The organism is Klebsiella sp. GW_Kp182, assembly GCF_040062275.1.
GTDB lineage: Bacteria > Pseudomonadota > Gammaproteobacteria > Enterobacterales > Enterobacteriaceae > Klebsiella > Klebsiella michiganensis.
Genome location: NZ_JBEAFQ010000009.1, coordinates 1 through 57671, shown reverse-complemented (window position 1 = coordinate 57671; position 57671 = coordinate 1). Strand labels below are relative to the sequence as shown.

At 53.7% G+C, this 57671-nt stretch carries 50 protein-coding genes (1 of these 50 running past the window's edge); 17 read left to right on the top strand and 33 right to left on the bottom strand.

Annotation, left to right across the window (positions count from 1 at the left end; genetic code table 11):
* Positions 1-1146 carry the 3' portion of a membrane protein insertase YidC gene (gene yidC / locus ABLU88_RS11495; protein WP_004855708.1) on the top strand. 501 nt of this gene lie to the left of the window's left edge, so 1146 of the gene's 1647 nt are visible here — the last part of the coding sequence; its start codon lies off the left edge, out of view; it ends in the stop codon at positions 1144-1146.
* Between the two features lie 93 nt (positions 1147-1239).
* A complete protein-coding gene (gene mnmE / locus ABLU88_RS11490; protein ID WP_025107558.1) occupies positions 1240-2604 on the top strand; it encodes a tRNA uridine-5-carboxymethylaminomethyl(34) synthesis GTPase MnmE in 1365 nt (454 codons plus the stop codon).
* 298 nt (positions 2605-2902) lie between these two features.
* Here the strand turns inward: mnmE and ABLU88_RS11485 are convergent, their stop codons facing one another.
* The 5 genes from ABLU88_RS11485 to ABLU88_RS11465 all read right to left on the bottom strand — a co-directional run bounded on the left by ABLU88_RS11485 (position 2903) and on the right by ABLU88_RS11465 (position 8403).
* The gene (locus tag ABLU88_RS11485; protein WP_025107557.1) at positions 2903-3403 is read right to left on the bottom strand and encodes a fimbrial protein; all 501 of its coding nucleotides are present in this window, start codon (positions 3401-3403) and stop codon (positions 2903-2905) included.
* Between the two features lie 11 nt (positions 3404-3414).
* Positions 3415-4284: a fimbrial protein gene (locus ABLU88_RS11480; protein ID WP_025107556.1), complete on the bottom strand. Its 870-nt coding sequence runs from the start codon at positions 4282-4284 to the stop codon at positions 3415-3417.
* Between the two features lie 189 nt (positions 4285-4473).
* Positions 4474-7074, bottom strand: a complete 2601-nt coding sequence (locus ABLU88_RS11475; protein WP_201993470.1) for a fimbria/pilus outer membrane usher protein — start codon at positions 7072-7074, stop codon at positions 4474-4476.
* Positions 7075-7076: 2 nt separating this feature from the next.
* Positions 7077-7784: a molecular chaperone gene (locus ABLU88_RS11470; RefSeq protein WP_032751796.1), complete on the bottom strand. Its 708-nt coding sequence runs from the start codon at positions 7782-7784 to the stop codon at positions 7077-7079.
* A 76-nt stretch (positions 7785-7860) separates the two neighbouring features.
* Positions 7861-8403 (bottom strand): fimbrial protein, encoded by a 543-nt coding sequence (locus ABLU88_RS11465; RefSeq protein ID WP_025107553.1) that lies wholly within the window; start codon positions 8401-8403, stop codon positions 7861-7863.
* Positions 8404-9328: 925 nt separating this feature from the next.
* Here ABLU88_RS11465 and ABLU88_RS11460 point away from each other — a divergent pair.
* The 5 genes from ABLU88_RS11460 (at position 9329) to ABLU88_RS11440 (ending at position 13516) form a co-directional block, all read left to right on the top strand.
* Positions 9329-9736, top strand: coding sequence for a GNAT family N-acetyltransferase (locus ABLU88_RS11460; RefSeq protein WP_224384576.1), 408 nt, complete (start codon positions 9329-9331; stop codon positions 9734-9736).
* Positions 9737-9915: 179 nt separating this feature from the next.
* A complete protein-coding gene (locus tag ABLU88_RS11455; RefSeq protein ID WP_316533163.1) occupies positions 9916-11100 on the top strand; it encodes an MFS transporter in 1185 nt (394 codons plus the stop codon).
* On the top strand, positions 11069-12028 hold the full coding sequence (gene yidZ / locus ABLU88_RS11450) for an HTH-type transcriptional regulator YidZ (protein ID WP_025107550.1): 960 nt from the start codon (positions 11069-11071) through the stop codon (positions 12026-12028). Before ABLU88_RS11455 ends, yidZ begins: the two co-directional genes overlap by 32 nt.
* Positions 12029-12174: 146 nt before the next feature.
* On the top strand, positions 12175-12912 hold the full coding sequence (locus ABLU88_RS11445; RefSeq protein WP_014227339.1) for a hypothetical protein: 738 nt from the start codon (positions 12175-12177) through the stop codon (positions 12910-12912).
* A 37-nt stretch (positions 12913-12949) separates the two neighbouring features.
* Positions 12950-13516: an NADPH-dependent FMN reductase gene (locus ABLU88_RS11440; RefSeq protein ID WP_004855733.1), complete on the top strand. Its 567-nt coding sequence runs from the start codon at positions 12950-12952 to the stop codon at positions 13514-13516.
* 48 nt (positions 13517-13564) lie between these two features.
* Here the strand turns inward: ABLU88_RS11440 and adeP are convergent, their stop codons facing one another.
* Positions 13565-14902 carry an adenine permease AdeP gene (gene adeP / locus ABLU88_RS11435; protein WP_014839859.1) on the bottom strand — a complete coding sequence of 446 codons (1338 nt, stop codon included), beginning with the start codon at positions 14900-14902 and terminating at the stop codon, positions 13565-13567.
* 167 nt (positions 14903-15069) lie between these two features.
* Between adeP and yieH the strand changes: the two genes are divergently transcribed.
* A complete protein-coding gene (gene yieH / locus ABLU88_RS11430; protein WP_032751783.1) occupies positions 15070-15735 on the top strand; it encodes a 6-phosphogluconate phosphatase in 666 nt (221 codons plus the stop codon).
* A 55-nt stretch (positions 15736-15790) separates the two neighbouring features.
* Here yieH and ABLU88_RS11425 read toward each other — a convergent pair whose 3' ends face one another.
* The 10 genes from ABLU88_RS11425 to glmU form a co-directional block, all read right to left on the bottom strand.
* A complete protein-coding gene (locus ABLU88_RS11425; protein WP_348836555.1) occupies positions 15791-16513 on the bottom strand; it encodes a glucosamine-6-phosphate deaminase in 723 nt (240 codons plus the stop codon).
* A 54-nt stretch (positions 16514-16567) separates the two neighbouring features.
* A complete protein-coding gene (locus ABLU88_RS11420; protein ID WP_177952236.1) occupies positions 16568-17740 on the bottom strand; it encodes an alpha/beta hydrolase-fold protein in 1173 nt (390 codons plus the stop codon).
* A 35-nt stretch (positions 17741-17775) separates the two neighbouring features.
* Positions 17776-19422, bottom strand: a complete 1647-nt coding sequence (locus ABLU88_RS11415) for a carbohydrate porin (protein ID WP_348836554.1) — start codon at positions 19420-19422, stop codon at positions 17776-17778.
* 585 nt (positions 19423-20007) lie between these two features.
* Positions 20008-20733 (bottom strand): phosphate signaling complex protein PhoU, encoded by a 726-nt coding sequence (gene phoU / locus ABLU88_RS11410; protein ID WP_004107251.1) that lies wholly within the window; start codon positions 20731-20733, stop codon positions 20008-20010.
* A 49-nt stretch (positions 20734-20782) separates the two neighbouring features.
* Complete coding sequence (pstB, locus tag ABLU88_RS11405; RefSeq protein ID WP_004855746.1) at positions 20783-21556, bottom strand: phosphate ABC transporter ATP-binding protein PstB; 774 nt, start codon at positions 21554-21556, stop codon at positions 20783-20785.
* Positions 21557-21603: 47 nt separating this feature from the next.
* The gene (gene pstA, locus ABLU88_RS11400) at positions 21604-22494 is read right to left on the bottom strand and encodes a phosphate ABC transporter permease PstA (protein ID WP_004855748.1); all 891 of its coding nucleotides are present in this window, start codon (positions 22492-22494) and stop codon (positions 21604-21606) included.
* Positions 22494-23453, bottom strand: coding sequence for a phosphate ABC transporter permease PstC (gene pstC, locus ABLU88_RS11395; protein ID WP_004107261.1), 960 nt, complete (start codon positions 23451-23453; stop codon positions 22494-22496). Before pstC ends, pstA begins: the two co-directional genes overlap by 1 nt.
* 192 nt (positions 23454-23645) lie before the next feature.
* Entirely contained in the window at positions 23646-24686 is a 1041-nt protein-coding gene (gene pstS, locus ABLU88_RS11390; RefSeq protein ID WP_004127017.1) for a phosphate ABC transporter substrate-binding protein PstS, read from the bottom strand.
* Between the two features lie 326 nt (positions 24687-25012).
* Positions 25013-26842, bottom strand: coding sequence for a glutamine--fructose-6-phosphate transaminase (isomerizing) (gene glmS, locus ABLU88_RS11385; RefSeq protein WP_047722786.1), 1830 nt, complete (start codon positions 26840-26842; stop codon positions 25013-25015).
* Between the two features lie 181 nt (positions 26843-27023).
* On the bottom strand, positions 27024-28394 hold the full coding sequence (glmU, locus tag ABLU88_RS11380) for a bifunctional UDP-N-acetylglucosamine diphosphorylase/glucosamine-1-phosphate N-acetyltransferase GlmU (protein WP_025107543.1): 1371 nt from the start codon (positions 28392-28394) through the stop codon (positions 27024-27026).
* A gap of 345 nt (positions 28395-28739) precedes the next feature.
* Between glmU and ABLU88_RS11375 the strand changes: the two genes are divergently transcribed.
* A complete protein-coding gene (locus ABLU88_RS11375; RefSeq protein ID WP_348836551.1) occupies positions 28740-30911 on the top strand; it encodes a right-handed parallel beta-helix repeat-containing protein in 2172 nt (723 codons plus the stop codon).
* A 413-nt stretch (positions 30912-31324) separates the two neighbouring features.
* Here the strand turns inward: ABLU88_RS11375 and ABLU88_RS11370 are convergent, their stop codons facing one another.
* The 13 genes from ABLU88_RS11370 to asnC form a co-directional block, all read right to left on the bottom strand.
* Positions 31325-31744, bottom strand: a complete 420-nt coding sequence (locus ABLU88_RS11370; protein ID WP_004107274.1) for a F0F1 ATP synthase subunit epsilon — start codon at positions 31742-31744, stop codon at positions 31325-31327.
* 20 nt (positions 31745-31764) lie between these two features.
* The gene (gene atpD / locus ABLU88_RS11365) at positions 31765-33147 is read right to left on the bottom strand and encodes a F0F1 ATP synthase subunit beta (protein WP_004107276.1); all 1383 of its coding nucleotides are present in this window, start codon (positions 33145-33147) and stop codon (positions 31765-31767) included.
* Positions 33148-33173: 26 nt separating this feature from the next.
* Positions 33174-34037: a F0F1 ATP synthase subunit gamma gene (atpG, locus tag ABLU88_RS11360; protein ID WP_004107278.1), complete on the bottom strand. Its 864-nt coding sequence runs from the start codon at positions 34035-34037 to the stop codon at positions 33174-33176.
* 50 nt (positions 34038-34087) lie between these two features.
* The gene (gene atpA, locus ABLU88_RS11355; protein WP_004127029.1) at positions 34088-35629 is read right to left on the bottom strand and encodes a F0F1 ATP synthase subunit alpha; all 1542 of its coding nucleotides are present in this window, start codon (positions 35627-35629) and stop codon (positions 34088-34090) included.
* Between the two features lie 12 nt (positions 35630-35641).
* Entirely contained in the window at positions 35642-36175 is a 534-nt protein-coding gene (gene atpH, locus ABLU88_RS11350; RefSeq protein ID WP_004855764.1) for a F0F1 ATP synthase subunit delta, read from the bottom strand.
* 14 nt (positions 36176-36189) lie between these two features.
* Positions 36190-36660, bottom strand: a complete 471-nt coding sequence (gene atpF / locus ABLU88_RS11345; protein ID WP_004107293.1) for a F0F1 ATP synthase subunit B — start codon at positions 36658-36660, stop codon at positions 36190-36192.
* A 56-nt stretch (positions 36661-36716) separates the two neighbouring features.
* Positions 36717-36956, bottom strand: a complete 240-nt coding sequence (atpE, locus tag ABLU88_RS11340) for a F0F1 ATP synthase subunit C (protein WP_000429386.1) — start codon at positions 36954-36956, stop codon at positions 36717-36719.
* Positions 36957-37003: 47 nt separating this feature from the next.
* The gene (gene atpB / locus ABLU88_RS11335) at positions 37004-37819 is read right to left on the bottom strand and encodes a F0F1 ATP synthase subunit A (RefSeq protein ID WP_004127037.1); all 816 of its coding nucleotides are present in this window, start codon (positions 37817-37819) and stop codon (positions 37004-37006) included.
* Between the two features lie 8 nt (positions 37820-37827).
* Entirely contained in the window at positions 37828-38208 is a 381-nt protein-coding gene (gene atpI / locus ABLU88_RS11330) for a F0F1 ATP synthase subunit I (protein WP_004127040.1), read from the bottom strand.
* Positions 38209-38824: 616 nt separating this feature from the next.
* On the bottom strand, positions 38825-39448 hold the full coding sequence (rsmG, locus tag ABLU88_RS11325; protein ID WP_032751773.1) for a 16S rRNA (guanine(527)-N(7))-methyltransferase RsmG: 624 nt from the start codon (positions 39446-39448) through the stop codon (positions 38825-38827).
* Positions 39449-39561: 113 nt separating this feature from the next.
* Positions 39562-41451, bottom strand: coding sequence for a tRNA uridine-5-carboxymethylaminomethyl(34) synthesis enzyme MnmG (gene mnmG / locus ABLU88_RS11320; RefSeq protein WP_004855773.1), 1890 nt, complete (start codon positions 41449-41451; stop codon positions 39562-39564).
* A gap of 381 nt (positions 41452-41832) precedes the next feature.
* A complete protein-coding gene (gene mioC, locus ABLU88_RS11315) occupies positions 41833-42273 on the bottom strand; it encodes an FMN-binding protein MioC (protein ID WP_009653317.1) in 441 nt (146 codons plus the stop codon).
* A gap of 91 nt (positions 42274-42364) precedes the next feature.
* Complete coding sequence (gene asnC / locus ABLU88_RS11310; RefSeq protein WP_004107306.1) at positions 42365-42823, bottom strand: transcriptional regulator AsnC; 459 nt, start codon at positions 42821-42823, stop codon at positions 42365-42367.
* A gap of 152 nt (positions 42824-42975) precedes the next feature.
* On the opposite strand from asnC, the gene asnA reads away from it, so the two are divergent.
* On the top strand, positions 42976-43968 hold the full coding sequence (gene asnA / locus ABLU88_RS11305; protein WP_025107541.1) for an aspartate--ammonia ligase: 993 nt from the start codon (positions 42976-42978) through the stop codon (positions 43966-43968).
* Between the two features lie 7 nt (positions 43969-43975).
* Here asnA and viaA read toward each other — a convergent pair whose 3' ends face one another.
* Positions 43976-45424 (bottom strand): ATPase RavA stimulator ViaA, encoded by a 1449-nt coding sequence (viaA, locus tag ABLU88_RS11300; protein WP_014839869.1) that lies wholly within the window; start codon positions 45422-45424, stop codon positions 43976-43978.
* Positions 45421-46920, bottom strand: coding sequence for an ATPase RavA (gene ravA, locus ABLU88_RS11295; RefSeq protein WP_014227354.1), 1500 nt, complete (start codon positions 46918-46920; stop codon positions 45421-45423). Before ravA ends, viaA begins: the two co-directional genes overlap by 4 nt.
* A gap of 217 nt (positions 46921-47137) precedes the next feature.
* Here ravA and kup point away from each other — a divergent pair, with 217 nt between their 5' ends.
* From kup to rbsR, 7 genes are all read left to right on the top strand, one after another.
* Entirely contained in the window at positions 47138-49006 is a 1869-nt protein-coding gene (gene kup, locus ABLU88_RS11290) for a low affinity potassium transporter Kup (RefSeq protein WP_004107313.1), read from the top strand.
* A 184-nt stretch (positions 49007-49190) separates the two neighbouring features.
* A complete protein-coding gene (rbsD, locus tag ABLU88_RS11285) occupies positions 49191-49610 on the top strand; it encodes a D-ribose pyranase (protein WP_014227356.1) in 420 nt (139 codons plus the stop codon).
* Positions 49611-49620: 10 nt separating this feature from the next.
* The gene (rbsA, locus tag ABLU88_RS11280; RefSeq protein ID WP_009653315.1) at positions 49621-51126 is read left to right on the top strand and encodes a ribose ABC transporter ATP-binding protein RbsA; all 1506 of its coding nucleotides are present in this window, start codon (positions 49621-49623) and stop codon (positions 51124-51126) included.
* Between the two features lie 5 nt (positions 51127-51131).
* Entirely contained in the window at positions 51132-52097 is a 966-nt protein-coding gene (rbsC, locus tag ABLU88_RS11275; protein ID WP_004855792.1) for a ribose ABC transporter permease, read from the top strand.
* Positions 52098-52124: 27 nt separating this feature from the next.
* The gene (gene rbsB / locus ABLU88_RS11270; RefSeq protein ID WP_004855794.1) at positions 52125-53015 is read left to right on the top strand and encodes a ribose ABC transporter substrate-binding protein RbsB; all 891 of its coding nucleotides are present in this window, start codon (positions 52125-52127) and stop codon (positions 53013-53015) included.
* Positions 53016-53113: 98 nt separating this feature from the next.
* Positions 53114-54046: a ribokinase gene (gene rbsK / locus ABLU88_RS11265; protein WP_177342542.1), complete on the top strand. Its 933-nt coding sequence runs from the start codon at positions 53114-53116 to the stop codon at positions 54044-54046.
* A gap of 3 nt (positions 54047-54049) precedes the next feature.
* Positions 54050-55042 carry a ribose operon transcriptional repressor RbsR gene (gene rbsR / locus ABLU88_RS11260; protein WP_106510784.1) on the top strand — a complete coding sequence of 331 codons (993 nt, stop codon included), beginning with the start codon at positions 54050-54052 and terminating at the stop codon, positions 55040-55042.
* Here the strand turns inward: rbsR and mdtD are convergent.
* Both mdtD and ABLU88_RS11250 read right to left on the bottom strand, forming a co-directional pair.
* Entirely contained in the window at positions 55039-56436 is a 1398-nt protein-coding gene (mdtD, locus tag ABLU88_RS11255; RefSeq protein WP_348836548.1) for a multidrug transporter subunit MdtD, read from the bottom strand. The genes rbsR and mdtD overlap by 4 nt on opposite strands.
* 12 nt (positions 56437-56448) lie before the next feature.
* A complete protein-coding gene (locus ABLU88_RS11250) occupies positions 56449-57150 on the bottom strand; it encodes a FadR/GntR family transcriptional regulator (protein ID WP_004855803.1) in 702 nt (233 codons plus the stop codon).
* Between the last annotated feature and the right edge of the window lie 521 nt (positions 57151-57671).

The following is a 57671-nucleotide window of genomic DNA, read 5'->3' as shown; positions in this document are numbered from 1 at the left end:
CGCGGTGAATATGCGGTGAACGTCGGCTATAGCGTGCAGAACGCCAGCGAAAAACCGCTGGAACTGTCGACCTTTGGCCAGCTGAAGCAAACCGCCAACCTGCCGACGCATCGCGACACGCAGACCGGCGGTCTGACGACGATGCACACCTTCCGTGGCGCGGCGTACTCAACGTCTGAAACGAAGTACGAAAAATATAAATTCGATACTATCGTCGATAACGAAAACCTGAACGTCAGCACCAAAAACGGCTGGGTTGCCATGCTGCAGCAGTACTTTACTACCGCATGGGTTCCGCAGAACACCGGTACTAACAACTTCTACACCGCGAATCTCGGCAACGGTATTGTGGCAATCGGCTACAAATCTCAGCCGGTTCTGGTGCAGCCGGGTCAAACCGATAAGCTGGAAAGCACCCTGTGGGTCGGCCCGGCCATTCAGGACAAAATGGCCGCCGTTGCGCCGCATCTTGACCTGACCGTCGACTACGGCTGGCTGTGGTTTATCTCTCAGCCGCTGTTCAAACTGCTGAAATGGATCCATAGCTTCCTGGGCAACTGGGGCTTCTCCATCATCGTCATCACCTTTATCGTTCGTGGCATCATGTACCCGCTGACTAAAGCGCAGTACACCTCCATGGCGAAGATGCGTATGCTGCAGCCGAAGATTCAGGCAATGCGCGAGCGTCTGGGCGACGACAAGCAGCGTCAAAGCCAGGAAATGATGGCCCTGTATAAAGCTGAGAAGGTTAACCCGCTGGGTGGCTGCTTCCCGCTGATTATCCAGATGCCAATCTTCCTTGCGCTGTACTACATGCTGAGCGCCTCGGTTGAACTGCGTCATGCGCCGTTTATCCTGTGGATCCACGACCTGTCGGCGCAAGACCCGTACTACATCCTGCCGATCATCATGGGCGCGACGATGTTCTTCATCCAGAAGATGTCTCCGACCACCGTGACCGACCCGATGCAGCAGAAGATCATGACCTTTATGCCGGTCATCTTCACGGTGTTCTTCCTGTGGTTCCCGTCAGGTCTGGTGGTTTACTATATCGTCAGCAACCTGGTCACCATTATTCAGCAGCAGCTGATTTACCGTGGTCTGGAGAAGCGTGGCCTGCATAGCCGCGAGAAGAAAAAATCCTGATACTCTTGAATTATTTTGAGTATTTACGGTAACGTTAATGCCAGAGAAGGCGGTCAATAGACCGCCTTTTTTACATCCACATAGAGAGTCACCATGAGCCATAACGACACTATCGTCGCCCAGGCAACCCCACCGGGACGCGGTGGTGTGGGCATTCTGCGCATCTCTGGCCTGAAGGCGCGCGACGTTGCGCAGGCGGTGCTGGGCAAGCTGCCGAAGCCGCGCTATGCCGACTACCTGCCGTTTAAAGACAGCGACGGCAGCGCGCTGGATCAGGGGATTGCGCTGTGGTTCCCCGGCCCGAACTCCTTTACCGGCGAAGACGTGCTGGAGCTTCAGGGCCACGGCGGCCCCGTTATCCTCGACCTGCTTCTGAAACGCATTCTGACGCTGCCGGGCGTGCGCATCGCCAGGCCCGGCGAGTTCTCCGAGCGCGCGTTTTTAAACGACAAGCTCGACCTGGCACAGGCAGAAGCCATTGCCGACCTGATCGACGCCAGCTCCGAGCAGGCGGCGCGTTCTGCGCTGAATTCGCTGCAGGGCGCATTCTCCACTCGCGTAAACCATCTTGTGGAAGCGCTGACGCACCTGCGCATCTACGTGGAAGCGGCCATTGATTTCCCGGACGAAGAGATCGACTTCCTCTCCGATGGCAAAATCGAAGCCCAGCTAAACGACGTTATCGCCGATCTTGACGCCGTGCGCGCCGAAGCGCGCCAGGGTAGCCTGCTGCGCGAAGGGATGAAGGTCGTCATTGCCGGGCGGCCGAACGCCGGGAAATCAAGCCTGCTGAACGCGCTGGCGGGCCGGGAGGCGGCTATCGTCACCGATATTGCCGGTACCACCCGCGACGTGCTGCGGGAGCATATCCATATCGACGGTATGCCGCTGCACATCATTGATACCGCCGGCCTGCGCGATGCGAACGATGAGGTCGAACGTATCGGCATCGAACGCGCCTGGCAGGAGATTGAACAAGCCGATCGCGTGCTGTTTATGGTCGATGGTACCACCACCGATGCGACCGATCCGGCAGATATCTGGCCAGATTTTATCGCCCGTCTGCCGAAAAACCTGCCGATTACCGTGGTGCGCAACAAGGCGGATATCACCGGAGAAACGCTGGGGCTGAGCGAAGTGAATGACCACTCACTTGTTCGCCTTTCGGCGCGTACCGGCGAGGGCGTAGACGTGCTGCGTAATCATCTCAAGCAGAGCATGGGCTTTGAAACCAATATGGAAGGCGGCTTTCTGGCGCGCCGCCGCCATTTGCAGGCGCTGTCCGACGCCGCAGAGCATCTTCAGCAGGGTAAAGCGCAGCTGCTGGGCGCCTGGGCTGGCGAGCTGCTGGCGGAAGAGCTGCGCCTGGCCCAGCAGAGCCTGAGCGAAATCACCGGCGAGTTTACCTCCGACGACCTGCTGGGACGCATTTTCTCAAGTTTCTGTATTGGTAAATAAGCTCAGTATGTGAGCATTGACTAACCCGCATTAACTGATTGTTAATGCGGGTTTTTATTGTTTGTACTGGCGCGTAGTCGTGCGGGACCATCCGCGATTTTGTATTCTGAATTAAAAACGCTGTGTCATTGTTCACTTTTTACGCTAAAAATCACATCAAATGTTTAGCGGCAAGCAAAAGAACTCACGAACTGCACCTGCATAAATCATATCGAGATTTCATTACTGACCGCCTGCGGTCTGATGAAAGCACAGCGCGATAACCTGACAGGGCAGAAAAATATCTACCCTGTCATTTTCATTCATATGAGAGGGTATAAGTCGCCGTCGCATTCACCGTTCCGGGAACCACATCGCCTGTTCTGTAGAATCTGGCGCCAAGAGTAATCACTTCGCTGGTCTGTGAATTTTCGATAATTGTCCAGGAACTCCCGAGTGGGACAGGCCTGTTGTTATTGTTGGGCTCCAGTAATTGCGTACCGACCCCCTCCGCGGTACCGGTATTTACCATGACCGTGTTATTGTCACTTACGCTGGTGCCGTCAATCTGTATTATTACTTTCGTACCGCTGATACAACTTAGCGGGATATTGAGTCCAACCTGATTAGCCGTTGAACCCACAGAAGGTAAATCCGCCCGGTCAACCGTACCCAAAGAAAGCGTAAAATCTGTAGCGCCATCTACTGTGCAGGATTGAGCCGTCAAATTTCCCGTAATATGAATATTGCCCCCGTCAGCCTCAGCTAATGACGCTATCGCTAGCAGTAACAAAGGGAGAAAAAATAAACGCAGAAACATATTCATTCTCCTTAATCATAATCAAGCGTGTAGGTGGCGCTGGCGTCAACGGAGCCCGGGGTTAAGTCGCCCGTGCGAATATAACGCGCGGCGAGCGGTATTTTTGCCGTCGTCCCTGAGCTGGTAATCGGCGACCAGCGGTAATTCAGATTGACCGGGTGATTACCGCCGCCATGCAGATCCATCACCTGCACGGAAAGTCCTTTAGCGGTGCCATTATTCTTTAATATACTGGTATCACTGGTGCCAGGTTCCTGTGTGCCGCTAAGGGTAAAATAGACATTCGTTCCGGCAGTACAGCTCAGCGATATATCTTTTTCACTGCTCTCTCCCCAAGTGCTCCCGACCGAAGGCAGTTCGCTTTTTTGCACATCATCAAGCGTAAAACTCAGATCCGAGCCGCCGGAGAGGGTACAGCCGCTGGCCGACAACGTGCCAGTGAAATTAATATCGATATTTGCCGACCCCTGGTTGCCGTTCGCCTGACCGTAACCAACCTTTCCGGAGAGCGTACCGCCGCTTACCGAGTCGGCGATTTTAATTAAATTAAGCTTTGGGGTAATCGACATATAAATCATCGCCCCCCAACCGATACTGTCATCGGTTAACAGCTTTATTGACGAGCCGCTGGTTATCCAGCCGTTGCCCGAGGCCCCTTTCGTATCCGACATGCTGGCGCCAAGCTGAACGCCAACGCCGGACAAATTGGTTTTAAAAGTCAGTCGGCCGTTATAGGTTCCCGCCGAAGCCAACGACGAATAGAGATAACCATAAAAGTATTTCTCTACCGTAAATGAGGATTCACATGACGCAAACTGAACCGAATCAAACGTTTTATCGCCGCCGGTAATCGATTGTCCAACGGCCAGATCCGGCGACACCGATATCGTTTTCAGATCAACGCTCGTTGAGGCAACACTCGAGTAACACTCTGAGGCCCAGACATTCAGCGATAGCGTGCAAGCGCATCCAGCCATTACCGCCTGGCGAAAAAACCGTGTGTTTGCCTCGCGCTGCCCTGTCAACGGCGGCCTGCATGTTGTTCTGTTTTTCATTTCACCACCTTTTCTCTACTGACATTGCGCATCAAGATTAATTACGCCAGTTTTTTCACCCTCTTGTGGCAGCTGATAATGGGCATGGCACTGCGCATTTTTTCCTTTGCCCCACTGTGCCAGGATGTCGCCCTGCTGCGGCATCCCGGTCAGATACACTGAACCGCCGTCGCTAACGATGCTGTTGACGCTGTCGTCCTCTGCCAGCGTGACGGTGGCGCCGAAAGGAACGTCCGTATTCGCGTGATGCAGATGCATCAACACCCTCGCGCCGATATGCGTTTTAAACCCCGCCAGTACAATCGCCCCTTCCGTCGGCACCACCTGCGCCGTGGAGCTATCGACTTCCGCATTGTCGGCCAGGGTGCTGGTATCAAGCCTTACCGTCGTGCGGCGATACGGCGTGAGATAAGGTACGATGGCATAACCGCGCCAGTCGGTGCTGACCCCGGTGCCGTTTTCCACGGTCACATCGCTGACCCCCGGCGAGCGCACCAGCGCCAGCGACTGGATATCCTCACTCAGCGACTGCGAAAAGGTGACGCCGTAAGGGTGCACCACCACTCCGCCCTGCACGCCATAGTTCACCTGCCTGCTGTCCGGATCGTAGTTGTAACCCATGTTCGCTTCGCCCGCGCGACCGGTATAATCGACGGATAGCGTGCCGTTATTGCCGGAATTTTCATGGTTACTGTAGCCTTCCATCACGCTATAGCTAAGGTTCGAATCCTTCAAAGCCGTACCGTACAAGCTGACCTGCTGGGTGGTGTCTCCGTGGCGGTTAGTGTTGAGGCTGTATCCGGCATAGGCTTTCGGCAGCCATTTACTCAGCGGGATACTGATATTCAACGCGCCCTGATGGTCGTCCTCTGTTCCCGGCATGCTGCTGAAGGTGTAGTTCAGGCCCAACGTCATGCCATCCCAGCTGGTGTCGTAGCCGAGGGACAGGTTTCGCTCATATCCACCTTCGTTCCAGTAATCCTGCTGGTAGCCGCTCGCATAAAGCGATCCCCAGCCCTCTGGTAGCGACTGACTGAGTGACAGCTGCCAGCGGGAACGTTTGTTATGGCTTAAGTCAAATTCATCCTGGTCGTTCAGATCGTCATCGTGAGAATCATTGACGATTAGATCCGCCGCATCCTGAAAGCTGTAGTAGCCCTTAGTGGAATAACGGTATGCCGCCAGCGTGATCGTTGAGCCGGTGCTGAGCATACTTTTTGAGTACTGGGCGCGTATGGACTGCCCCTCTTTGTGCTCGTCATTGCTCAAATCGGCCGAGGAATAGGCCCCGTCAAAGGAGATGGAGCCCAGTTCACCGAGGGTGAATCCCATCCCCAACAGCCCGTTCTGGTAGCTATCCGCCAGCTGCGTACCGCCGTATATCGTCATATCGTACGGTAGGCCGTAGATCAGCGTCATCTGGGCGAACTTCGGCTCCTGACCATCGCTGTTGCTGCGGTATTTACCGCCGGTGAAGTCATACTTAAGATGCCCTTCGCGCTGCATGATTGCCACGCTGGAGAACGGCTGGACGAAGCTGCGTTCGCTGCCGTCTGACTCTTTAATCGTTACCAGCAGGTCGCCGTTTGTGGAGTTTGGGTAGAGATCGTCGATCTTAAACGGCCCCGGCGGTACCTGCTTCTGGTAAATCACGCTATTATTCTGGCGAATGGTGACCGTCGCGTTGCTGGTTGCAATGCCATGTACCGTTGGCGCAAAGTTGCGCAGACTGTCAGGCAGCATGTCATCGTCTGAAGAAAGCTGGACGCCGCGGAACGTAAAACCGTCGTAAACATCGGAAGGAGTGGTCGCATCGCCCAGCGTTAACAGCCCCTGTACGGCTTGCACGTCGCGTTGTAAAAAGGTGTTGATGGAGCTCCAGTCGCTTTCGCTGCTCCCGCCGCTGCTAACGTCTTCGCCGCTTGTGGTGTCGTGATATTCCGGCGATTTGCTGTAGGTCCAGGTGCTGTAGTTTCGCAGCCGCCACGCGCCCAGGTTAATGCCGCTGTGCAGGTTCAGAAAATAGCTATCTTCCCTTCCAGAATCGTTCTCGTCGCGCCAGGTGTTTGAACCGTTAAAGTCATAGCCCAGCAGCAGCGCCGGCACTCCTTCATCCCACAGCGTCGGGCTGACGGAATCCTGCGCCGCGCTGTTGACGTCAGCCTGCGGTATGGTGAGATCCAGACGCATCTGGCTGTAATCGAGTCTGATCTGGCTATCCGGGACGGTTGCAGCCAGATCGTTGATACTGTTCTTGTTCCGCAGCGTATCGATATCACCAATCTTAATACCCCACTGCGCCAACAGCGCGGGGGTCACCACAGGCGTAAGCTGCCCATGTTTATCCTGCACAAAGTCCAGCGTTTGCGTGTCAACCTGCTCATGGTTCACATAAACGTCTACGTGGTAGCGACCCGGTAGCTGTGAACCGGGTTGGGAAAACTGGCTGAGATCAACGTTAAGTTTGGGTCCACTGGTCTCCAGCGCCGCCATATCGAACTCATCCTGAGCCAGCGCGCCCTGCGTTCCATACAGCGCTAAAATAATAATGCAGGCAAGCGGTTGTAATAAAAAAGCGCTGCTTTTGCCCGCTACGTCTATGGATGGTTGAGACATGATTACCCTTTCCCGTCCAGAACCAACGATCCTGCGCCATAATCATTGATATATTGCCAGGTGATTTTCCCGCCTGCCCCTGCCGGAATGGTGTAATCAGTCGAACCGTGCGGCGCGACCATGGTAAACGCCGTATCGACCACTTTGTCACCGACGTTCAGCTTAAAGAAGCTCAGATACCAGGGGGTTGGATTGGTGACGGTCAGCTTGTTGCCCGTCCTGTGAAAACCGATCGCCTCCATTGCCTCACTGGTGGGATCGGCAACGCCTTTGGGACGATAAAAAAGTTTGATTCGGTTTTTCAGCGAAAAGCGCAGCACGTTCTTGCCCTTATCCGCCGGATTGTTTGCCGGTATCGCCTTCACATCCAGCCAGTAAACGCTTTCCCGATCTGCCGGGAAATTCCCCCCTGTTCTGACAACGCGAATCGTATTTTCTGAACCAGCATCCAGTCGAAACAGCGGTGGCGTAACGGTAAAGGGCAGCGAACCGGTGGTACCGGGACGATCTCCTTTCGGGCCTTTGTCATCGACAAAACTTTGAATAAGGTAGGGAATCTGACCGTTAGCGCTGTTCATCACCTGAATGGACGCTTCCTTATCGCCGCCGTGATAAACCAGTCTCGTACCGCCGATAACGACCCCTGCGTGCGCAGATGTTACGGCGCACATCGCAGCCGCCAGCAGACCGTAAATAACTGACTTTCTCATGAACCGTTGCATCCTCTTTCCTAATCGTTTGAAAACAAGGGCCTCCGTGCCCTGGCGTTCTCCCTGATACGGAGGGTTACTGGTAGCTGATGGTGTAGTCAGCGTGAGAAACCAGCGTACCGGCAGTTGCGGTATCAGCCACAGCAACCATACGAGCGGTGAATGGAATATGTGCTTCGGTAGTGGTAGCGTCCGCCGTCAGGAAAGAGCTAACGTCGACAGCAGAAGACGGGCTGACTTTGGCTGCAGATGCGTCGTACAGCTGAACGCCAACATTAGTAGCCGCGCCGCTGTCGCTGGACTCATTTTTGAACGCCGTGTTCATAGAGCCATCGGCATTGCCAGTAAAAGTCACGCTTGCTGCGGTAACCGTATTCGGGCAAGCGGTGAGATCCAGCGTAAAGTTCGTTGCCGGACCGGTGTCGCCAGCTTTCGCCAGATCAACCGTGTTCACGGTACCCAGGTTCAGGGTTGGGTTTGTCTGATCGTTGATATCCACGGTGCAACTGTCGGCAGTAACGGTACCGACGAAGTTGATCGTTCCATCAACCGCATGAGCCACACCCATCCCTACGCTGAACAATGCTGCCACAGCAGTCATTACAAATTGCTTTTTCATTATTTAATCCTTAATAAAAATATAATCATTACTCATTCATTCTTTTAAAATAGAACCATACAACGGTTCATTCAGGGAAGAATGACCCCTAAATACATTATTTAAGATGACAAACAGCGGAGTAAAATATTGAAAAAGAAAGCCCATGGCGCATTCCAATCAGCACCCTAATGCTTACACGCCAACTTCCTTATGTAATATTAATCTGCAAAAGATTATGAAATAGAACCCCCAACCATCTCAACAGAATATTTCATCCATTATTGGACTTCGCTCAACACCCCGAAAAAAACATCAAAACCACCAAAACATTTATTAAAAAACAACAAGATACATAAAAGCACTCAACTATCATTTTAACCCCCCCCTGGTTATCCCAGTTCTAATATGTTCAGGTACTTGCTCGCTTTCTCTTAACGCACTACAAAATAACGCTTCACAACATTGCCTTTTTATACAGCCGAGCGTCGAGATTCCAGCATCGATCATGGCTGCTCTTTAAATAAAAATTTGAATGCAGGCGGCTCTCAACCATCGCCTATTTATGGGGTCAGGATAAATGCAAAAAAAATATTATACGAGCCTCCAAAGCAGGGGTTCATAACACTCGGGGAGTCACTACTCGTATGCCATATGACGGTAGGTACTTGTGCCTTGAACAGCGCTTGCTCTGTTCCCGTAGGGGCGAGGTCTTAGGCCGAGTAACAAAGCCAACGCACATGCAACTTGAAGTATGATGGGCATAAACAGATAGTTGCGGAAAAAACACACCCTATCAGCAGGGCATCAGAAATGAGATTAAATAAAGCGTACTCACTCGCCTTAACGTCCTGTTAAAGCGGGTTAATTATTTTCCTTTAGCGTCTTCACGGCGTATCGCTTTGTCTATTACCCTTATCGGTACTCCCACTTACCGGATACGACAATGATGGCTGATTACACGTTTATTGATACCGTCCCTACGGCGGAGGATTTTTGTCGCCTGCGCGTCATATCAGGTATGTCGCCACGTCCGCTGGAAGGCGCCCGCGCGGGTCTGCCGCGTAGCTGCTACGGCGTGCATGTCCTCTATGCGGACGTGCCCGTTGGTATGGGACGCATCGTCGGCGACGGCGCGCTGAACTTTGAAATCGTCGACGTCGCCGTGGACCCGGCCCATCAGGGAAAAGGTCTCGGTCGCCAGATCATGCAGAAAATCGTCTCCTGGCTGGATGAAAACGCGGTTAAAGGGGCATACGTCTCGCTGGTGGCGGATGTTCCCGAACTGTACGCCAAATTTGGGTTTTCCAGCGTCAGGCCAGAAAGTGAAGGTATGGCCAAGATCTGGAAATAATGCGGGACGCGATCGCTTGATTGGAAACATCAAAAAGCGATATAAAAACAAATAATTAAATTATCGCTGCACATCTTTCAACCGTTTTTCCTCCCAGGAAATCGTTGTTGTCCAAATGGCAACTCGTACTCCCGCACGAACCCCACTATTCTGTACCGCATTCTAATGCGAGGGGTTCTATGGCACGCTTTCTTATCTGCAGTTTTGCGCTGGTTCTGCTTTATCCATCCGGCATCGATATGTATCTGGTCGGTCTGCCGCGCATTGCGCAGGATCTGGGGGCCAGTGAAGCGCAGCTGCATATCGCCTTTTCAGTTTATCTGGCAGGAATGGCCGCGGCGATGCTGTTTGCGGGTCGTATCGCCGATAAATCAGGGCGCAAACCGGTGGCGATTTTCGGTGCCGTTGTCTTCATACTGGCCTCCCTTCTCTGCTCGCAGGCGCAGGTCAGCGCCCACTTCCTGGCTGGGCGTTTTATTCAGGGGATCGGCGCGGGCAGCTGCTACGTCGTCGCCTTTGCGGTGCTGCGCGATACCCTCGACGATCGCCGCCGGGCGAAGGTGCTTTCCCTCCTTAACGGTATCACCTGCATTATTCCGGTACTGGCGCCGGTACTCGGCCACCTGATTATGCTGAAATACCCGTGGCAGAGCCTGTTCTATACCATGACAGGCATGGGCGTTCTGGTGGGACTGCTCTCGGTCTTTATCTTGCGGGAAACGCGTCCCACAGCCGCGCCACATGCGGCGTTGCAGCAAAATAATGTCCCCGAGTCGCTGCTTAACCGCTTTTTTCTCAGCCGAATTATCATAACCACCCTGAGCGTGACGGCTATCCTGACTTACGTTAACGTCTCCCCGGTGCTCATGATGGAAGTGATGGGCTTCGATCGCGGCACCTATTCCATGGCGATGGCGCTAATGGCGCTTGTTAGCATGGTGGTGTCGTTCTCAACGCCGTTCGCTTTGACGCTATTTAAGCCCCGCACCCTGATGCTGACCTCGCAGGTGCTGTTCTTTATCGCCGGCGTGCTGCTGAGCCTCTCCACCAGCCAGACGATGACAATGCTGGGTCTGGGGCTGATTTGCGCCGGGTTCTCCGCCGGCTTTGGCGTAGCAATGAGTCAGGCCCTTGGGCCATTCACCCTGCGCGCCGGCGTGGCGAGTTCTGTTTTGGGAATTGCTCAGGTCTGCGGCTCTTCACTGTGGATTTGGCTGGCGGCTATCATCGGGCTCAGCGCGATGAATATGCTGATCGGGATACTTATTGCCTGTAGCATAGTGAGCATTGTTCTGATTATGGTCACCTCTCCGGCGCGGGCCGCGCAACGCTATGAAGAAACCCCTGTCGAGTCTCGATCTTAACCTGCTGCTGTGCCTGCAGCTCTTAACCCAGGAGCTCAGCGTCACCCGCACGGCGAAACGGATGAACGTTTCGCCGTCGGCAGTGAGTAAATCGCTGGCCAAGCTGCGCGCCTGGTTTGACGATCCGCTGTTTGTCAAAACGCCTCTGGGACTGTCACCCACGCCGCTGATGAGCAGTATGGAGCAGGATCTGGCGGACTGGATGCAGATGGGTAATCAGATCCTCGATAAGCCTCATCACACCATGCCGAGCGGGTTAAAGTTTGAGCTGGCGGCAGAGTCGCCGCTGCTGATGATCCTGCTGAATACGCTTTCACAGCGGATCTACCAGCGCTATCCGCAGGCGCTGATCCGCCTGCGTAACTGGGATTATGATTCGCTGGATGCGATTATTCGCGGTGAAGTCGACATCGGTTTTTGCGGCCGGGAAACCCATCCTCGCTCCCGTGAACAGCTCAGCCTGCTGCCCTGGTATATCGATTTTGAAATCCTGTTTACCGATCTCCCGCAGGTATGGCTGCGCGCCGATCATCCCGCGCTGAACGAGGAGTGGAATCTGGACACTTTCCTGCGTTATCCGCATATCAATATCTGTTGGGAACAAAGCGATACCTGGGCGCTGGATGATGTTCTGCACGATCTGGGGCATAAACGCACCGTGGCGTTGACCGTTCCGGGTTTTGAGCAGTCGCTGTTTATGGCGGCCCAGCCTCATCATACGATGTTGGCCACCGCCCCGCGCTATTGCCAGCGTTACAATCAACAGCACCATCTGCCGCTGGTTTCACTCCCGTTGCCGCTGGAGCCGTCCCAGCTGGAGAAAATACGCGTCCCCTTCACCCTCCTGTGGCATAAGCGCAACAGCTACAATCCGAAGATCGTCTGGCTGCGAGAAACGCTCAGGCAGCTCTATACTGAACCGCTCTAGCGTTGGATTAGCCCGTCTTGCGCAATAAATTGTAAAATTTATGCATTTTATTGCGCAAGGGGTGATTTCCGCATTAAAACCTGGCAATTCTGAGCGATAATATAATTCGCAATTTCTATCATTGACCATTAATCACGGAGCGACGAATGGCAACGCATTTTGCAAGAGGGATACTCAACACCCGGGAACCGCTATCAACACGCCTGTCAGCGGCCTGTCATCAATCCGCCAGCCGCCTGCCTGAGTACCGACAAAGCCGCTATCGCGCATCACGGTCACTCCTCGCAGAACTCCTCTTTATGCTGTACGGCATCAGCGAACTTCCTGAAATTATTGACGAAGAGAATGGAAAACCCGCTTTCCGCGACGAAAATCTCCCGCGTTTTTCCATCTCCTATGCCGGGAATATTGTCGGCGTCGCGTTATCCACCGAAGGTGATTGCGGCCTGGATATGGAATTACCGCACGCCTCCCGCAGTTTACATGCCTCGCCCGACGCCGACCGCTACGTCTTTAACAGTAATGAGCGGGTATGGATTAGCAACCAGCACGATCCTGATGAAGCGCGCGCTCAGCTTGACGCACTCCGCAAAAGCGTCATGAAACTGACCGGTGAAAACGCCGTTAACCTCCAGCTTCTTCCGGGCTCCGGACGATTACGGACAAGCGGGACGCAGTCAATCGAAGCGGTGTGCGATGCCGAAACGGTGCTGGTCTGGTCCATCGCCGCCAGTCCGGATATCGGCCAGCTGAAAGTCTGGGAATATAATGGTAAAGAGGGCTGGCGCAGCCTGCCCGACGCGCAGGCTCGCGCCAAAGAGCCGTCCGCCCGGCTGATGCGTTTCACTCATTTACCGGTAGAAAAAGCCTTCTCCCTCAACTGACCGGATAACCCGGCCATCATGATGCAAAGGAGCAATCATGTCTGATACGTTGAAAGTTGTTACGTTACTCGGAAGTCTGCGCAAAGGCTCTTTTAATGCCATGGTCGCGCGTACCCTCCCCGGCATCGCGCCCGCAGGAATGGCGGTTTCCGCGTTACCGTCCATTGGCGATATTCCTCTCTATGATGCCGACGTCCAGCAGGAAGAGGGATTCCCACAAAGCGTTCAGGATATCGCTCAGCAAATTCGCGAGGCTGATGGCGTGGTTATCGTTACGCCGGAATACAACTACTCGGTGCCCGGCGGCCTGAAAAACGCCATCGACTGGCTATCTCGCCTGCCGGAACAGCCGCTGGCCGGTAAGCCGGTACTGATTCAAACCAGTTCGATGGGGGCTATTGGCGGTGCGCGCTGTCAGTATCACCTGCGTCAGATTCTGGTATTCCTCGACGCTATGGTGATGAATAAGCCCGAATTTATGGGTGGCGTGATTCAGAACAAAGTGGATCCGCAGGAGGGGAAAGTCGTCGATCAGAGCACGCTCGACCATCTGAGCGGACAGCTTAGCGCTTTTGCCGAGTATATTCAGCGAGTTAAAGCCTGATAGACGCCGTCACATTCGCCAGAACGGCTGAGTGTGACGGCGCGGGTATTAATGCGCGTCGATAAACACAATCTTCAGCACAAACAGCAGCGAAACCACAATCACGCATGGGCTGAGATCGCGCAGTCGACCGGTACCGATCTTCATTACGCAGTAAGAGATAAAGCCTAAGGCAATACCTTCCGTAATGGAGAAGCTAAACGGCATCATCACGGCGGTAATAAACGCCGGCACTGATTCGGTTAAATCATCCCACTTCACGCGCGCCAGGCTAGAGGTCATCAGGACGCCAACGTAAATCAGCGCGCCGGCTGCGGCATAGGCCGGGACCATACCCGCCAGCGGCGACAGGAAGATCACCAGCAGGAACAAGAGACCAACGACCACGGCGGTTAAGCCGGTACGTCCGCCTACGGAAACGCCCGAGGAAGATTCAATATAGGCGGTTACGGAAGAGGTGCCGATAAAGGAGCCCGCAACAGACGAGACGCTATCGACAAACAGCGCCTGCTTCATCCGCGGGAACTTACCCTGCGCATCGGCCAGACCAGCTTTATCGGTCACGCCGATCAGGGTACCGGAGGAGTCGAACAGGTTCACCAGCATAAACGAGAAGATCACGCCCGCCAGGCCGAGATTCAGCGAGCCTGCCAGGTCAACATGCCCAATGACCGTCGTGACGCTCGGCGGCATGGATACGATTCCGGTGTAGTGAACGTCGCCCAGCAGCCAGCCCAGCAGCGTAGTAACCACGATAGAAACCAGCACCGCGGCGTGGATGTTGCGGGAAGCCAGAATCGCAATAATAAAGAAGCCAAGAATGCCCAGCAGTACGCTGTGGGACGTCAGGTTGCCGATGCTCACCAGGGTTTCCGGGTTGGCGACGATCACGCCGGCGTTCTTCAGGCCCATCATACCGATGAACAGGCCAATACCGCTGGTGATACCGATACGCAGGCTAACCGGGATATTGGCGATCATCCAGTAGCGTACGCGGAAAATCGTCAACAGCAGCAGGCCAACCGCCCCCCAGAAAATCGCGCCCATCCCGACCTGCCACGGCAGGCCCATTGCCTGTACCACGACAAAAGCAAAGAAGGCGTTCAGTCCCATCGCCGGCGCCAGGGCCACCGGAAGGTTAGCGAACAGGCCCATCATGATGCTGCCGAACGCGGCGATCAGACAGGTCGTGACGAACACGGCGCTGGTATCCATACCCGCCACGCCGAGGATCTGTGGGTTAACAAAAACGATGTACACCATTGTCAGAAAAGTGGTGAAACCTGCAATCGCTTCGGTGCGTGCCGTCGTGCCGTGTTCACGTAGTTTGAACACGCGCTCCAGCAGACCCGGGCCAGATGACTGGCTGGTTTGTTGTTGACTCATTATCGGTTTCCGAACAAAGGAGGGAAAATTCGTCGCTATCCTATACCAAAATGCGACAATAAGGGCGGTTGTGAGATACTTTTTTTCATCGATTTTGCTTATACGGCAACGATTGCGTCTCACTAATCAGCAAGACGAAAACGTTAACTTATTAAAATGGAAACGACATGACCCAACCAGAAGCAGTATTTTTCGACTGTGACGGCACGCTGGTCGACAGCGAGGTGATCTGCTCCCGCGCCTACGTTCACATGTTCAGGGAATTCGGCATTACGCTGGATTTAGACGAGATTTTTAAGCGCTTCAAAGGCGTCAAGCTGTACGAGATTATCGACACCATTAACGCGGAGTACGGCGTTAATCTGGATAAGGCGACCCTTGAGCCGGTGTACCGCGATGAAGTCGCGCGCCTGTTTGATACTGAACTGGAAGTCATTTCTGGCGCACAGGCGCTGCTGGACGCGGTCAGCGTGCCGATGTGCGTGGTCTCCAACGGCCCGGTGAGCAAAATGCAGCACTCTCTCGGTAAAACCGCAATGCTGCACCATTTCCCGGAGCGTCTGTACAGCGGCTACGATATCCAGCGCTGGAAGCCCGATCCGGCCCTGATGCTGCATGCCGCAAAAGCGATGAACGTTAACGTCAAGAACTGCATTCTTGTCGACGACTCCAGCGCAGGCGCGCAGTCGGGGATCGCCGCAGGCATGGAAGTGTTCTACTTCTGCGCCGATCCGCATAATAAGCCGATCGAACATCCGAAGGTGACGACGTTTACCCGCCTCGAAGAGCTACCTGAGTTATGGCAGGCGCGCGGCTGGAATATAACGCGATAAACCTGGAGCGTAGCGCTATCAGGGCGCGTCCCGCCTGCGCTACGCTGAAAGTGGATTACGGTTGACTCAATTCCGCAGCCGCCGCTTTATCAGCCACAATCACCAGGGAAGGATGTAATTTCAGCACCGAAGCCGGAACCCGCTCGCTGACTTCGCCTTCAATCACCTGCCTTAGCGCCTGCGCTTTTGCCGCGCCGCTGACGATCAGCAGCAGGTTTTTCGCCGCCATGACGCTTTTCGGCCCCATCGTGACGTAGCTATCCGGCACCGCAGAGAAGTCGCCGCCCATCTCGCCGTGAGCGACAAGATCCACCATATCGCCGACGATAGGGACTTCCACCGTCGCATCGTGGAAGCGCGTGGTATTCGGCAAATTACCGCAAAAATGGCCGTCAGCGCCGAGGCCCATCACTATCAGATCGAGGCCCCCTTCGTCCTGTAACCGCTGGTCGTGATGCCTGAAGTTTTCATGGCTGAGCGGGTGGATATTCTCTTCAGAGATTTGCGCGGGGGTGAAAAACAGGCTGCGCAGATTGGAAATGGTCACGCCTTCACGATCCTGTCCGCGGAACGGAATCTCGTCAAAGTTGTAATAATGGACCTGAGAATAGAACGATTTACCTTTAACCGCGGCCGTCAGATGTTCATACATTTTCTTCGGCGTACTGCCTGCCGTTACCGCCAGGTTCACCCTGCGCGGCGCGGTGATGTAGCCCAGAACGTGATGGCTGGCGACCAGGCTCATCTCTGCATAATCTTCCGTCACGATTAATTTCATATTGTCTCCCTCAAGGTATTGAAGATAAGGAGCCAGCGAACTGGCTCCTTCATGCTATTTGAACAACTTCTGTACAAATTCGGCGTAGGCGGGACGCCAGACGTCCATTTCATGGTTCAGGCCCGGATACTCATGGTAATCAAAGTTGATTTTCTGCTTCTCCAGCTCCGCTTTCAGCCCGGCGATATCCTTGCCGGTAACCACGTCTTTCTCGCCCACGACGACGGTAAAGTTACGCAGCTGCTTGTTGATCGCCTGTGGGTTGTGTAGCTGCGCCTCGACGCCGGCATCCGGTACCGTGGTTGTCGTTACGCCGCTGAACGTCGCCAGCCAGCCGAAGCTCTCCAGATGGTTCATTCCGGAGACCAGCGCCTGATAACCGCCCTGCGACAGCCCGGCAAGCGCCCGGCCGTCCGCGTCTTTACGCACGTTAAAGCGCGCATCAATCAGCGGAATAATATCGTTCATCAGCTCTTTATCAGCCGCTTTCGCATTCAGCGGATAGAAGGTTTTACGCCGCTCCTGCGGCGGGAAGTTTTCCGCAATCGCGTCAGGAATATCGGTTTCGGTATCCGGCACCACCACCAGCATGGGCTTGATTTTGCCTTCCGCCAGCAGGTTATCCATGATTTGCGGAATACGGCCCTGGTCGATGGCCGACAGTCCGCTGTCGCCAAAACCGTGATAGAAATAGAGCACCGGCAGCGGTTCGCCGGTACCGGTATAGCCTGGCGGCGTCCACACGTAGACGCGACGCTCAGCGTTCAGCGCCTTTGAATGATAGGTCAGGGTTCGTAGCTCGCCGTGGGCGACCGCGCGATCGTCAAGAATGCTGCCGGGTACCAGGATCAGGCTGGTATTCACCTGACGCTGTGGCTTCTGATAGCGGCTACCGGTATCGACGGAACGGAATCCGTCGACATCAAAATAGTATTCGTAGAGATTGGGTGCCAGCGCATCGCTTTTCCATGTCCAGATCCCCTGCTCATCTTTGCTCATATCATGGGAGACAAAGGTATCCGGCGTTGCCCCCGTCACCACGGACACCCGTTTTGCATCCGGGGCAAACAGGCGGAAGGTGATACTCTTATCGGCGTTAACCTGCGTAATATACTGGCTGACCGGGATCGCCGCGCTCGGCGTGACCGGAAACGGCGCGGCATGAGCGGTAAACGCCGCGCCCGCCAGCGCCAGAGCGAAGTAAATAGCATGTCGTTTCATCTTTATTCCTCTTTAGAATTTTGTCCTGACCGTTGCCAGCCTTACCACCAGATTTCAGCCTGAGCGCCAACGGCAAACTGATCGTTCTTACCATCTTCAAAAATGCTGCTGGTATTGCTGTTAGCCGCCTTATCCAGGTCGATATCCTTCGCTTTAATATAAGTCGCATAGAAACGAATTTCCGGGCGGGAGGTCAGCATACTGGTATTCACTTTAAAGGTATGGAACAGGGTAGTTTTGTAGCCGGATTCGTTATATTTCTTGCCGGTACTATCTTTGTTCTGCTGCTTGAAATAGCCCAATTCAACGCCGGTCTGATTATATTTATCCCAGATCCAGGCCGGGCGCACGACGGCGCGAAGAGACTCAAAATCGGAGTGCGCGCCGGTCTCGTAGCTGTAGACATCATTACCAAAGGAGTAAACGATGGCGTTCGCCATAATAATGTCATCACTCAAATAGGTTTCCCCCTGCGAGGTCAAGCGAACGGCGGTGCCGTTGGTATGATCGCCATAGTATCTGCCGTTGAATGTGGTATACGGACTGGATCCCGCATAGCGCGAGAAGCTGCTGGCGATGGAGTTATTTGCCAGCAGGAAGGAAAATTCGTTAAATCCGCCGTTATCAAATTTCTGCGTTAACGACGTCCCCGCCATCCAGGTATCTTTCCATTCATAATATCCATTATTACCTTCATTATATTTCTCGAATGAGCTCTGATTTGCCGCGACATACCGGCCGCTGACCATCAATGACGCCTTATCCCAAAGCGGGATCTCTTTATAACGAATATCAATAGTATTGGTGTTAATTTGCTGGCTTTTGGTCAACGTACGGTTGTAGTCATCAACGTCCTCGCGCACCAGCGCAATATCAAACTTACCCGCGCCCACCTTCCAGTTTTCAAGGCCAACGCCGGCTGCGGCATCGGTTCTTTGCGTTTTCCAGTCCAGCATCTGGATTTCAATTTTCGGCGCACCGTGCTTACCCACCCAGAAATCCGCTTCCGGCGCGAATGGCAGGAAACCTTTGGTGTTGACGTACATATCAGAGAACTGCATATAGTTCTCGCCGCCAGCGTTATCGCCAAACCAGCCGGAGGAATACTGCTGCCCGACGTTGCCGTCAAGCATCACGATCGCATCAACCCGCTTATTGCCTTCCTGATAGACCCGCTGCTTAAGTTGTAAATCAAACCAGCCCGAATATTCATTACCAAAGCGACCCAGCGAGCCAATCGCCCAGGACTTAGGTGAACCATGGGATGCGGTCCCCCAGCCGGAACGGTAATAGCCGTTATAGCTGAAGCCAATTTCATCCTTCACAAACTTGCTGAAATCCTTCATTGTCATCGAGCTATAAATGGACTCGCCGTTAGCCGCGGGCTGTTCGTTTTTCACCAGAACCGCCGCCGGTTTTGCAGCGCCGCCTGCCGGCGCGGGCGCGCTGACAACCTGCGCGGACGCACTCTGCTCAGGTGCGCCAGGCTGCGTACTGGCAATCCAGAGTCGATTTCTGGCCTTCTCTTCATCTTGATATTTTTTTAGTTCGCTCTGCGTATCCTTAAGCGCCTTCTCCAGAAGCTCAAGACGCTGTTCAACGGTTAGCGATTCCGCCATAGCATGGGTTGTATAAGCGAGCGGCGCCATAATAAGTATGGCCGAGGTAATCAGATTTCTTTTAAACATAAGTTCCCTTTATATAAAAACAGGTGCAACTGAATATCGCGATAAAATGTCAACTAACGCGAAGGCGTATTTTTATTTTTCTATCGAATAAAGCTTGTTACCGAAAAGGTGCTTCCCCTTAAGGAAAAAAAGAACGTTATTAAAACCAGCACTATTATTTATTCGGTTAATACCATCCTGGTTTACCCACAAACAGCCTTGCATCAAATCAAAAAAAACCTGAAGCAATCCCCCTGCAGAAAACAGAGGAGGCTTGCTTCAGGTTTTGCCCGCGCTGCGGTAACAATCCCTTTCATCGGCTAATGGCGGATTATCTGGCAAAAAAAAAACCTGACATCACCAGGTTAACGGTGATGTCAGGTTTTGCCTGCTTGCGCAGTAACAATCCAGAGTTTTATTCGAGCCTTGCCGCAACAAGTCACCCGATTAATGTACCGCATTGTTACGCTATTAAAATCAAACCACAATTGATGAAATTATTATTTGTGACGACAATCGCACCAATTTTGTTAATTAAAAACAGGAGTAATATTAATCATAACTAATTCTGATAAATCCTTTATCAGAATTAGTCTCTGTGATTTATTACTCTTTAGGATCTTTCCCGGCCAGCAGTTTATCCAGCTCGTCGCCGCCAACGTGACGGAAATCCTGACCTTTAACGAAGTAGAAAATATATTCGCAGATGTTCTGACAACGGTCGCCGATACGCTCAATCGAGCGGGCACAGAACAGGGCGGTCAGGACGCTTGGAATGGTGCGCGAATCTTCCATCATATAGGTCATCAGCTGGCGCACGATGCCTTCATATTCCTGGTCGACTTTCTTATCTTCGCGATAAATACGCACCGCTTCATCAAGGTCCATACGCGCAAAGGCGTCCAGCACATCATGCAGCATCTGCACGGTGTGGCGCCCCAGCGATTCCAGGCTCACCAGCAGCGGCTGATGCTGCTGGGAGAATTTTTCCAGCGCGGTGCGGCAGATTTTATCCGCGACGTCGCCGATGCGTTCCAGCTCGGCGATGGTTTTGATAATCGCCATCACCAGACGCAGGTCGCTGGCGGTCGGCTGACGCTTGGCGATGATGCGCACGCAGGCCTCATCGATCGCCACTTCCATCATATTGACCTGCTTGTCGCCGTCAATAACGCGCTTTGCCAGTTCGCTGTCCTGGTTATGCATCGCGGTGATCGCATCAGAAAGCTGCTGCTCCACCAGCCCACCCATGGTCATGACCTGGGTGCGGATGTACTCCAGTTCAGCATTGAACTGGCCGGAAATATGTTTGTTAAGATTTAGGTTATCCATAGTATCTCCTGATTGCCCAATAGGTTAGAGCCTGATAGCAGAAGGGCAATCAACCGTAGCGGCCAGTAATATAATCTTCAGTTTGCTTCTTAGCGGGCTTGGTAAACAGATCGTCCGTGTTGCTGAATTCAATCAGCTCGCCAAGATACATAAATGCCGTATGGTCGGAGCAACGCGCGGCCTGCTGCATGTTGTGGGTCACGATAACGACGGTGTAATCCTGTTTCAGTTCAGTGATCAGCTCTTCAATACGCCCGGTAGAGATCGGGTCCAGCGCCGAGCAGGGCTCATCCAGCAGCAGAACTTCCGGACGAATAGCGATACCGCGCGCAATGCACAGACGCTGCTGCTGGCCACCGGAGAGAGAATATCCGCTCTGATGCAGTTTATCTTTGGTTTCATTCCACAATGCGGCTTTGGTCAATGCCCACTGCACGCGCTCATCCATATCCGTGCGGGAAAGCTTCTCAAACAGGCGCACGCCAAAGGCGATGTTGTCATAAATCGACATCGGGAACGGCGTCGGCTTCTGGAACACCATCCCCACTTTGGCGCGCAGCAGAGCGATATCCTGGGTGTTGGTCAGAATATTATCGCCATCGAGCAGAATTTCGCCTTCCGCACGCTGCTCCGGGTACAGCTCAAACATTTTGTTGAACGTACGCAGCAGCGTGGATTTACCGCAGCCTGACGGTCCGATAAACGCCGTAACCTGGTTTTTGGTAATATCCAGGTTGATGTTTTTCAGGGCATGGAATTTTCCGTAGTAGAAATTCAGGTTACGAACTGAAAGTTTACCCGGGGTCGCATTCACCATACTCATCTCGTTCTTTTCCTCATTCGGCGCCGCGTTTCGCCGCGCCGCAAAAATTAACCGTGTTTATTCTTCGCGAAAACAACGCGCGCCAGAATGTTCAGCAGCAATACGCACAGGGTGATAATCAAGACCCCGGCCCATGCCAGTTGCTGCCACTCCGCAAAGGGACTCATGGCAAATTTGAAAATCGTCACCGGCAAGTTAGCAATCGGCTGCATCATGTCGGTGCTCCAGAACTGGTTGGAGAGCGCGGTAAACAGCAGCGGCGCCGTTTCCCCGGCGATACGGGCGATGGCCAGCAGAATACCGGTCATAATGCCCGATACCGATGCTTTCAGGGTGATCGCAGAGATCATGCGCCACTTCGGCGTACCCAACGCATATGCCGCCTCACGCAGGCTGTCCGGTACCAGCTTCAGCATGTTTTCAGTGGTACGAATAACGATAGGCACCTGCAGCAGCGCCAGCGCAATCACGCCCGCCCAGCCGGAAAAGTGCTGCATCTGCGCAACGACGATGGTGTAAACAAACAGACCGACGACAATCGACGGCGCGGAAAGCAGGATATCGTTAATAAAACGAATCACTTCGGCCAGCAAGGATTTACGGCCATATTCCGCCAGATAAATCCCCGCCAGAATCCCCAGCGGGGTACCGATAACCGTCGACCAGAGGATCAGCAATCCGCTGCCCGCCAGGGCGTTTGCCAGACCACCGCCCGCCGTATTTGGCGGCGGCGTCATTTCAGTAAACAGCGCCAGGCTCATGCCGTCGATGCCGCGGGTGACGGTGGACATCAGGATCCAGATCAGCCAGAACAGACCAAACGCCATGGTCGCCATCGATAGCGTCAGGGCGAGACGGTTTTTCATGCGGCGTTTTGCCTGCATTTTGCGACGGGATTCCGCCAGCTCCGCGGTGGTTTGTAATTCAATCGTCGCCATTAGCGAGCCCCCTCATTCTTAGCCAGGCGCATGATCATAAACTTCGATGCGGCCAGAACAATAAAGGTGATAACGAACAGAATCAGGCCCAGCTCCATCAATGCGGCAACGTGCAGTCCGGTTTCCGCTTCGGCAAACTCATTCGCCAGCGCGGAGGTGATGCTGTTGCCCGGCATATATAACGAAGCGCTATCAAGCTGGTAGGTGTTGCCGATAATAAAGGTCACCGCCATGGTTTCCCCCAGCGCGCGCCCCAGACCGAGCATTACCCCGCCGATCACGCCGTTTTTGGTGAAAGGCAGAACGATACGCCAGATAACTTCCCACGTTGTGCAGCCGATACCGTAGGCGGACTCTTTCATCATCACCGGCGTCTGTTCAAAGACGTCACGCATAACGGCCGCGATGTAAGGAATGATCATGATGGCCAGAATCACGCCCGCCGCCAGAATACCGATACCAAATGCTGGGCCCGCAAAGAGCGCGCCAACGAACGGAATGGTCGACAGAACGTTGCCAACCGGCTCCTGAAAATAGGTCGCAAACAGCGGGGCGAAAATAAACAGGCCCCACATGCCGTAAACGATACTGGGGATCGCGGCCAGCAGCTCAATAGCGATACCCAGCGGGCGCTTCAGCCAGGCGGGTGACAGTTCCGTCAGGAACAGCGCAATACCGAAGCTCACCGGTACGGCGATCAGCAGCGCGATAAATGAGGTGACCAGCGTCCCGTAAATGGGTACCAGGGCGCCGAAAATCTGGTTCGGTGCATCCCACTCTTTGGTCCACAGAAAGGCAAAGCCAAATTTCTCAATGCTTGGCCAGGACGAGATGATAAGGGAGACGATGATGCCGCCAAGCATCAATAGCACAATCAGCGCCGCCAGTTTTACCAGCACGCTGAAAATTATGTCACCCTTTTTCCCCGGAGGGTTAAATGCCGGCTTGGTTGCAGCCATAAGTTACTCTTCAGTTTCGGGCCAGAAAAAATCGTAGTTTACTGATCTTTCTGGCAAAGGTAATGCCATACCCTAAATAATTCGAGCTGCAGGCAGGCAGCTGGCTTGTGGATCCCCGGGAACATAGATGGGCTATGTGACCGGGGTGAACAAGCGCTGCCAACGCACCTGTAGCTCGAAGGCTGACGGGTATTAGTACAGCGCTTTACCGCTGCTGTCTTTTACGTTGGTCTTCCATGCCGCGCGAACTTGCTCAACCACGCTTTCCGGCAGGGTGGCATAATCCAGCGCGTTGGCTTCTTTACCGCCGTTTTTATACGCCCAGTCGAAGAACTTCAGCACTTCGGCGGTCTGCTCTGGCTTGTTGGAAGCCTTGTGGACCAGAATGAAGGTGGTTGAAGTGATCGGCCATGCGTTGTCGCCTTTCTGATTCGTCAGATCCTGTGCAAAGGATTTGCTCCAGTCGATTTCTTTCGCCGCGTTAGCGAAGTTATCTTCAGTCGGGCTCACCGGCTTGCCATCGGCGGACAGCAGTTTGGTGTAAGCGAGGTTGTTCTGTTTTGCGTAGGCATATTCTACGTAGCCGATAGAGCCCGGCAGACGCTGAACGAACGCGGCGATGCCGTCGTTGCCTTTACCGCCCAGACCGGTCGGCCAGTTAACGGTTGAGCCCGCGCCGATTTTAGATTTCCACTCTTCGTTCACCTTCGCCAGATAGCTGGTGAAAACGAAGGAAGTACCGGAACCATCAGCACGACGAACCACCGCGATGTTCTGAGAAGGCAGCTTCATGCCCGGGTTGAGCTTAGCAATCGCCGCGTCATCCCATTTTTTGATTTTGCCCAGGTAGATATCACCCAGCGTTTTACCGTCAAGCACCAGCTCACCGGATTTCACGCCAGGCAGGTTAATTGCCAGCACTACGCCGCCGATAACGGTCGGAAACTGGAACAGACCTTCCTGAGCCAGCTTGTCATCAGCAAGAGGGGCATCAGAAGCACCGAAGTCTACGGTGTTGGCCGTAATTTGTTTTACGCCGCCAGAGGAGCCGATACCCTGGTAATTGACTTTATTACCCGTTTCCTTGTTATAGGTATCTGCCCATTTGGCATACACCGGCGCGGGGAAAGTTGCACCTGCGCCAGTCAGGCTTGCTGCTGCAAAAACAGAGAAAGCGCTCATCGATAAGGTCGCGGCGACAACTGTTGCGACGGTGGTACGCATAACGTTCATAATGTCTCCTGCTGGATTCGTAAACCATTGTTTCGAAGCTATGGTGAGCAAAATAGGACAAACAGGTGACAGTAAAATGTACGAATTATTACAGTTTTATGACAAGCAAAAAGACGGGAATTTACGTTAAATAAAAACAATACAAATCATGTTGTTACTATGGTTAATGATAGAAAGATTAGCGGAAAATTTTATTTTTATGACAGCGCAAAAGCGTCTCAAAAATGACAGGCTGTCATAAAGCGGGTGGGATCTCGCTGTTCGCTGCAAATAACCGCAAATAAAAAGGGCCGCCGGACGGCAGCCCTTTCAGCGCTGTAAAATCGTTATTCCACGGTAACTGATTTCGCCAGGTTACGCGGCTGGTCAACGTCAGTCCCTTTGATCAGCGCGACGTGATACGCCAGCAGCTGCAGCGGTACGGTATAGAAGATTGGCGCGATCGCCTCTTCAACATGCGGCATCTCAATGATGTGCATATTGTCGCTGCCGGTGAAACCCGCATCGCCGTCAGCAAAAACGTACAGCTGGCCGCCGCGAGCGCGAACCTCTTCAATGTTGGATTTCAGTTTTTCCAGCAGTTCGTTGTTCGGCGCGACCACCACCACCGGCATTTCAGCGTCAATCAGCGCCAGCGGACCATGCTTCAGCTCGCCGGCAGCATAGGCTTCCGCATGAATATAGGAGATCTCTTTCAGCTTCAGCGCCCCTTCCAGGGCAATGGGATACTGATCGCCGCGGCCAAGGAACAGCGCGTGGTGTTTGTCAGAGAAGTTCTCAGCCAGCGCCTCAATACGCTTGTCCTGCGAAAGCACCTGCTCAATGCGGCTCGGCAGCGCCTGCAGACCATGCACGATATCATGTTCAATCGACGCATCCTGGCCTTTGAGTCGCGCCAGTTTCGCCACCAGCATCAGCAGAACGGTCAGCTGCGTCGTGAAGGCTTTAGTCGAGGCGACGCCGATTTCCGTCCCGGCGTTGGTCATCATCGCCAGATCGGACTCACGCACCAGGGATGATCCAGGCACGTTACAAATCGCCAGCGACCCCAGATAGCCCAACTCTTTCGACAGGCGCAGGCCGGCGAGGGTGTCCGCCGTCTCGCCGGATTGAGAGAGGGTGATCATCAGGCTGTTGCGACGCACGGCCGATTTGCGATAGCGGAACTCGGAGGCGATTTCAACATCGCACGGCACCCCTGCCAGCGACTCAAACCAGTAGCGGGACACCATACCTGAGTTGTAGGAGGTGCCGCAGGCGATGATCTGAATATGCTCGACCTTAGACAGCAGCTCGTTAGCCTGCGGGCCCAGCTCGCTTAAATCAACCTCGCCGTGGCTAATGCGCCCGGAGAGGGTATTTTTGATGGCGTTCGGCTGCTCGTAGATCTCTTTCTGCATATAGTGACGATAGATACCTTTATCGCCCGCGTCGTACTGCAGACTGGATTCAATATCCGGGCGCTGCACTTCGGCGCCGGATTTGTCAAAGAGAGTCACGGAACGGCGGGTGACTTCCGCAATATCGCCCTCTTCGAGGAAGATAAAGCGGCGGGTAACCGGCAGCAGCGCCAGCTGATCGGAGGCAATGAAGTTTTCCCCCATCCCCAGGCCAATCACCAGCGGGCTTCCTGAACGAGCGGCCAGCAGCGTACCCGGATCGCGGGAATCCATGATCACGGTGCCATAAGCGCCGCGCAGCTGCGGGATAGTCCGCAGAACCGCATCACGCAGAGTACCGCCCTGTTCCAGCTCCCAGTGAACCAGGTGCGCAATAACCTCCGTGTCAGTCTCGGAGGCGAAAACGTAGCCCCTCGACTGCAACAGCTCGCGCAGCGGCTCATGGTTTTCGATAATCCCGTTATGCACCACCACAATATGGTCAGAAACATGCGGATGCGCGTTACCTTCAGACGGTTCGCCGTGCGTCGCCCAGCGGGTATGGGCAATCCCGGTACCGCCGTGCAACGGATGTTCTTCCAGCGCCTGGGCCAGCATCTGTACTTTCCCGAGGCGGCGAACGCGGTTCAAATGACCTTCGTTATCGACGACGGCCAGACCGGCGGAGTCATAACCGCGGTATTCCAGACGACGTAAACCTTCGAGAAGGATTTCAGCAATATCACGCTGCGCGACTGCGCCAACAATTCCACACATAGTTTTTAATTCCGATTTTGGCTGTATGCCATACGTTGTCGGTCAACCTGTTTACCCGTATTTTCGGGCGCCCCGAGCCTTGTAGAGAGTGGGGTTATTTTTATGGGTACTGCCGTGGGGGGAGGATTATTTTATCCCCTCACCCCGCTCTTTCCCCGAAAAGGGCGAAAGAGAAATAGCGTTACTTTTTCTTCACCGGGCGCTGCCAGCCCTGTTTATGAACCTGCGGCACGCGGCTTAACACTAATTCATTATCGGCAACGTTACGCGTTACCGTTGTTCCTGCGGCAATGGTGACCCCCTTGCCGACGGTCACCGGAGCGACCAGCTGGCTGTCTGAGCCAACAAACACGTCATCGCCGATCACCGTTTTATGCTTATTTGCGCCATCATAGTTACAGGTGATGGTGCCCGCGCCGATATTCACGTTATCGCCTATCTCGGCGTCTCCGAGATAGGAAAGATGCCCGGCCTTCGTGCCTTTACCCAGACGCGCCTTTTTAATTTCAACAAAGTTGCCGACGTGCGCGCCTTCGAGAAGCTCAGCGCCTGGGCGCAGCCGCGCGAACGGCCCAATGGTACAGGCGGCTGCCAGATGAGCATCCTCTACCACGGTATAGGGGCTGATCTCGCAATCATCACCAATGATGCTGTTCTTGATGACGCAGCCGGTGCCAATCTTTACCCGATCCCCCAGCACCACGTCACCTTCGAAGATAACGTTAGTATCAATTTCGACATCGCGCCCGTGTTTCAGCACGCCGCGCAGATCAAAACGCGCCGGATCGCGCAGCATAACGCCCGCGAGCAGCAGTTCTTCAGCCTTTTCAGACTGCCAGACGCGCTCAAGCCGGGAGAGCTGCAGGCGGTTATTCACGCCTTCCACTTCGCTTAGACGCTGAGGATGAACAGCGGCAATTTCACGACCTTCTTCATAGGCCATGGCGATAATATCGGTGATGTAGTATTCACCCTGAACGTTGTTGTTGGTGAGCTTAGCCAGCCAGCGTTTAAGATCCGCGCCATTGGCGACCAGAATCCCGGTATTAATTTCCTGAATCCGGCGCTGCTCGTCGCTGGCGTCTTTATGCTCGACAATGCCCGTCACCGCGCCGTTATCGCGCGTAATGCGGCCGTAGCCGGTCGGATCGTCAAGCTTCACCGTCAACAGACCGATGCCGCCCTGCGGTTTCGCTTCCCGCAGACGCTTCAATGTTTCGACGGAAATGAGCGGCACGTCGCCGTACAGCATCAGGATATCTTCATCATCGCTGAAGAACGGCGCCGCCTGCTGCATAGCGTGGCCGGTGCCTAGCTGTTCGGCCTGCAGCACCCAGTTGAGGTTATCTTCGTGCAGCGTCTGGCGAAGCAGATCGCCGCCGTGCCCGTACACCAGATGTACGGCGGAAGCGCCTAATTCTTTAGCTGCATCAATAACATGCTGCACCATTGGCTTCCCGGCCAGCGAATGCAACACCTTAGGAAGATCGGAATACATGCGGGTACCTTTGCCAGCGGCAAGAATAACCACGCTCATCGGACTGTTTGACATACGCATCCTGACTGCTGTTGGAACGAAAAGTAAAAGCCTTTCACGTTGAAATATCTACATATTTTTCATCATGAAACGAGACGAAGATAAAATGCACAAGCGTAACGCTATACACCATTTTAGGTGGGTATTTTTAGTCAGCGCAAACCCGTTTAGCGCAAAAAAAGCATTTGAATGAGTGGCAATGCCGGCTATCCCTCTGCTTTTGCTGTTTTTTTGGCGGGTAAATAAAGAAAACCCATAAAATAAAACACAGTTTTAATATTCATTAATTGTGACGTGATAAATAGAAACACCATTTCATTTTCCTGATAATGCCGGTTAATAATTACCCAGGAGAAAAGAATGAATAACAAAATACCTTTGGCATTAACCCTTTGCAGTACGATGATCGCGCTACCGCTGCAGGCCAACGAAGGTCATCAGTGGCGGGCAATCGCCTTTGGGCAATCTACCGACAGCAATTTTTCCTCGAATGTTCTGCCGGAAAAAATTGGCGTCAACGATGTCACCATCGCCGGAAAAAAACTGACGCCGCAGGACGTCGCCGACCTCAGCCAGCCCATTACCATCGAGAGCCGGGGAGGTAAAATAGCCAATTCTCACGACGGACTGACCTTCTTTTACACCCGGCTACCGACCAGCCAGAATTTTATCCTGCAGGCTACGGTGACCGTCAATCAGTTTGGCCCGGAAAATGGCGCGCGTCCTGCGGCACAGGAAGGTGCGGGACTGCTGGTCCGCGATGTAATAGGAGTTCCGCGTCAACAGCCGCTGAAGGTCGGCTACGAAGAGTTTCCGGCGGCATCCAATATGGTGATGAACGCCATTATGACGCAGGATAAAAAAGATGGCTCACATATCAAATTGCAGGCTATCAGCCGGGAAGGGATAACCCAACCGTGGGGCAATGCGGGCGCATCAATAAAGCGTCAGAGCTATAAAGAGAAAATCGATATCCAGCAAACGCCGACGTTCCAGCTCAGACTGGAACGCACCAACGACGGGTTTATTACCTCATGGGCAGCAACGGGCAGTAATGAATGGGTAAGCCAGCAGGTTCCTCACGCCGATCTGGTTGCCCGGCAGGATAAAGAACATTACTACGTCGGCTTCTTCGCCTCACGTAATGCAAAAATCACCGTCAGCAACGCCTCGCTCACCACCTCAGCGGCACATACGGTTCCCTCCGCGCCGTATGTCGCTAAAGGCTGGCCGCCGGTTATGCAAATTGCTTCGGGAACAGTAAGCCAGAGCAAAGCTTACATCCTACAGGCGCGCACCAACAGCGATGGGCGCATCACCGTTCGTCAGGATGAAGTGGTGATCGGGCAGGATAAAACCGTGAAGGCCGGGGAAATGTTTACCCAGCCTGCCGTACTGAAAGATAAAAGCACGTTCGAAATCCGCTTCACTACGGCCACCGGCGCGGAAACGCTGACCCAGACGCTGACGGTTGAACAGAGTCCCCAAGTGACAGGCAATACGCTCTACGCCGCGCCAGAGGGACAACCTCAGGCAAAAGGGACGGCGGACTCGCCGCTGGATTTCGTCTCCGCTATCAAACTCGTCCCGCCCGGCGGGCAAATTGTATTAGCCGCCGGAGATTACCCGCAAACGGCCATTCCTGTCAGCGCCAGCGGCCTGAAGGACAAAATCAAAACGCTAAAAGCCGACGGAAAAGCGGTGATTCACGGGCTGCTGCTGGATGCCAGCTACTGGCATATCGATGGGATTGAGATTACGGACAAGAGCCTGCGCGTACAGGGCAGCCATAACCTGATCGAGAACGTCACCGCGTATCGTAACGATGATACCGGCATTCAAATTTCCTCTCCGGCGGATGTTGGACGCCCGCTGTGGGCCAGCTTTAACCGGGTAGTGAATTCTGAATCCTTTAGTAACGAGGATCCGGGCAAAATTAACGCCGACGGCTTCGCGGTGAAAATGCGCGTAGGAGAGGGTAACCGGCTGGAGGGCTGTTACTCGCACGATAATATCGACGACGGTTTCGACCTGTTTAATAAAATTGAGGACGGTGCAAACGGCGTTGTGGTGATCGAGAACTCTATTGCCCGCAATAATACCAGTAACGGGTTTAAGCTCGGTGGGGAAGGGCAGCCGGTCGCCCACGAGGTACGTAACAGCATCGCCATCGATAACCATCTGGACGGTTTTACCGACAACTTTAACCCCGGCAAGCTGGTGGTGGTTAACAACGTCGCGGTAGATAACCAGCGCTTTAACTACCTGTTCCGCCCGAGTCCGTACGGTGCGCCGGAAACGCAGGGCACCTTCAGCGAGAACCTTTCCCTGCGCAGCCAGCCTGGGAAATATGACGATGCCGTTGTCGGGAATATTGACGATAGCAACTATTTTATCCACGGCGGCAGAAGCATCAACGCCCAGGGAAAACGCATTAACAGCGCCGATTATCAGACGCTGGCGCTGCCGGACCCGCTGACGCGTGAGGCCGACGGCAGCTTCAACACCGGTAACTTCCTCAGCCGCGACTAACCCGCTATGCGTGAAAAACATAAAGGTCGCCCTGGGGCGACCTTTTCACTTTCTGTCTGCTTCACACCGCATGTGTTGTCGTTTTAGTTAGCGGTACAGCGCAAAAACAGTCTGGAAAGTAGACTTCTTAGTGGTTGAACGTACCGAAGGTTACGTTCATAGCACTGAAGAAAGCGACGATTTTATTAAGCAGTTTCATGATCTCTTCCTGGATAGCGATTACGTTTTTGATGAATTTTTTTGTGACTCACATCACAAAAACAAGTCTACGCTTCATCTTTTAAACGATCAACAAAAATGAGATATGCATCACAAAATTTTTAAACCCGCTTTTTAGTTTTGTTTTTTCTGAAACGAAGCCATAAAAAAAGCCAGCCTGGAAACCAGACTGGCTTTTAGCGTTCAAGCCGGTGTTACATCGCTTTTTTGGTCAACTCGATAACGCGCAGTTTAGCGATCGCTTTGGCCAGTTCCGCAGACGCCTGAGCGTAGTCCACGTCACCATGAGAGCTCTTAATGTGCTCTTCAGCCTTACGTTTCGCTTCCAGGGCTCGCGCTTCGTCGAGATCCTGGCCACGAATTGCCGTATCAGCCAGAACGGTCGTGCTACCCGGCTGCACTTCAAGAATGCCGCCTGACAGGTAGATAAATTCTTCGTGACCGTGCTGCTTAACGATGCGAATCATACCAGGCTTAATGGCGGTGAGCAGCGGCGCGTGCCCCGGGTAAATACCCAGTTCACCTTCGCTACCCGTTACCTGGATTTTCTCGACCAGACCAGAGAACATTTGTTTCTCTGCGCTGACGACGTCCAGGTGGTAAGTCATTGCCATATCACCCTCCGATTAAGGCGTTAAAGTTTTTTGGCTTTTTCCACGGCTTCGTCGATAGAACCGACCATGTAGAACGCCTGCTCCGGCAGGTGATCGTATTCGCCTTCCATGATGCCTTTAAAGCCACGGATGGTGTCTTTCAGGGAGACGTATTTGCCCGGAGAACCGGTAAATACTTCTGCCACGAAGAACGGCTGGGACAGGAAGCGCTGAATCTTACGCGCGCGAGCTACCACCAGCTTATCTTCTTCAGACAGTTCATCCATACCCAGGATGGCGATGATGTCTTTCAGTTCCTGATAACGCTGCAGGATGGACTGAACGCCACGAGCGGTGTCGTAGTGCTCCTGACCAACAACCAGCGGATCCAGCTGACGGCTGGTGGAGTCCAGCGGGTCAACTGCCGGATAGATACCCAGAGAAGCGATCTGACGGCTCAGTACCACGGTTGCGTCAAGGTGCGCAAAGGTGGTTGCTGGAGACGGGTCAGTCAAGTCATCCGCGGGTACGTATACCGCCTGTACGGAAGTGATAGAGCCGGTTTTGGTGGAGGTGATACGTTCCTGCAGAACGCCCATCTCTTCCGCCAGAGTCGGCTGGTAACCTACCGCTGAAGGCATACGGCCCAGCAGTGCGGATACTTCAGTACCGGCCAGGGTGTAACGATAGATGTTATCGACGAACAGCAGAACGTCACGACCTTCGTCACGGAACTTCTCAGCCATGGTCAGGCCGGTCAGCGCAACGCGCAGACGGTTTCCCGGCGGCTCGTTCATCTGGCCATACACCAGGGACACTTTATCGATAACGTTGGAGTCGGTCATTTCGTGGTAGAAGTCGTTACCCTCACGAGTACGTTCACCTACGCCCGCAAACACGGAGTAACCGGAGTGCTCGATCGCGATGTTACGGATCAGCTCCATCATGTTTACGGTTTTACCTACACCCGCACCACCGAACAGACCAACTTTACCGCCCTTCGCAAACGGACACATCAGGTCGATAACTTTGATGCCGGTTTCCAGCAGTTCCTGAGAGTTTGACAACTCTTCGTAGGAAGGTGCTGCGCGGTGGATAGCCCAACGCTCTTCTTCACCGATGTCGCCTTTCATGTCTACCGGTTGGCCCAGTACGTTCATGATACGACCCAGCGTTGCTTTACCTACCGGGACTTCGATCGGATGCTCGAGGTCTTTTACTTCCAGACCGCGACGCAGACCGTCGGAAGAACCCATGGCGATGGTACGAACAATACCGCCGCCGAGCTGCTGCTGAACTTCCAGCACCAGATTCTCACTACCATTTTGTACCTCAAGAGCCTCGTACACGCGCGGTACGGCATCCTGAGGGAATTCGACGTCGACCACGGCGCCGATTACCTGGACAATTTTTCCAGTAGCCATCTTGAATCCTCTACGAATTAACCTGGTTATACCGCGGATGCTCCACCGACGATCTCGGTGAGTTCCTGAGTAATGCTGGCCTGACGAGCTTTGTTGTATACCAACTGCAGCTCTTTAATCAGGCTGCCGCCATTGTCGGTCGCGGCTTTCATCGCCACCATACGTGCGGCCTGCTCGCTGGCCAGGTTTTCTACCACGCCCTGATAAACCTGAGATTCCACATAACGGCGCAGCAGGGTATCCAGCAGCGCTTTCGGATCGGGTTCATACAGGTAATCCCAGGATTTACGCTTCAACTCACCATCTTCTGATGCCGGTAACGGCAGCAGCTGAGTGATGGTTGGAACCTGAGACATGGTGTTAATAAATTTGTTGCTGACAATATACAGCTTGTCCAGACGGCCTTCATCGTAGGCCTGCAACATCACTTTTACCGGACCAATCAGTTCGGACAGGGATGGGTTATCCCCCATACCCGTCACCTGGGCGACAACATTACCGCTAACGGAATTAAAGAACGACACGCCCTTGGAGCCGATCATTGCGAGTTCGCACTGAACGCCTTTATCGGACCATGCTTTCATTTCCGCCAGCAGCTTTTTGAACAGGTTAATGTTCAAGCCACCGCACAGACCACGGTCGGTAGACACCACCAGGTAGCCCACGCGTTTAACGTCGCGTTCTTCCAGGTAAGGGTGCTTATATTCCAGATTACCGTTCGCAAGGTGACCGATCACTTTGCGCATCGTATCTGCATAAGGACGGCTGGCCGCCATACGCTCCTGCGATTTACGCATTTTGGAAGCGGCGACCATTTCCATCGCTTTAGTGATCTTTTGCGTGTTCTGGACGCTTGCGATCTTACTACGTATCTCTTTTGCGCCGGCCATGAGCTTCTCCTCAATGCCTTGCGGCCTGCCCTAGAGCAAGCCGCCAGACTTTACCAGGATTGGGTTGCTTTGAAGGAATCGAGGATGCCTTTCAGCTTGCCTTCGATTTCGTCGTTATAGCCACCGGACTGGTTGATCTCTTGCATCAACGGAGCGTGATCACGGTCGACGTAAGCCAGCAGAGCGGCTTCAAAGCTACCGATTTTCGACAGCTCGACATCCGCCAGATAACCACGTTCTGCCGCGAACAGAACCAGAGACTGCTGCGCAACGGACATCGGCGCATACTGTTTCTGTTTCAGCAGTTCGGTCACTTTCTGACCGTGGTCCAGCTGCTTACGGGTTGCATCATCAAGGTCAGAGGCAAACTGGGAGAACGCCGCCAGTTCGCGATACTGTGCCAGAGCGGTACGAATACCACCGGACAGTTTCTTCATGATCTTGGTCTGAGCTGCACCACCAACACGGGATACGGAGATACCCGGGTTAACCGCAGGACGAATACCGGAGTTAAACAGGTTGGTTTCCAGGAAGATCTGACCATCGGTAATGGAAATTACGTTGGTCGGAACGAACGCAGAAACGTCACCCGCCTGGGTTTCGATAATCGGCAGCGCAGTCAGAGAACCGGTTTTACCCTTCACTTCACCTTTGGTGAAAGCTTCAACGTATTCGACGTTAACACGTGCAGCACGCTCCAGCAGACGAGAGTGGAGGTAGAATACGTCGCCCGGGAATGCTTCACGTCCAGGCGGACGGCGGAGCAGCAGGGAGATCTGACGATAAGCAACGGCCTGTTTAGACAGGTCATCATAAATGATCAGCGCATCTTCACCGCGGTCGCGGAAGTATTCACCCATTGCACAACCGGCATACGGCGCCAGGTATTGCAGTGCGGCAGATTCAGATGCGGTTGCAACCACAACGATGGTGTTAGCCAGCGCGCCGTGTTCTTCCAGTTTACGTACCACGTTAGAAATCGTGGACGCTTTCTGGCCGATAGCTACGTAGACGCACTTGATGCCGGAATCACGTTGGTTGATGATGGCGTCGATAGCCAGCGCGGTTTTACCGGTCTGACGGTCGCCGATGATCAGTTCACGCTGTCCACGACCGATTGGGATCATGGCATCAACGGATTTATAACCGGTCTGCACCGGCTGATCGACGGACTGACGTTCGATTACGCCCGGCGCGATAGCTTCAACGGCGGAGAAGCCGTCGTGCTCCAGCGGACCTTTACCATCAATCGGTGCACCCAGGGTGTTAACCACACGTCCCAGCAGGCCGCGGCCAACCGGAACTTCAAGGATACGGCCAGTACATTTAACCTTCATACCTTCGGCGAGGTCAGCGTACGGACCCATCACAACTGCACCTACGGAGTCGCGCTCCAGGTTCAGTGCGATAGCGTAACGGTTACCCGGCAGAGCGATCATCTCACCCTGCATACAATCGGCCAGGCCGTGAATGCGGATAACACCGTCACTTACAGAAACGATAGTACCTTCGTTATGAGCCTCGCTCACAACATTGAACTGAGCAATGCGCTGCTTGATCAGTTCGCTGATTTCGGTGGAATTCAGTTGCATGCTCCAGTCCCCTTAAGACTGCAAGACGTCTGCAAGGCGTTCAAGACGGCCGCGTACGCTACCATCAATGACCATATCACCCGAACGGATGATTACGCCTGCCATTACAGACTTATCGATTTTGCAATTCAGCTTAACTTTGCGTGACAGACGTTTTTCCATCGCGGCGGTAATTTTCGCAAGCTGTTCGTCACTCATTTGAGCGGCAGAAATAACTTCTACCTCTGCGGTTGCCTCACTGGCAGCGCGCAGGTGAATGAACTGCTCGAGAACATCAGGGAGCGCTTTCAGACGACCATTTTCAGCCATCACCCGGATCAGGTTTTGACCATTTTCGTCCAGTTGCTCACCACAAACCGCGATAAACACATCAGAGAGCGTTTCCGGCGCCAGTGCGCCAGAGAGTAGCTCTGCCATTTCTTCGTTTTTAGTCACTTCAGCAACAAACGCCAGCATATCCTGCCAGCGTTCAACGCTGTTGTGTTCGACGGCAAAGTCAAAAGCTGCTTTGGCGTAGGGGCGAGCTACCGTTACAAATTCAGACATCAGCCCCTCCCTCCTTACAGTTCAGCGACAAGTTTATCCACGATGTCGCTGTTAGCAGCTTCATCCACGGAACGTTCGATGATCTTCTCGGCGCCAGCAACAGCCAGGATAGCAACCTGCTTACGCAGCTCCTCACGGGCACGTTTACGTTCGGCATCGATTTCAGCCTGCGCCTGTGCGACGATTTTGGTGCGTTCCTGTTCTGCTTCCGCTTTTGCTTCATCCAGGATCTGAGAGCGACGCTTGTTCGCCTGCTCGATGATTACCTGGGCTTCCGCTTTCGCTTTTTTCAGCTGGTCGGTCGCGTTGGCCTGTGCAAGGTCCAAATCTTTCTTAGCGCGTTCTGCAGAAGCTAAACCGTCAGAAATTTCTTTCTGGCGCTTTTCGATGGCAGCCATTAAAGGCGGCCATACATACTTCATGCAGAACCATACGAAGATAACAAACGCGATGGCCTGGCCGAGGATTGTTGCGTTCATGTTCACAGCACAATACCTCTTAAAAAATAACTCTGTGGCTTAGGTTTCTTTCGAACAACTTACTACGCGACGGCGAACATCACGTACAGACCCAGACCTACAGCGATCATCGGGATAGCATCCACCAGACCCATAACGATAAAGAACTGAGTACGCAGCAGAGGAATCAGATCCGGTTGACGCGCTGCGCCTTCCAGGAATTTACCCCCGAGGATGCCGATACCGATCGCAGCACCGATTGCCGCCAGACCCATCATCACAGCGGCAGCCATGTACAGCAGATCCATATTCAGGTTTTCCATGACAGTCTCCAGTTTGTTTCAGTTAAAACGTAGTATGTTGGTAAAAATCAATGCTCTTCAGATGCCATCGACAGATAGACGATCGTCAGAACCATGAAGATGAAGGCTTGCAGCGTAATAATCAGGATGTGGAAAATGGCCCATGGCACATTCAGAATCCACTGTGACCACCACGGCAACAGGCCAGCAATCAGAATGAAAATCAGCTCACCGGCATACATGTTGCCGAACAGTCGCAGACCCAGTGATACAGGTTTTGACAGCAGGCTTACCCCTTCAAGGATTAAGTTGACAGGAATGAACGCCCAGTGATTGAACGGCTGCAGGGTCAGTTCTTTAACGAACCCGCCCACGCCTTTCATTTTGATGCTGTAGAAAAGAATCAGGATAAATACGCCAAGCGCCATCGACAGGGTGATGTTAACGTCAGCTGACGGCACCACGCGCAGAGCAGGCAGACCGAGAACGTGTTCGCCGATCCAAGGGATAAAGTCGATAGGCAGCAGATCCATCAGGTTCATCAGGAATACCCAGACGAACACGGTGAGGGCCAGCGGAGCAATGACCTTGCTCTTGCCATGATACATATCTTTGACGCTGCCATGGACGAAGCCGATGATCATCTCAATGAAGGTCTGGAATTTACCAGGTACGCCGGTTGTCGCCTTTTTAGCCACGCTGCGGAACATAAACAGGAATAACAGACCGAGCACCACTGAGAAAAACATGGAGTCAATGTTGAGCGTCCAGAAGGTGGCCGGGGGGTTGTGCGGATCCACCAGCGAGAATGTACGCAGGTCCAGCTGAAGGTTGTTCAGATGGTGGCCTATGTAATCCTGCGGCGTCATATTTTCTGAAGCCATGATGCCTTTTACCCTTTGTTGTTAATTACAGCTGGCGCCAGAACTTGTACCACCAGCACCAAAACCCACGTCACTATCAGCGGCAAAAATACCACTTTCAAAACCGCCAGCGCCACCGCCAGAAAGGCGAAGGTCAGCAACACCTTGAAGGCTTCACCAATGGCGAAGGACCAGGCCACTCGGCCTTTAGCTGGTGTATGCGCCTGATGACGCCAGGCAAAAATCATAAATATCATGTTTGGCAAAAGAACCGCCAAACCTCCACTCACCGCGGAGATGCCCCAGAAAGGGTCTTTGAGGCTGAACAGCAGTCCACTTGCTATTACTGCCAGTAACTGAATAAACAGAAGCTTACGAGCAACGTTTCGACTCAAGAGCGACACTGACATCACGTTTTTACTCCTGCTCCCTTCGAGGTATGTCGCGTGTCGTATAAAACGTCCTTTAAGACGAAGAGTCAAGCATCAAAAAGCGGACAAATTATACGGTGACGCCTCGTGATTTCAAACAATAAGTAGCAAAATAGTGAATAAATGTTTAATTATTTTCCGACAGACAACTTTTCATGCATTTCACCGATCTGTGAGCCGTCATGCAAAACTGCAAATACCGCGAAAAATCGGCAATTAAAGCGTGCATCAGATCACATAATAAACATTTTTCGCGAAATCGAATTAATTCTGTACATAAAACTCAATTTTTTATCCGTTTGATATTCAACATAAAAACCAGGTATTCTTTCTAAAACAATCCCATATACAATAAAAACCTTTTATTGACATTCATAATAAAAATTTAACATCAGTATGAAGTGCAAGCAGCGAGATTTTTAGCGTACTGATATTTTCAATGTTGACTATTCTGTTGGTAAAGCAACAGGGCAAAGTTAACGGAAAGAAAACCCCTGGTAACCCCAGGGTTAAAGACAGTCCGATAATACCCTGCCGTGACTTTTATTTTTGTAACATCCACGGACCGTGTTTTTTTCACATTTTTTGATAAAAATTAAATCATTTTTGGCTGAATCACCACAAGGTGACGCTCCCCTTCCAGCTGAGGCACATGCAGTTCGACAACGTCCTTAATGACGACCCCTTCCGGCAGATTTGCCATTTCATCTTCCTGCGCTAAGCCCTTGAGCGCATAAAAGTGACCGTTCTCTGCAGGTAAATGATGGCACCAGCTCACCATGTCATTCAGCGACGCAAATGCGCGGCTAATCACGCCGTCAAACGGCGGCTCTGCCGGGAACTCCTCCACACGGCTTTGTACCGGGGTGACGTTATCCAGTTTGAGCTCATGCTGGACTTGCCGAAGGAAACGTACTCGCTTGCCCAGACTGTCCAGCAGGGTGAAGTGGGATTCAGGACGCACGATAGCCAGCGGGATCCCCGGCAGCCCAGGCCCCGTACCGACATCGATAAAACGCGTTCCTTTAAGGTATGGCGCAACAACAATGCTGTCGAGGATGTGGCGTACCAGCATCTCGTCAGGATCGCGAACCGAGGTCAGGTTATAGGCCTTATTCCACTTATCCAACATGCCAACGTAGGCGACAAGCTGGTTTTTCTGGTGATCGGTAAGTGAAATACCTGCTTCATCAAGCAGACGAGAAAGTTTGTTGAGCACGATCGTTACCTGTTTAAAAACAATGAGCCCGGAGGCGATACGCTTACCGGGCTGAGAAATTGACCTGACGGATATCTGATGCGCTATTCGCCCATGTATCGTTCAGTGGAATATCAGGCGCTACGGCGCAGCATTCCCTGCTTTTTTAACCACACCAGCAAAATCGAGATTGCCGCAGGCGTAATGCCGGAAATACGCGATGCCTGCCCTATCGAAGACGGCTTATGGTCGTTCAACTTGGCAATGACCTCGTTCGACAGCCCATTCACCTGGCGATAATCAAGCGTAGCAGGCAGCAACGTGTTCTCGTTGCGCTGTTGTTTCTCGATTTCATCCTGCTGGCGCGCGATGTAGCCTTCGTATTTTACCTGAATTTCGACCTGTTCAGCCGCTTGCTTGTCCTCAAGACCCGGCGAGAACGGCGTCATCTGCACCAGCTGTTCGTAGGTCATTTCCGGACGACGGAGCAAATCTTCACCGTTAGCTTCACGGGACAAAGGCGCCGTCAGTCGAGCATTCACTTCCGCAGCGCTTTCCGCCAGCGGATTAACCCAGCTGGTTTTCAGACGCTGACGTTCACGTTCAATGCTCTCAAGCTTCTCGTTGAAACGCGCCCAGCGTTCGTCATCCACCAGACCCAGTTCACGACCTTGTTCGGTCAGGCGCAGATCGGCGTTGTCTTCACGCAGCATCAGGCGGTATTCCGCACGAGAGGTAAACATGCGGTACGGTTCTTTGGTACCGAGAGTACACAGATCGTCTACCAGGACGCCAAGGTAAGCCTGAGAGCGGCCAGGCGCCCACCCCTCTTTCTCGGCGGAGAAACGAGCGGCGTTCAGGCCTGCCAGCAGGCCCTGAGCGGCGGCTTCTTCATAACCGGTGGTGCCGTTAATCTGGCCGGCAAAGAACAGACCATGAATAAATTTACTTTCCAGCGTCGGTTTCAGGTCGCGCGGGTCAAAGAAATCGTACTCAATAGCGTAGCCAGGACGAACGATTTTTGCATTTTCCATCCCCTGCATTGAGCGGACGATTTGCATCTGGACATCGAACGGCAGGCTGGTGGAGATGCCATTTGGATAAATTTCGTTGGACGTCAGGCCTTCCGGCTCGAGGAAAATTTGATGCTGGTTACGATCGGCAAAGCGCATGACCTTGTCTTCGATCGAAGGACAGTAGCGGGGACCGATCCCTTCAATCACGCCGGCATACATCGGGCTGCGATCGAGGTTATTACGGATCACGTCATGCGTTTTCTCGTTGGTATGCGTGACGTAGCACGGCACCTGACGCGGATGCTGCGAAGCATCTCCCATAAACGAGAAGACCGGCATCGGATTATCGCCGTGCTGCTGTGCCAGAACGCTGAAATCAATCGTCCTCGCATCGATACGCGGCGGGGTACCGGTTTTCAGGCGGCTGACGCGCAGCGGCAGTTCACGCAAGCGGCGGGACAGCGGGATCGACGGAGGATCGCCTGCACGACCGCCGCTGTAATTATCCAGGCCGATATGGATCTTACCGTCGAGAAAGGTTCCGACGGTCAGTACCACCGCTTTGGCGCGGAATTTAAGCCCCATCTGGGTGACGGCGCCAACAACACGATCGTTTTCGACAATCAGATCTTCCACTGCCTGCTGGAAGATCATTAAATTAGGCTGGTTTTCCAGCGCGGTACGTACGGCCTGCCGGTACAGCACACGGTCTGCCTGAGCGCGAGTCGCCCGAACGGCAGGGCCTTTGCTGGCGTTTAGTATCCTAAACTGGATACCGGCGTGGTCAATTGCCTTCGCCATCAGGCCGCCAAGCGCATCCACTTCTTTTACCAGGTGTCCTTTCCCAATGCCGCCAATCGCCGGGTTGCAGCTCATCTGCCCCAGCGTGTCGATATTGTGTGTCAAAAGCAGAGTCTGTTGACCCATTCGCGCTGCGGCCATCGCGGCCTCAGTGCCTGCATGACCCCCGCCAATGATGATGACGTCAAAAGGATCCTGATAAAACATGGTGGTATGCCTCGCATAAAGCGGTTTGAAAATAGAGTGAAGCCCGGGCCGTGGATTCTACTCAACTTTAGCCTTTCGAGAAAGCGCCGGGATCCTGAGTATTAAAAAGAAGATCTTTTATTTAGAGATCTGTTTTATTGTGATCTCTTATTAGGATCGGCTTGTCTTGTGGATAAGTCAGATCCGCGATTTAAGATCAAACGCTTAAGAAGGATCGCTTTCTGTGAATGATCGGTGATCCTGGTCCGTATAAGCTGGGATCAAAATGAAGGGTTATACACAGCACAAAAATCAGTCAAGGGTTATACTTTGGATAACTACCGGTTGATCCAAGCTTTTAAGCATAGTTATCCACAGAAGAAAGTATGATCTTTACAATTCTCAGAGCAAGTTTTTCCAGGATCCCAGCCAAATCTCGGCCGGATCTTCCGGAATTTCATGTTCGAGAACGTTAATTTTTAGCGTTTCACCGATCTGTTTTGCCCCGCAGGCGTTGAGCGCCGTCTCGAGCTTATCAATTGCTCCGCAGAAGGTATCGTATTCACGGCTACCGATGCCGACTGCGCCAAAACGGACCGCAGAGAGGTCGACCTGCTTCTCCTGAAGCGCTTCATAGAAAGGCAGAAGATTATCGGGAATGTCCCCGGCGCCATGCGTCGAAGAGATAACCAGCCAGATCCCTTCCGCCTGCAGATCGTCGATCAGCGGGCCGTGCTGAATAGTCGTGCTGTGTCCAGCCTCTTCCAGCTTTTCCGCCAGATGTTCTGATACATATTCTGCGCTACCCAGCGTACTGCCGCTGATAAGAGTTATCTCTGCCATGATCGCCCGCTCCACTATTCAGAGTGGCGTATTGTACGCTGTGAGCGAGCTGGGATCTACCTGTGGAAAAATGTGGGATTAAAAAGCCCGATCACGGGCGGATGGTACGCATAATCGGGTTTTGCAGGACGATCAGCGTTTCAGTGGACTGAATTTCATCAATTGTTTGGATCTTGTTGATAAGTACATGCTGGAGCGCATCAATCGATCGGCACATCACTTTTATAAAGATACTGTAGTGTCCGGTGGTGTAATAGGCTTCAGTAACCTCATCCAGGCTGTTTAGCCTGGCCAGCGCGGAGGGGTAGTCTTTCGCGCTCTTCAGAATGATGCCGATAAAACATCCTACATCGTAACCCAGCTGCTTGGGGCTGACGTCGATGCGTGCGCCGGTAATAATTCCGGCCTGCTTCATTTTCTCTACCCGCACGTGAATGGTCCCCGGGCTGACGCCAAACTGTTTTGCCAGTTCAGCATAGGCGGTGCGCGCGTTGGCCATTAAGGCCTCTAGAATGCCGCGGTCCAGATTGTCGATCTGATAATTTTCCATAGGTTTTTCTTATGAAGTTTGACGAATATTTCTATTTTAGCCTCAAATTTTAATGAATCAAAATCGATGCAGGCTTTTTGTTGTTGGATTATTGAATTGCAGCGCTGTTTTGTTGCTTAATCAATGGCAACAGGACGCAGGAGTTATAAAAAATGAAAACCGCATACATCGCAAAACAACGCCAGATTAGTTTCGTTAAGTCACACTTTTCCCGCCAGCTTGAAGAGAAGCTCGGCCTGATCGAAGTCCAGGCGCCGATCTTAAGCCGCGTGGGCGATGGGACCCAGGATAACCTCTCTGGTTGCGAAAAAGCGGTTCAGGTTAAAGTGAAAACACTGCCAGACGCCCAGTTCGAAGTGGTTCATTCACTGGCGAAGTGGAAACGTCAAACCCTGGGACAACACGACTTCAGCGCGGGCGAAGGGCTGTACACGCACATGAAGGCCCTTCGCCCCGATGAAGACCGATTAACTCCCATCCATTCCGTTTACGTTGACCAGTGGGACTGGGAGCGCGTAATGGGCGACGGAGAGCGCCACAGCGGCACGCTGAAAGCAACCGTTGAAGCGATCTATGCCGGGATCAAAGCGACCGAAGACGCCGTCAGTAAAGAATTTGGCCTTACGCCTTTCTTGCCGGAGACGATCCAGTTTGTTCACAGCGAGGAGCTTTTAAGCCGCTATCCGGATCTTGATGCCAAGGGCCGCGAGCGGGCGATCGCGAAAGAGCTGGGCGCGGTATTCCTGATCGGTATCGGCGGCAAGCTTTCCGATGGCCAGCGTCACGACGTTCGCGCGCCGGATTACGATGACTGGAGCACGCCTGCCGCTGAAGGCTATGCCGGTCTGAACGGTGATATTCTGGTGTGGAACCCGGTGCTTGAAGATGCATTCGAGCTCTCTTCAATGGGGATCCGCGTCGATGCCGAAGCGCTGAAGCGTCAGCTCGCGATGACCGGCGACGAAGATCGCCTGCAGCTGGAATGGCACCAGGCGCTGCTGCGCGGAGAGATGCCGCAGACGATTGGCGGCGGCATTGGCCAGTCTCGCCTGACGATGCTGCTGCTGCAGCTTGAGCATATCGGCCAGGTGCAGTGCGGCGTGTGGCCAACCCAGGTTCGTCAGAGCGTTGCTGCGCTTCTTTAATCAGTGATTAACGCCGCCAGCGTCTCAGCAGGCGGCTACGCAACCCGGTATCAAAGCGCCAGATATGATCGAATACGCGCATAATGCCGGGCTTGCCGTGTACCGACATCGCCACCGCATGAAAACGATGTTGATGTTTATGCTGTAGCTCTCCCACCTTATTGATCACCTCATCCGGCAAGCGCTGGGCGATAAAATCAGAAATCACCACCGCATCAGCATCGACCCACTGCGGATTCTGCATACGCTCAATCACCGCCCGGAAGCAGCTGGCCAGATCGGTGCCGCCGCGAAAGCGCTGGCTCAAGAAACGAATCGCCTGTTCCAGCCCCTGCGGGCCGGTGAGTTCGTAGTGCACCACTTCGCTGGAAAACAGCATAATGAAGCAGCGGCGGTTATCCGCCAGAGCGACCCGCATCAGCGCCAGACAAAACGCCTTGGCGCACTGTTCATTGAAACCGCCCATTGAGCCGGAAGTATCGACGCAGACGATAAACGGCCCGCGCGGCTGTTCATCAACGTCCTGGCGCGTTACCGGCCGTTCGGTGATCTTTTCCTTCCACGCATCGCCGTGTAGTCGATAGGTCAGCAGCTGCTTTTCAACCAGCTTGCGGTAGAACTCAAACTCCAGCTCGGTGATGCCGAGGGTGGCCAGCTCAGGCGGCAGCAGACGTAGAATATCGTCGCTCTGCTGAAGACCGTCGACCTGCTCCGGTACGGTAGCCGGTTCGCGCACCAGGCTGCGGAAGGTCTCCATCGGCGCATCTTTTTTCGGCACCGCTTTCGCTTCACGCGAGCGCCCCAGCTGTTCGGCGAGCTGCATGAGTTCAGGTTGTTGGCTTAAAAAGTCCCCGTAGCGAACGATCAGCTGGTAATCGCCTCGCTTCAGCTCTCCGGCGCTCATGTCCCACAGGTGTCCCGCCGCATTATCATTCTCCACCAGCACGGGCTCGAGCTGGCCGCTGAGGGTCATGCGCTCCTGAACTTCGCTCAGCAGCTGATCGCGCTCTTCATCCAGCAGCTGCTGATTAAGAGAGGTTGCCTGCACCACCAGGCTCAGACGCCAGCGCTGAAGGAATAACGTGTGCAGCGCCGGCGTAAAGGTGCTGTTGTTGTCCACCAGCTGCTGCGCCTGGCTGGCAAAAGGGGAGTGCAGCTTATGCAGCTGGCTCAGAATTTGCGGCAGCTGGACGATAAACTGCGAGGTGGAAAGCCGCTGTGATTGCTGATAGCACTGAACTTCCGCATCCAGCTCGGGCGGGACGTTGGTCTCTTTTAGTCGCGATCTGACCGCTTCCCGCCAGCGAGGAATGTCGGCGGCGATAATATTTTTGAGCCGCGGAAATTTTTCAAAGAATACCGCGAGTTGAGGCGCTGCCAGCAGGGCCAGCAGCATCTCATCGATCATGCCCTCTTCGCCGACTGCCAGCATGACATTCAGCATGTCCAGCGTCATGACTGGCGGGCCTGTTTAATCTGCGTTCCCACGTCCTGCAGGCTGGCTTCAATGCGCCCCAGCCACTCGCCGGGAATAAACAGACATTTTTGCTGTTCGCTGAAGCGGTTATGTTGCTGATGCCATTCGTCGTCCAGCGCCTCCAGCTGTTGCCTGATTTCTGCCGGCATATTTTCCCGTGATTCGCTACCGGGCAGGGAGAGTCGCGACCCCTGCAGGCTCACATCGCGCACGACCAGATGCTGGCTGGTATCGACATCCATATTCAGCTGCTGGGCAAAACCAATGCCGTTGAGCTTGCCGCGGATCTCACCCCCTTTCTCCAGCCAGTGAGCAAGCTCTTCACGAACAAACGTAATATGAATCACTTCCAGGTCGTGCAGTTTTAGCGGCTGCTGGAGAAGCAGCGTTAGCGTGGGGTCCTGCACTTCAGCAGGCAGTTCATAATGAGGTTTACGGCTGAACATCCCGCCGAGACGGGTGACTTTTAGCGCGGTCTTATCGCTTTGCTGCTGTTGAAGCTGAATGCGCCGTTGAATAATCGACCCGAGGCGGGTGAGCATCGCCTGCTGCTGCCAGGCGTGGCTGGTCATTAAGGTCTCAATCTGCACGGACATCAGATTCATCGTCTCAATATTGTGCCACAGGCAATCCTTCAGCAGGATCAGGTCTATTGGCGCAATGGTGTCGCGGCCGCTGAAAAAGGCGCTGGCCTGCAGCAGACGAATAGCTTTTTTCCAGCGACGATCTGAGACGTAGGGCGCGTTTGGCAACGTATCCAGCTGCTGGCGCAGCTGGAAAATCAGTTCAAATACGCTGTCCGGTAGCTTCACGCTGCCGATATCCTGCTGCCATTGCAGAAATTCCTCGTCGCTGACCTGCAAACTCGCCGGGACAGGATTACTGTTCTCGTCCTGCTGGCTTATCAGCATTGAGCGGAAGTTCGTTTTATCCTGTACCTTATCCAGCCATAGGCGAATAAGCATACGATCGTATAAGGCTTCCAGACTGTTGTCTGCCTCCGGGAGCTCGTTCGACGCCGCCACCAGCAGGCGCATGGGGATCTTCTCTTCGGTCGCCCCGTTGCGGAAATGGCGTTCGTTTATCGCCGTCAGCAGCGTATTGAGAATTGCCGGGCCCGCTTTCCAGATCTCATCGAGAAAAACAATTTCAGCTTCCGGAAGATAGCCGGCGGTCAAACGTTCGTAGCGCCCTTCATCTTTCAGCGCCTGAATGGAGAGTGGGCCAAAGACCTCTTCCGGCGTGGAGAAACGGGTCATCAGGTATTCAAATGCGCGAGCCTGCTGGAAGGCGAACTTGAGGCGACGGGCAATCAGGCTTTTGGCGATCCCCGGCGGGCCCAGCAGAAAAACGCTCTCGCCGCTGAGGGCGGCAAGCAGGCAAAGGCGTATTGCGTGGCTGCGTTCGAAGAGTCCTTTTTCCAGCGCGGCGCTGAGCCGGGAAATTCTTTCTGCCAGTAAATGTGATTGAGCCATAATAGAGTTGCGTGCTTTTTAGAATGTCGTTGTTAGGTCGAGTATAGATGTTTGATTAGGGGTGGTAATAGCCTGAAGAATCGATTTATTTTCTTTGAGTCAGGTTAAGATGATGTCAGTTAGGGGTACGATTCAGCAAATAATCGTGCATACTGTGCGCTTTTTGTGGGCCAAGGGACTAGGCACACATTTGTTTTATAAACGAAAAGACTAGTCTATGAGCACTGATAATAAGCAATCGCTGCCGGCAATAACGCTGGCGGCAATCGGCGTGGTATACGGCGATATCGGCACCAGTCCACTGTATACACTTCGTGAATGTCTGTCAGGTCAGTTTGGCTTTGGCGTTGAGCGTGATGCTGTTTTTGGCTTCCTGTCGCTCATTTTTTGGCTATTAATTCTTACTGTTTCACTCAAATACATCACCTTCGTGATGCGGGCAGATAACGCCGGTGAAGGCGGGATCCTGACGTTAATGTCGCTGGCGGGGCGAAACACTTCCGCGCGCGCCACGTCCATCCTGGTGATCCTTGGGCTTATCGGCGGCAGCTTCTTTTATGGCGAGGTGGTCATTACCCCTGCCATCTCGGTGATGTCGGCGATAGAAGGTCTGGAAATTATCGCTCCGGACCTGGATACCTGGGTTGTGCCCATATCCATCATTGTCCTGACGCTGCTATTTGCCATTCAAAAGCACGGTACCAGCATGGTGGGTAAGCTGTTCGCGCCGATTATGCTGATCTGGTTCCTGCTGCTGGCGGTACTGGGCGCGCGCAGTATTTTCGCTAACCCTGAAGTGCTGCAGGCGTTGAACCCTTACTGGGCGGTTCATTTCTTCCTCGAATATAAAACCGTCTCGTTTGTGGCGCTGGGGGCGGTGGTGCTGTCGATTACCGGCGTGGAAGCGCTGTATGCCGACATGGGGCATTTCGGCAAATTGCCGATTCGCCTGGCCTGGTTTTCGGTCGTGCTGCCTTCGCTGGTACTGAACTACTTTGGTCAGGGGGCGCTGCTGCTTAAACATCCGGAAGCGATTAAAAACCCGTTCTTTCTGCTGGCGCCGGAGTGGGCGCTGATCCCAATGCTGATCATTGCCGCCCTGGCGACGGTTATCGCTTCCCAGGCGGTTATCTCCGGCGTCTTCTCTCTGACTCGCCAGGCCGTGCGTCTGGGGTACCTGTCGCCGATGCGTATTATTCACACCTCGGAAATGGAGTCCGGGCAGATTTACATCCCGTTTATCAACTGGCTGCTCTATATCTCGGTGGTCATCGTGATTGTTAACTTTGAGCACTCCTCGAATCTGGCGGCGGCATACGGTATTGCGGTGACGGGAACGATGGTGCTGACCACCATTCTGTTCACGACGGTGGCGCGGCAAAACTGGCACTGGAATAAGTTTGTTGTGGCGCTGCTGCTGGTTGCCTTTATGTGCATTGATATCCCGCTCTTCTCCGCGAACCTCGATAAAATCGTCTCCGGCGGCTGGCTGCCTCTGACCCTCGGTCTGGTGATGTTTACCATCATGACCACCTGGAAGAGCGAGCGTTTCCGCCTTCTGCGTCGGATGCATGAGCACGGTAATTCTCTGGAGGCGATGATCTCTTCTCTTGAAAAATCGCCGCCGGTTCGCGTGCCGGGTACCGCTGTTTATATGTCCCGGGCGCTGAACGTGATTCCTTTCGCGCTGTTGCACAACCTGAAGCATAACAAGGTGCTGCACGAGCGGGTGATTTTGCTCACGCTGCGTACCGAAGACGCGCCGTACGTACATAACGTTCGTCGCGTGCAGATTGAACAGATATCGCCGTCGTTCTGGCGCGTCGTTGCCAGCTACGGCTGGCGCGAAACGCCGAACGTCGAAGAGGTTTTCCACCGCTGCGGGCTGGAAGGCCTGAGCTGCCGGATGATGGAGACCTCCTTCTTTATGTCGCATGAGTCGTTGATCATCGGCAAGCGGCCGTGGTATCTGCGCCTGCGCGGCAAGCTGTATCTGCTGCTGCAGCGCAACGCCCTGCGGGCGCCGGACCAGTTCGAAATCCCGCCTAACCGGGTTATTGAGCTCGGCACCCAGGTTGAGATCTGATTCGCTAAGGCCCTTCTTGATGAAGGGCTTTTTTGTTTTATCTGCTCGCTTCAGACTTTCTCGCTGCTGCGTTGCGAAACGTTTCGATGACGATCACAATTCTCACATCTGGTGATGGTTTTCTGTTCTCTTATTGCTAATACTTATACCAGCGAAACGTTTCGCTAATGGAGCAAAAGAGAAAATGAAAAAAGGTACCGTCCTCAATGCTGATATCTCGTCGGTCATCTCCCGTCTGGGGCATACCGATACGCTGGTTGTTTGCGACGCTGGTTTACCGGTTCCCCGCAGCAGCACGCGTATTGATATGGCGTTAACCCACGGGGTTCCCTCCTTTATGCAGGTTCTGGAGGTGGTGACGAGCGAAATGCAGGTTGAAGCGGCTATCCTGGCGGAAGAGATTAAAACCCTTAATCCGCAGCTCCATGCGACGTTGCTCACTCACCTTGAGCAGCTGCAGCAGCACCAGGGAAACACCATTGAAATTCGTTACACCAGTCATGAGCAGTTTAAAAAAGAAACCGCAGACAGTCAGGCGGTGATTCGCAGCGGGGAGTGTTCCCCGTATGCGAACGTTATTCTCTGTGCCGGCGTGACGTTCTGAGGTCGCCGATATGGAAGCCTTATTGCAACTAAAAGGGATCGATAAAGCGTTCCCTGGCGTCAAGGCGCTCTCCGGCGCCTCGCTAAATGTCTATCCAGGCCGCGTGATGGCGCTGGTCGGGGAGAACGGTGCCGGCAAGTCCACCATGATGAAGGTGCTGACCGGTATCTACTCCCGCGATGCCGGTTCGCTGCTGTGGTTGGGGAAAGAGACCACCTTCAACGGACCTAAATCTTCTCAGGAAGCCGGAATCGGCATCATTCACCAGGAACTCAACCTGATCCCCCAGCTGACGATCGCCGAGAATATTTTCCTCGGTCGTGAGTTTGTGAATCGCTTTGGCAAAATTGACTGGAAAACGATGTATGCCGAAGCTGACAAGCTATTGGCAAAGCTGAACTTACGCTTCAACAGCCAAAAGCTGGTGGGCGATTTGTCGATCGGCGATCAGCAGATGGTCGAGATCGCTAAAGTGCTGAGCTTTGAGTCGAAGGTCATCATTATGGATGAGCCCACCGACGCGCTAACCGACACCGAGACCGAATCCCTGTTCCGCGTGATCCGCGAACTGAAATCGCAGGGGCGCGGTATTGTCTATATCTCTCACCGTATGAAAGAGATCTTCGAGATTTGCGATGACGTCACGGTCTTCCGCGATGGGCAGTTTATCGCCGAGCGCGAAGTGGCCAGCCTGGATGAAGATCTGCTGATTGAGATGATGGTCGGCCGCAAGCTGGAGGATCAGTATCCGCATCTGGACAAAGCTCCGGGCGCGGTTCGCCTTAAGGTCGACAACCTGTGTGGATCAGGGGTGGAGAACATCTCCTTTATTCTGCGCCAGGGCGAAATCCTCGGCGTCGCCGGGCTGATGGGCGCCGGACGAACCGAACTGATGAAGGTGCTGTACGGTGCGCTGCCGCGCAGCAGCGGATCGGTTACCCTGGATGGGCATGAGGTCATTACGCGTTCTCCGCAGGATGGCCTGGCCAACGGCATTGTTTATATCTCCGAAGACCGCAAGCGCGATGGTTTAGTGCTCGGCATGTCGGTTAAAGAGAATATGTCGCTCACCGCGCTGCGTTACTTCAGCCGCGGCGGCGGTAGCCTGAAGCATAAAGATGAACAGCAGGCGGTAGGTGATTTTATCCGCCTGTTTAATGTGAAAACGCCGTCGATGGAGCAGGCTATTGGGCTGCTATCGGGCGGTAACCAGCAGAAGGTGGCGATTGCCCGCGGCTTGATGACCCGTCCGAAGGTGCTGATTCTTGATGAACCGACCCGCGGCGTCGACGTCGGGGCGAAGAAAGAGATCTACCAGCTGATTAACCAGTTTAAAGCCGAAGGCCTGAGCATCATTCTGGTCTCTTCGGAGATGCCGGAAGTGCTGGGCATGAGCGATCGCATCATGGTGATGCATGAAGGGCACCTCGGCGGTGAATTCACACGCGAGCAGGCCACCCAGGAAGTATTGATGGCTGCCGCTGTGGGCAAGCTTAACCGTGTGAATCAGGAGTAAAAAAGATGAATAACCCGGCTGTTTCTGGTCGTCGCTACTTCACAAAAGCGTGGCTGATGGAGCAAAAATCGCTGATTGCCCTGCTGGTGCTGATTGCGATTGTCTCGACCATGAGCCCCAACTTTTTTACCGTGAATAACCTGTTCAATATTCTGCAGCAGACTTCAGTTAACGCCATTATGGCGGTTGGGATGACGCTGGTTATCCTGACTTCGGGCATCGACCTGTCCGTCGGCTCCCTGCTGGCGCTGACCGGCGCGGTGGCGGCTTCCATTGTGGGGATTGAGGTCAACGCGCTGGTGGCGGTGGCCGCTGCGCTGGCGTTAGGTGCGGCAATTGGCGCCGTGACCGGCGTAATCGTGGCGAAAGGGCGCGTACAGGCATTTATCGCCACGCTGGTCATGATGTTGCTGCTGCGCGGCGTGACGATGGTGTATACCAACGGCAGCCCGGTAAACACCGGCTTTACCGACAACGCCGATCTGTTTGGCTGGTTCGGGATTGGCCGTCCGCTTGGGATCCCAACGCCGGTGTGGATTATGGCGATCGTCTTCCTGGCCGCCTGGTACATGCTGCACCATACCCGCCTGGGTCGTTATATCTACGCGCTCGGCGGCAACGAAGCGGCAACGCGTCTTTCCGGCATCAGCGTGAATAAAGTTAAAATCATCGTCTATTCTTTGTGCGGCATGCTGGCCTCGCTGGCCGGCATTATTGAGGTCGCGCGTCTCTCTTCCGCGCAGCCGACGGCGGGCACCGGATATGAACTGGATGCGATTGCGGCGGTGGTGCTCGGCGGTACCAGCCTTGCGGGCGGTAAAGGCCGTATTGTCGGGACGCTGATTGGCGCGTTGATCCTTGGCTTTCTGAACAACGGACTGAATTTATTAGGCGTTTCATCCTATTACCAGATGATCGTGAAAGCGGTGGTTATTTTGCTGGCGGTACTGGTAGATAACAAGAAGCAGTAACTGATAACTCTACAGGACATCTTAACTATGAATATGAAAAAACTGGCGACCCTGGTCTCTGCTGTAGCGTTAAGTGCGACCGTAAGCGCAAACGCGATGGCAAAAGACACTATCGCTCTGGTTATCTCAACCCTTAACAACCCGTTCTTTGTCTCGCTGAAGGATGGCGCGCAAAAAGAAGCGGACAAACTGGGCTATAACCTGGTGGTTCTGGACTCTCAGAATAACCCGGCCAAAGAGCTGGCTAACGTGCAGGATTTAACCGTTCGTGGTACCAAACTGCTGCTGATCAACCCAACGGATTCCGATGCGGTGGGTAACGCCGTGAAGCTGGCTAACCAGGCTAAAATTCCGGTTATCACCCTCGACCGTCAGGCGTCAAAAGGCGACGTGGTGAGCCATATCGCGTCTGATAACGTGCTGGGCGGTAAGATGGCCGGTGACTATATCGCGAAGAAAGTCGGTGAAAGCGCGAAGATCATTGAACTACAGGGCATTGCCGGGACGTCCGCGGCGCGCGAGCGTGGCGAAGGTTTCCAGCAGGCCGTTGCTGCGCATAAGTTTAACGTTCTGGCCAGCCAGCCGGCAGATTTTGACCGTACCAAGGGCCTGAACGTCATGCAGAACCTGCTGACGGCGCATCCTGATGTACAGGCCGTATTCGCCCAAAACGATGAAATGGCGCTGGGCGCGCTGCGTGCCCTGCAAACGGCAGGCAAATCTGATGTGATGGTTGTTGGATTTGACGGCACTCCGGATGGCGAAAAAGCGGTAAATAGTGGCAAACTGGCAGCGACCATCGCCCAGTTACCGGAACAGATCGGCGTGAAAGGCGTTGAGACAGCCGATAAAGTGCTGAAGGGCGAAAAAGTGGAAACCAGCTATCCGGTTGAGTTGAAACTGGTCATTAAGCAATAATGTGCGATTCGGATCGGCGACGGTCCGAGGGACAACATAATAAAGAAAAGCAGGGCATGCGCCACCGGATTCCGGTGGCGCGCTTTCCGGGAATATTGATTATGAAAACCGCAGGCAAACTTGTCGTCCTTGGCAGTATCAACGCCGATCACATCCTGAATCTTGACGCCTTCCCAACGCCGGGTGAAACCGTTACCGGTCATCACTATCAGGTCGCTTTTGGCGGTAAGGGCGCAAACCAGGCGGTTGCTGCCGGACGCAGCGGAGCCAATATCGCCTTTATCGCCTGTACCGGCGATGATGATATTGGCGAACGCGTTCGTCGTCAGCTGAAAAGCGATAATATCGACGTCGCGCCGATCAGGGCCGTTGCCGGAGAATCAACCGGCGTGGCGCTGATTTTTGTTAACGCTGAAGGTGAGAATACTATCGGTATTCATGCTGGCGCTAACGCCGCGCTCAGCGTGGCTCAGGTTGATGCGGAAAAAGAGCGTATTGCCGGCGCGCAGGCGCTGCTGATGCAGCTGGAATCGCCGCTGGAAAGCGTACTGGCCGCGGCGAAAATCGCTCACCAGAATCAAACCTCAGTTATCCTCAATCCGGCGCCGGCACGTGAACTGCCCGATGAACTGCTCACGCTGGTGGATATCATTACCCCTAACGAGACCGAAGCGGAAAAGCTCACCGGCGTTCGCGTAGAAAGCGACGATGATGCGGCAAAAGCCGCCAAAGTGCTCCATGATAAAGGTATTGGTACGGTGATCATTACGCTTGGCAGCCGTGGCGTTTGGGCCAGCAGCGAAGGTGAAGGTCGTCGGGTTCCCGGTTTTAAAGTGCAGGCGGTTGATACCATCGCCGCTGGCGATACCTTTAATGGTGCGCTGGTCACCGCGCTGCTTGAAGGTAGTGAACTGGCGCAGGCGATTCGTTTTGCCCATGCCGCCGCTGCTATCGCCGTCACCCGCAAAGGGGCTCAGCCCTCCGTGCCCTGGCGAAAAGAAATAGACGAATTTTTACGTCAACAGGGGTAACGATTGGCTACCATGAAGGATGTAGCCCGCATTGCGGGCGTTTCCACTTCGACGGTTTCTCATGTCATCAACAAAGATCGTTTCGTTAGCGAAGCGATTACCGCTAAAGTCGACGCCGCGATTAAGAGCCTGAACTACGCGCCGTCCGCGCTGGCGCGCAGCCTCAAATTAAATCAAACCCGCACCATAGGCATGCTCATTACCGCCAGTACCAATCCGTTTTACTCGGAGCTGGTGCGCGGCGTGGAGCGCAGCTGCTTTGAACGGGGTTATAGCCTTGTGCTATGTAATACCGAAGGCGATGAACAGCGGATGAACCGTAATCTGGAGACGCTGATGCAAAAGCGCGTCGATGGTTTACTGCTGCTGTGCACTGAAACGCATCAACCTTCGCCGGAGATTATGCAGCGCTACCCTTCTGTACCGACGGTGATGATGGACTGGGCGCCGTTCGACGGCGATAGCGATCTGATTCAGGATAACTCTCTGCTGGGCGGCGATATGGCGACGCAGTATCTGATCGACCAGGGCTATACGCGGATTGCCTGTATTGCGGGTCCGCTGGATAAAACTCCTGCCCGACTGCGCCTGGAGGGATATCAGGAAGCGATGGCCCGAGCCGGACTCACGGTACCTGAAGGATATGTGATTAGCAGCGATTTTGAGTTTGGCGGCGGTTTCAGCGCCATGCAGAAGCTGCTGATGCTGCCAGCGCTGCCGCAGGCGGTGTTTATCGGTAACGATGCGATGGCGGTAGGCGCCTATCAGGCCCTTTATCAGGGCGGTCTGCGTATCCCACAGGATATGGCGCTGGTAGGCTATGACGACATTGAACTGGCGCGCTATATGACGCCGCCGTTAACCACAATTCATCAACCGAAAGATGAACTGGGCGAGCTGGCCATCGATGTGCTGATTCACCGTATGGCCGACCCGGGACAAAAACAGCAGCGCGTACAGTTAACCCCCGAGCTGGTGGTTCGCGGCTCAGCCTAACGCTTATGCCGCTCCTTAATCAGGTTGCGGCCATCTTTTGCTCTTAATAAGGTAAATACCAGCGCCGATACCACGGTAATAACCCCCATAGTAATAAAGGTGTAGTGAAACTGCTCGATGGTATTTGCGCTATCGAATCCTTCATAAAACCGCAGCACCGCCGCGCTAACGGCGACCCCGAGACTGATCGATAGCTGCTGCGTTACGGCCAACATGCTGTTGCCGCTGCTGGCGTTTTCATCTGTTAAATCGGCGAGCGTGATGGTGTTCATGGAGGTGAACTGGGTGGACATTGCCATTCCCAGAATGAAGAGCGGCAGCAGCAGCATCCAGATCGACATATCCGGCGATTGCAGCGAAAACTGAGCGATCATCAGACCAATAAATATCGTGACCCCAACCAGCGTTTTACGGTAACCAAACCAGCGAAGAATCTGGGTGACGGTTGATTTCGCAATAATCGAACCAATAGCCGTAGGCGCTATCATGCAGCCGGCGACGATCGCCGGATAACCGAAGCCAACCTGTAACATCAGCGGCATCAGGAACGGAACGCAACCGGTACCCAGGCGCGTGGCCAGGTTTCCCGCAATCCCGACAGAGAAAGTATGCGTCTTAAATAAAGAAAGCGAAATGAGCGGCGTGGGATGGCGGCGAGCGTGACGAATATAGGTCCACAGTAAAACGATGCTCAGGGCGATTACCGCCAGAGCCATCCATGTGGCGACAATTTTCTCGCCAAACAGCTCGATTCCGCTGGAAAACAGAACCAGGCTCAGGCCAAACAGGATAAAACCGAGCGTGTCGAAGCGGCGCCGTGGCGTGGTGAAATCCGGCATATACTTGCGGGCATACACGATCCCGATAATACCGATGGGAATATTAATCAGGAAAATCCAGTGCCAGCTGGCCCAGGTCACCAGTACGCCGCCGAGCACGGGACCGAGGATAGGGCCGACCAGTCCAGGCATCGTGACGAAGTTGAGCACCGGCAGCAGTTCGCTGCGCGGATAGGCGCGCAGTAGCGCCAGCCTGGCTACCGGCATCATCATGGCCCCGCCGATGCCCTGAATGACGCGGAAGATAACCAGTTCCATCAGGGAGTTGGAAAGCGCGCAGGCCAGGGAACCGAGGGTAAACAGGCTGACGGCGATGATAAACACTTTTCGCGTGCCGAAGCGGTCGGCCAGCCAACCGCTGACCGGGATAAGCATGGCCACCGTCAGCGTATAGCTGATAATGGCCGACTGCATCGCTAGCGGTGAACGGTTGAGACTATGGGCGATAGCGGGAAGGGCTGTATTCAGAATGGTGGCGTCGAGCGCCTGCATAAAAAAAGCCATCGCTGCGATCCATGGCAGCCCGGCCATACTGCGGGCTTTCTTTTTGGTCATTCGATACCCTTGCTATTTATCGGAATGGTTGGGAGCGCTCAACAACGCCTGGCAGGCGCTCAGCGCCCGCAAGCCGTCGCTATCCAGAATGGCATCAACGATTGCCTGGTGCAGATCCAGTTTCACCACTTCATTCTGCGTAATCGACGTGAAGTAGGTGTGATAGACCGAATGAAATAAAGAAGCGAAAGAGATCAGGAAAGGGTTGCCGCTCATTTCATATATATGTTCATGCCAGGCCATATCGACTTCAATCCAGCGTTCGCGCTGAAAGTTCCTCTTCAGCTCAACCATCTCCTCCATCAAAGCGTTGAGCTGGGCTTTTTGCTCCGGCGTCCCTGAGGTTGACGCCAGAAAACAGGCTTGAGGTTCCAGACTGCCGCGCATCACGAGGAAATGGCTGACAACATCGGAGAAGTTATCTTCTGTTAACCACCAGGCCAGGAGTTCTTTATCGAGAAAGTTCCAGCTGCTGCGTGGCATCACCCGCGTTCCGATGCGCGGTCGTGGTAAAAGCATGCCTTTTGCCGCTAGCGTCTTCACCGCTTCACGCACGGCGGTGCGGCTCACGCCAAACTGCTCGCCCAGTTCCATCTCGCCTGGAAGGATACTTTCTGGCTGATATTCACCGGTCAAAATTTTTTGAGCCAGCTTCTCCGCTAATACCCAGGAGATATTCTTTTGTGCCGCCAACTGCTGTGCGCTTAAAGACATACGTGCCGTTCCTTTCTCTTTTTTACCTTACCAGTATGCCATCTGGCGGCTTACTTCGTTGGTTAAAACGGCAAAACGCCGGTTTTTTGCTACATTACGCGCCGTAATGATGAAAAAAGAGGCGGTTAAAAAGTTTTTTGCATTTAGCCCTTGTCACTTCGGAATAACTCCCTATAATGCGCCTCCACTGACACGGAACAACGGCTTACAGCCCGCCGGGTCAGCGGGATTCAGCGATGAATACCGGCAGAGAAAAGCGAAATTAAACGCTTGACTCTGAATGAGGAAAGCGTAATATACGCCACCTCGCAACGGTGAGCGAAAGCCGCGTTGCACTGCTCTTTAACAATTTATCAGACAATCTGTGTGGGCACTCAAAGTGACATGGATTCTTAACGTCGCAAGACGAAAAATGAATACCAAGTCTCAAAGAGTGAACACGTAATTCATTACGAAGTTTAATTCTACGAGCATCAAACTTAAATTGAAGAGTTTGATCATGGCTCAGATTGAACGCTGGC

Excerpts from the sequence above, each read along its gene's own strand:
- mnmE (WP_025107558.1), top strand. The coding sequence starts at position 1,240 with ATGAGCCATAACGACACTATCGTCGCCCAGGCAACCCCACCGGGACGC.
- ABLU88_RS11485 (WP_025107557.1), bottom strand. The coding sequence starts at position 3,403 with ATGTTTCTGCGTTTATTTTTTCTCCCTTTGTTACTGCTAGCGATAGCG.
- ABLU88_RS11475 (WP_201993470.1), bottom strand. The coding sequence starts at position 7,074 with ATGTCTCAACCATCCATAGACGTAGCGGGCAAAAGCAGCGCTTTTTTA.
- ABLU88_RS11470 (WP_032751796.1), bottom strand. The coding sequence starts at position 7,784 with ATGAGAAAGTCAGTTATTTACGGTCTGCTGGCGGCTGCGATGTGCGCC.
- ABLU88_RS11465 (WP_025107553.1), bottom strand. The coding sequence starts at position 8,403 with ATGAAAAAGCAATTTGTAATGACTGCTGTGGCAGCATTGTTCAGCGTA.
- ABLU88_RS11460 (WP_224384576.1), top strand. The coding sequence starts at position 9,329 with ATGATGGCTGATTACACGTTTATTGATACCGTCCCTACGGCGGAGGAT.
- ABLU88_RS11455 (WP_316533163.1), top strand. The coding sequence starts at position 9,916 with ATGGCACGCTTTCTTATCTGCAGTTTTGCGCTGGTTCTGCTTTATCCA.
- yidZ (WP_025107550.1), top strand. The coding sequence starts at position 11,069 with ATGAAGAAACCCCTGTCGAGTCTCGATCTTAACCTGCTGCTGTGCCTG.
- ABLU88_RS11445 (WP_014227339.1), top strand. The coding sequence starts at position 12,175 with ATGGCAACGCATTTTGCAAGAGGGATACTCAACACCCGGGAACCGCTA.
- ABLU88_RS11440 (WP_004855733.1), top strand. The coding sequence starts at position 12,950 with ATGTCTGATACGTTGAAAGTTGTTACGTTACTCGGAAGTCTGCGCAAA.
- adeP (WP_014839859.1), bottom strand. The coding sequence starts at position 14,902 with ATGAGTCAACAACAAACCAGCCAGTCATCTGGCCCGGGTCTGCTGGAG.
- yieH (WP_032751783.1), top strand. The coding sequence starts at position 15,070 with ATGACCCAACCAGAAGCAGTATTTTTCGACTGTGACGGCACGCTGGTC.
- ABLU88_RS11425 (WP_348836555.1), bottom strand. The coding sequence starts at position 16,513 with ATGAAATTAATCGTGACGGAAGATTATGCAGAGATGAGCCTGGTCGCC.
- ABLU88_RS11415 (WP_348836554.1), bottom strand. The coding sequence starts at position 19,422 with ATGTTTAAAAGAAATCTGATTACCTCGGCCATACTTATTATGGCGCCG.
- phoU (WP_004107251.1), bottom strand. The coding sequence starts at position 20,733 with ATGGATAACCTAAATCTTAACAAACATATTTCCGGCCAGTTCAATGCT.
- pstB (WP_004855746.1), bottom strand. The coding sequence starts at position 21,556 with ATGAGTATGGTGAATGCGACCCCGGGTAAACTTTCAGTTCGTAACCTG.
- pstA (WP_004855748.1), bottom strand. The coding sequence starts at position 22,494 with ATGGCGACGATTGAATTACAAACCACCGCGGAGCTGGCGGAATCCCGT.
- pstC (WP_004107261.1), bottom strand. The coding sequence starts at position 23,453 with ATGGCTGCAACCAAGCCGGCATTTAACCCTCCGGGGAAAAAGGGTGAC.
- pstS (WP_004127017.1), bottom strand. The coding sequence starts at position 24,686 with ATGAACGTTATGCGTACCACCGTCGCAACAGTTGTCGCCGCGACCTTA.
- glmS (WP_047722786.1), bottom strand. The coding sequence starts at position 26,842 with ATGTGTGGAATTGTTGGCGCAGTCGCGCAGCGTGATATTGCTGAAATC.
- glmU (WP_025107543.1), bottom strand. The coding sequence starts at position 28,394 with ATGTCAAACAGTCCGATGAGCGTGGTTATTCTTGCCGCTGGCAAAGGT.
- ABLU88_RS11375 (WP_348836551.1), top strand. The coding sequence starts at position 28,740 with ATGAATAACAAAATACCTTTGGCATTAACCCTTTGCAGTACGATGATC.
- ABLU88_RS11370 (WP_004107274.1), bottom strand. The coding sequence starts at position 31,744 with ATGGCAATGACTTACCACCTGGACGTCGTCAGCGCAGAGAAACAAATG.
- atpD (WP_004107276.1), bottom strand. The coding sequence starts at position 33,147 with ATGGCTACTGGAAAAATTGTCCAGGTAATCGGCGCCGTGGTCGACGTC.
- atpG (WP_004107278.1), bottom strand. The coding sequence starts at position 34,037 with ATGGCCGGCGCAAAAGAGATACGTAGTAAGATCGCAAGCGTCCAGAAC.
- atpA (WP_004127029.1), bottom strand. The coding sequence starts at position 35,629 with ATGCAACTGAATTCCACCGAAATCAGCGAACTGATCAAGCAGCGCATT.
- atpH (WP_004855764.1), bottom strand. The coding sequence starts at position 36,175 with ATGTCTGAATTTGTAACGGTAGCTCGCCCCTACGCCAAAGCAGCTTTT.
- atpE (WP_000429386.1), bottom strand. The coding sequence starts at position 36,956 with ATGGAAAACCTGAATATGGATCTGCTGTACATGGCTGCCGCTGTGATG.
- atpB (WP_004127037.1), bottom strand. The coding sequence starts at position 37,819 with ATGGCTTCAGAAAATATGACGCCGCAGGATTACATAGGCCACCATCTG.
- atpI (WP_004127040.1), bottom strand. The coding sequence starts at position 38,208 with ATGTCAGTGTCGCTCTTGAGTCGAAACGTTGCTCGTAAGCTTCTGTTT.
- mnmG (WP_004855773.1), bottom strand. The coding sequence starts at position 41,451 with ATGTTTTATCAGGATCCTTTTGACGTCATCATCATTGGCGGGGGTCAT.
- mioC (WP_009653317.1), bottom strand. The coding sequence starts at position 42,273 with ATGGCAGAGATAACTCTTATCAGCGGCAGTACGCTGGGTAGCGCAGAA.
- asnC (WP_004107306.1), bottom strand. The coding sequence starts at position 42,823 with ATGGAAAATTATCAGATCGACAATCTGGACCGCGGCATTCTAGAGGCC.
- asnA (WP_025107541.1), top strand. The coding sequence starts at position 42,976 with ATGAAAACCGCATACATCGCAAAACAACGCCAGATTAGTTTCGTTAAG.
- viaA (WP_014839869.1), bottom strand. The coding sequence starts at position 45,424 with ATGACGCTGGACATGCTGAATGTCATGCTGGCAGTCGGCGAAGAGGGC.
- ravA (WP_014227354.1), bottom strand. The coding sequence starts at position 46,920 with ATGGCTCAATCACATTTACTGGCAGAAAGAATTTCCCGGCTCAGCGCC.
- kup (WP_004107313.1), top strand. The coding sequence starts at position 47,138 with ATGAGCACTGATAATAAGCAATCGCTGCCGGCAATAACGCTGGCGGCA.
- rbsD (WP_014227356.1), top strand. The coding sequence starts at position 49,191 with ATGAAAAAAGGTACCGTCCTCAATGCTGATATCTCGTCGGTCATCTCC.
- rbsA (WP_009653315.1), top strand. The coding sequence starts at position 49,621 with ATGGAAGCCTTATTGCAACTAAAAGGGATCGATAAAGCGTTCCCTGGC.
- rbsC (WP_004855792.1), top strand. The coding sequence starts at position 51,132 with ATGAATAACCCGGCTGTTTCTGGTCGTCGCTACTTCACAAAAGCGTGG.
- rbsB (WP_004855794.1), top strand. The coding sequence starts at position 52,125 with ATGAATATGAAAAAACTGGCGACCCTGGTCTCTGCTGTAGCGTTAAGT.
- mdtD (WP_348836548.1), bottom strand. The coding sequence starts at position 56,436 with ATGACCAAAAAGAAAGCCCGCAGTATGGCCGGGCTGCCATGGATCGCA.
- ABLU88_RS11250 (WP_004855803.1), bottom strand. The coding sequence starts at position 57,150 with ATGTCTTTAAGCGCACAGCAGTTGGCGGCACAAAAGAATATCTCCTGG.